42 protein-coding genes (2 of these 42 only partly in view) are annotated in these 57,671 nt (G+C 38.0%); 15 read left to right on the plus strand and 27 right to left on the minus strand.

All coding sequences use genetic code 11. The annotated features are described in order from the left end of the window. The 3 genes from ESZ26_RS19540 to ESZ26_RS01905 form a co-directional block, all read right to left on the minus strand. Window positions 1-2,079: the 5' portion of a S8 family serine peptidase gene (locus ESZ26_RS19540; protein WP_146797238.1), read on the minus strand. It extends 1,464 nt beyond the left edge of the window; 2,079 of the gene's 3,543 nt are visible here — the first part of the coding sequence; it begins with the start codon at window positions 2,077-2,079; its stop codon lies beyond the left edge, outside the window. 346 nt (window positions 2,080-2,425) lie between these two features. Further along, entirely contained in the window at window positions 2,426-3,745 is a 1,320-nt protein-coding gene (locus ESZ26_RS01900) for a DEAD/DEAH box helicase (RefSeq protein ID WP_146797234.1), read from the minus strand. 166 nt (window positions 3,746-3,911) lie between these two features. Beyond that, window positions 3,912-5,186, minus strand: a complete 1,275-nt coding sequence (locus tag ESZ26_RS01905) for a S8 family serine peptidase (RefSeq protein WP_146797231.1) — start codon at window positions 5,184-5,186, stop codon at window positions 3,912-3,914. A gap of 551 nt (window positions 5,187-5,737) precedes the next feature. Between ESZ26_RS01905 and ESZ26_RS01910 the strand changes: the two genes are divergently transcribed. The 4 genes from ESZ26_RS01910 to ESZ26_RS01925 all read left to right on the plus strand — a co-directional run bounded on the left by ESZ26_RS01910 (window position 5,738) and on the right by ESZ26_RS01925 (window position 12,467). Then, window positions 5,738-6,586 (plus strand): putative selenate ABC transporter substrate-binding protein, encoded by an 849-nt coding sequence (locus ESZ26_RS01910; RefSeq protein ID WP_425321256.1) that lies wholly within the window; start codon window positions 5,738-5,740, stop codon window positions 6,584-6,586. Further along, a complete protein-coding gene (locus tag ESZ26_RS01915) occupies window positions 6,586-7,284 on the plus strand; it encodes an ATP-binding cassette domain-containing protein (RefSeq protein ID WP_146797225.1) in 699 nt (232 codons plus the stop codon). The genes ESZ26_RS01910 and ESZ26_RS01915 overlap by 1 nt, the downstream gene beginning before the upstream one ends. Window positions 7,285-7,294: 10 nt before the next feature. Beyond that, window positions 7,295-8,794 carry a PhnE/PtxC family ABC transporter permease gene (locus ESZ26_RS01920; protein WP_146797223.1) on the plus strand — a complete coding sequence of 500 codons (1,500 nt, stop codon included), beginning with the start codon at window positions 7,295-7,297 and terminating at the stop codon, window positions 8,792-8,794. 349 nt (window positions 8,795-9,143) lie between these two features. Next, entirely contained in the window at window positions 9,144-12,467 is a 3,324-nt protein-coding gene (locus tag ESZ26_RS01925) for a DEAD/DEAH box helicase (protein ID WP_146797221.1), read from the plus strand. A 170-nt stretch (window positions 12,468-12,637) separates the two neighbouring features. Here the strand turns inward: ESZ26_RS01925 and ESZ26_RS01930 are convergent, their stop codons facing one another. Continuing rightward, on the minus strand, window positions 12,638-13,717 hold the full coding sequence (locus tag ESZ26_RS01930; protein WP_146797218.1) for a GGDEF domain-containing protein: 1,080 nt from the start codon (window positions 13,715-13,717) through the stop codon (window positions 12,638-12,640). Between the two features lie 160 nt (window positions 13,718-13,877). Then, entirely contained in the window at window positions 13,878-15,230 is a 1,353-nt protein-coding gene (locus ESZ26_RS01935; RefSeq protein WP_146797216.1) for a CorA family divalent cation transporter, read from the minus strand. A 454-nt stretch (window positions 15,231-15,684) separates the two neighbouring features. Here ESZ26_RS01935 and ESZ26_RS01940 point away from each other — a divergent pair, with 454 nt between their 5' ends. Then, window positions 15,685-20,061: a PAS domain S-box protein gene (locus tag ESZ26_RS01940; protein WP_146797213.1), complete on the plus strand. Its 4,377-nt coding sequence runs from the start codon at window positions 15,685-15,687 to the stop codon at window positions 20,059-20,061. Between the two features lie 164 nt (window positions 20,062-20,225). Here the strand turns inward: ESZ26_RS01940 and ESZ26_RS01945 are convergent, their stop codons facing one another. Beyond that, on the minus strand, window positions 20,226-21,461 hold the full coding sequence (locus tag ESZ26_RS01945) for a response regulator (RefSeq protein WP_146797211.1): 1,236 nt from the start codon (window positions 21,459-21,461) through the stop codon (window positions 20,226-20,228). A gap of 344 nt (window positions 21,462-21,805) precedes the next feature. Continuing rightward, the gene (locus ESZ26_RS01950) at window positions 21,806-22,462 is read right to left on the minus strand and encodes a PilZ domain-containing protein (RefSeq protein ID WP_146797208.1); all 657 of its coding nucleotides are present in this window, start codon (window positions 22,460-22,462) and stop codon (window positions 21,806-21,808) included. 383 nt (window positions 22,463-22,845) lie between these two features. Here ESZ26_RS01950 and ESZ26_RS01955 point away from each other — a divergent pair, with 383 nt between their 5' ends. Further along, entirely contained in the window at window positions 22,846-24,402 is a 1,557-nt protein-coding gene (locus ESZ26_RS01955; RefSeq protein ID WP_146797206.1) for an MCP four helix bundle domain-containing protein, read from the plus strand. A gap of 121 nt (window positions 24,403-24,523) precedes the next feature. Here the strand turns inward: ESZ26_RS01955 and ESZ26_RS01960 are convergent, their stop codons facing one another. The 6 genes from ESZ26_RS01960 to ESZ26_RS01985 all read right to left on the minus strand — a co-directional run bounded on the left by ESZ26_RS01960 (window position 24,524) and on the right by ESZ26_RS01985 (window position 30,891). Further along, window positions 24,524-26,125: a sensor domain-containing diguanylate cyclase gene (locus ESZ26_RS01960; RefSeq protein WP_146797203.1), complete on the minus strand. Its 1,602-nt coding sequence runs from the start codon at window positions 26,123-26,125 to the stop codon at window positions 24,524-24,526. Next, window positions 26,115-26,543 carry a type 2 periplasmic-binding domain-containing protein gene (locus ESZ26_RS01965; RefSeq protein ID WP_223271547.1) on the minus strand — a complete coding sequence of 143 codons (429 nt, stop codon included), beginning with the start codon at window positions 26,541-26,543 and terminating at the stop codon, window positions 26,115-26,117. Before ESZ26_RS01965 ends, ESZ26_RS01960 begins: the two co-directional genes overlap by 11 nt. A gap of 2 nt (window positions 26,544-26,545) precedes the next feature. Further along, window positions 26,546-27,808, minus strand: coding sequence for a hypothetical protein (locus tag ESZ26_RS01970; RefSeq protein WP_146797201.1), 1,263 nt, complete (start codon window positions 27,806-27,808; stop codon window positions 26,546-26,548). Window positions 27,809-28,258: 450 nt separating this feature from the next. After that, window positions 28,259-29,110, minus strand: a complete 852-nt coding sequence (fghA, locus tag ESZ26_RS01975) for an S-formylglutathione hydrolase (protein WP_146797198.1) — start codon at window positions 29,108-29,110, stop codon at window positions 28,259-28,261. A gap of 110 nt (window positions 29,111-29,220) precedes the next feature. After that, window positions 29,221-30,351 (minus strand): S-(hydroxymethyl)glutathione dehydrogenase/class III alcohol dehydrogenase, encoded by a 1,131-nt coding sequence (locus ESZ26_RS01980; RefSeq protein ID WP_146797196.1) that lies wholly within the window; start codon window positions 30,349-30,351, stop codon window positions 29,221-29,223. A 213-nt stretch (window positions 30,352-30,564) separates the two neighbouring features. Continuing rightward, the gene (locus tag ESZ26_RS01985; RefSeq protein WP_146797193.1) at window positions 30,565-30,891 is read right to left on the minus strand and encodes a DMT family transporter; all 327 of its coding nucleotides are present in this window, start codon (window positions 30,889-30,891) and stop codon (window positions 30,565-30,567) included. 178 nt (window positions 30,892-31,069) lie between these two features. Between ESZ26_RS01985 and ESZ26_RS01990 the strand changes: the two genes are divergently transcribed. Then, window positions 31,070-31,936 (plus strand): LysR family transcriptional regulator, encoded by an 867-nt coding sequence (locus tag ESZ26_RS01990; RefSeq protein ID WP_146797191.1) that lies wholly within the window; start codon window positions 31,070-31,072, stop codon window positions 31,934-31,936. A 184-nt stretch (window positions 31,937-32,120) separates the two neighbouring features. Here the strand turns inward: ESZ26_RS01990 and ESZ26_RS01995 are convergent, their stop codons facing one another. From ESZ26_RS01995 to ESZ26_RS02005, 3 genes are all read right to left on the minus strand, one after another. After that, the gene (locus tag ESZ26_RS01995) at window positions 32,121-33,173 is read right to left on the minus strand and encodes an NAD(P)/FAD-dependent oxidoreductase (RefSeq protein ID WP_146797188.1); all 1,053 of its coding nucleotides are present in this window, start codon (window positions 33,171-33,173) and stop codon (window positions 32,121-32,123) included. A 147-nt stretch (window positions 33,174-33,320) separates the two neighbouring features. Beyond that, window positions 33,321-33,776, minus strand: coding sequence for a hypothetical protein (locus ESZ26_RS02000; protein ID WP_146797186.1), 456 nt, complete (start codon window positions 33,774-33,776; stop codon window positions 33,321-33,323). A gap of 77 nt (window positions 33,777-33,853) precedes the next feature. After that, window positions 33,854-35,803 (minus strand): cytochrome c/FTR1 family iron permease, encoded by a 1,950-nt coding sequence (locus ESZ26_RS02005; RefSeq protein ID WP_211361194.1) that lies wholly within the window; start codon window positions 35,801-35,803, stop codon window positions 33,854-33,856. A 397-nt stretch (window positions 35,804-36,200) separates the two neighbouring features. Between ESZ26_RS02005 and ESZ26_RS02010 the strand changes: the two genes are divergently transcribed. Beyond that, complete coding sequence (locus ESZ26_RS02010; RefSeq protein WP_146797184.1) at window positions 36,201-36,707, plus strand: regulatory protein RecX; 507 nt, start codon at window positions 36,201-36,203, stop codon at window positions 36,705-36,707. A gap of 129 nt (window positions 36,708-36,836) precedes the next feature. On the opposite strand, the gene ESZ26_RS02015 is transcribed toward ESZ26_RS02010, so the two are convergent. From ESZ26_RS02015 to ESZ26_RS02025, 3 genes are all read right to left on the minus strand, one after another. Next, on the minus strand, window positions 36,837-37,592 hold the full coding sequence (locus tag ESZ26_RS02015; protein WP_146797181.1) for a substrate-binding periplasmic protein: 756 nt from the start codon (window positions 37,590-37,592) through the stop codon (window positions 36,837-36,839). Between the two features lie 549 nt (window positions 37,593-38,141). After that, window positions 38,142-38,903: a type 2 periplasmic-binding domain-containing protein gene (locus ESZ26_RS02020; RefSeq protein WP_146797179.1), complete on the minus strand. Its 762-nt coding sequence runs from the start codon at window positions 38,901-38,903 to the stop codon at window positions 38,142-38,144. A 201-nt stretch (window positions 38,904-39,104) separates the two neighbouring features. Beyond that, window positions 39,105-39,998 (minus strand): LysR family transcriptional regulator, encoded by an 894-nt coding sequence (locus ESZ26_RS02025; RefSeq protein WP_317615681.1) that lies wholly within the window; start codon window positions 39,996-39,998, stop codon window positions 39,105-39,107. 235 nt (window positions 39,999-40,233) lie between these two features. On the opposite strand from ESZ26_RS02025, the gene ESZ26_RS02030 reads away from it, so the two are divergent. Next, the gene (locus ESZ26_RS02030; RefSeq protein ID WP_146797177.1) at window positions 40,234-40,926 is read left to right on the plus strand and encodes an SDR family NAD(P)-dependent oxidoreductase; all 693 of its coding nucleotides are present in this window, start codon (window positions 40,234-40,236) and stop codon (window positions 40,924-40,926) included. A 122-nt stretch (window positions 40,927-41,048) separates the two neighbouring features. Then, on the plus strand, window positions 41,049-42,032 hold the full coding sequence (locus ESZ26_RS02035; RefSeq protein ID WP_146797174.1) for a Gfo/Idh/MocA family protein: 984 nt from the start codon (window positions 41,049-41,051) through the stop codon (window positions 42,030-42,032). Between the two features lie 154 nt (window positions 42,033-42,186). On the opposite strand, the gene ESZ26_RS02040 is transcribed toward ESZ26_RS02035, so the two are convergent. Beyond that, window positions 42,187-42,855: a YiaD family glycine zipper/OmpA-like lipoprotein gene (locus tag ESZ26_RS02040; RefSeq protein ID WP_146797171.1), complete on the minus strand. Its 669-nt coding sequence runs from the start codon at window positions 42,853-42,855 to the stop codon at window positions 42,187-42,189. A gap of 309 nt (window positions 42,856-43,164) precedes the next feature. On the opposite strand from ESZ26_RS02040, the gene ESZ26_RS02045 reads away from it, so the two are divergent. Further along, window positions 43,165-43,482: a hypothetical protein gene (locus tag ESZ26_RS02045; RefSeq protein WP_146797168.1), complete on the plus strand. Its 318-nt coding sequence runs from the start codon at window positions 43,165-43,167 to the stop codon at window positions 43,480-43,482. A 129-nt stretch (window positions 43,483-43,611) separates the two neighbouring features. Here ESZ26_RS02045 and ESZ26_RS02050 read toward each other — a convergent pair whose 3' ends face one another. The 3 genes from ESZ26_RS02050 to ESZ26_RS02060 all read right to left on the minus strand — a co-directional run bounded on the left by ESZ26_RS02050 (window position 43,612) and on the right by ESZ26_RS02060 (window position 45,856). Then, window positions 43,612-44,319: a pirin family protein gene (locus ESZ26_RS02050; protein WP_146797165.1), complete on the minus strand. Its 708-nt coding sequence runs from the start codon at window positions 44,317-44,319 to the stop codon at window positions 43,612-43,614. Window positions 44,320-44,383: 64 nt separating this feature from the next. Beyond that, window positions 44,384-45,334, minus strand: coding sequence for a glutathione S-transferase family protein (locus ESZ26_RS02055; protein WP_146797162.1), 951 nt, complete (start codon window positions 45,332-45,334; stop codon window positions 44,384-44,386). A 72-nt stretch (window positions 45,335-45,406) separates the two neighbouring features. Continuing rightward, window positions 45,407-45,856, minus strand: a complete 450-nt coding sequence (locus tag ESZ26_RS02060; RefSeq protein WP_146797159.1) for a DoxX family protein — start codon at window positions 45,854-45,856, stop codon at window positions 45,407-45,409. Window positions 45,857-45,985: 129 nt separating this feature from the next. On the opposite strand from ESZ26_RS02060, the gene ESZ26_RS02065 reads away from it, so the two are divergent. From ESZ26_RS02065 to ESZ26_RS02080, 4 genes are all read left to right on the plus strand, one after another. Then, window positions 45,986-46,873 carry a LysR substrate-binding domain-containing protein gene (locus ESZ26_RS02065; protein ID WP_146797156.1) on the plus strand — a complete coding sequence of 296 codons (888 nt, stop codon included), beginning with the start codon at window positions 45,986-45,988 and terminating at the stop codon, window positions 46,871-46,873. 173 nt (window positions 46,874-47,046) lie between these two features. Further along, complete coding sequence (locus tag ESZ26_RS02070) at window positions 47,047-47,253, plus strand: hypothetical protein (RefSeq protein WP_146797153.1); 207 nt, start codon at window positions 47,047-47,049, stop codon at window positions 47,251-47,253. A gap of 426 nt (window positions 47,254-47,679) precedes the next feature. Then, entirely contained in the window at window positions 47,680-49,056 is a 1,377-nt protein-coding gene (gene radA / locus ESZ26_RS02075; RefSeq protein WP_070376542.1) for a DNA repair protein RadA, read from the plus strand. A 375-nt stretch (window positions 49,057-49,431) separates the two neighbouring features. Then, window positions 49,432-52,629, plus strand: a complete 3,198-nt coding sequence (locus ESZ26_RS02080; protein WP_146797150.1) for a DUF3427 domain-containing protein — start codon at window positions 49,432-49,434, stop codon at window positions 52,627-52,629. A gap of 46 nt (window positions 52,630-52,675) precedes the next feature. Here ESZ26_RS02080 and ESZ26_RS02085 read toward each other — a convergent pair whose 3' ends face one another. The 4 genes from ESZ26_RS02085 to ESZ26_RS02100 form a co-directional block, all read right to left on the minus strand. Next, window positions 52,676-53,674 (minus strand): nuclease-related domain-containing protein, encoded by a 999-nt coding sequence (locus ESZ26_RS02085; protein WP_146797147.1) that lies wholly within the window; start codon window positions 53,672-53,674, stop codon window positions 52,676-52,678. A gap of 76 nt (window positions 53,675-53,750) precedes the next feature. After that, complete coding sequence (locus tag ESZ26_RS02090) at window positions 53,751-55,568, minus strand: class I SAM-dependent methyltransferase (protein ID WP_146797144.1); 1,818 nt, start codon at window positions 55,566-55,568, stop codon at window positions 53,751-53,753. 200 nt (window positions 55,569-55,768) lie between these two features. Continuing rightward, a complete protein-coding gene (locus ESZ26_RS02095) occupies window positions 55,769-56,374 on the minus strand; it encodes a cold shock and DUF1294 domain-containing protein (RefSeq protein ID WP_146797141.1) in 606 nt (201 codons plus the stop codon). A 166-nt stretch (window positions 56,375-56,540) separates the two neighbouring features. After that, window positions 56,541-57,671: the final stretch of a UvrD-helicase domain-containing protein gene (locus ESZ26_RS02100; protein WP_146797137.1), read on the minus strand. 1,785 nt of this gene lie beyond the right edge of the window; the window shows 1,131 of its 2,916 coding nt (coding positions 1,786-2,916); its start codon lies beyond the right edge, outside the window; it ends in the stop codon at window positions 56,541-56,543.

Raw genomic sequence — 57,671 nt, forward strand, 5'->3', positions numbered from 1 at the left:
GGTTACTGGTTCATGATGAGTAATACGGTTGTTAATCACCGGTAAAGTACCAAAGGAATAACTGGCAAGAAATTCAGGTTCAATAACACCATCACCGGTAACACCCATGATAGCTTTGGCATGTGCTGCTGCATAAACATCAATTAATCCAGCACCTTGTGCAAGAATACTGTCATTATTTTCGTTATCTGCTTTTGGTGTACCATCACCATAACGTGGGTTGGTAGCGGTATTCATCAAGGCAGCTCTTATTGTTGCTACCGACCAATCAGGGTTAACCTGTCGAACCAAAGCGGCAGCACCGGCAACATGGGGTGAAGCCATACTTGTACCGCTCGCTTGCGTGTAACCACTCGCATCAGCCATTGAAGCAACCGGAGGACCTGTTTTAGTTGTCGCGGCTAATATAGCTACCCCTGGCGCGGCTAAATCTGCTTTGATTTGCCCCAAACCGATAATTGGACCACGAGAACTAAAGCCAGCAATACCGGGTTCGAACATACTTGGATCCATCGGGTTTAGCTGAATCGAACGCATAGAAACACCTGCACTGTCATAGCCTAGTGATTGTAAAATATTGCCGTTAGTACCAGAAATTGTTACTACGGGTGTTGCTGCTGGCGCTAATACTGCGCCAAGATCTCCTGCTTCACTGTTATAGACGACAGTAGCAATAGCTCCTTTTGCCTGGCAGTTAGCCGCTTTATTAGCAAATAAACCTGTACCATTATCTGCGGCTTCAGCCGTACTGCCACGCTTAACTAAACAAATATTACCGGCGACAGTAACCGGTACTTGCTCTGGCGTATCAGCGAGTCCGGCAAATACGTAGCGACCTGCAAGTGGAGCCGTGATCGGTTGTTTAGCATTTGAGTCAGATGATAACGCCGCGGACATAGCGCCAACACTTGCATCCGGAGCGGTACCTGCTTCATTAAGTACTTCAACACTATTAGGAATAACCCCCGGATCATTACTTGCTGCAACCGCAATGACATGGCGACCGGCGGCAGGAGAGCCAAGCGTGCTTTCACCTGGACCATCGTTACCGGCAGCAGCAACCACAACAACACCCGCTAGCGCAGCATTACTGGCAGCAACGGCCGTTGAATCATCAGGACCGCCTGCGCCGCCAAGACTTAAATTAATAACATCAGCGACCGGTTTAGCATAGCCAGTTAAACTACGCGGAGAAACCGCATCTTCAAGCGCTAAAATAGTCGCTGGAGAAAGACAACGACCCGCAACATTACACACTTGATAACCCATCAATTGTGCTTGAGGCGCTACGCCATGAACCGCTATATCATCAGCGGTATTGGGTAAACTATCAGGACCGGGTGCATAACCTAAATAACCAGCAGCCGTTGCGGCAACGTGAGTACCATGACCAAAAGCGTCCATCGCTTCGCCGGTAATAGGCAAGTAGTAAGCAACCTTATTGTTATTAGCAGCAGCGAGTGGCGGCAGTGCACCATGGCGAGGCGGTGTGGCATCAGCGCCAAACATCGCGTTAGTCCAATCAATACCGGTATCAATAACGGCGATATATACCCCTTGACCTTCAAAACCTTCACGGTGATCATCATAACTGCCCAGCTCAGCTATCTGCCCATATAATTTGGGGGCCTTAGTGTAAGCGGTACTTTTATCAAGACTTGGCGATAACTCCCTAACCTGATGGACTTTTTTAACTTCTGGCAAGGCTGACAAAACTGCGATTGACGCATCATTAACATCGATAGTGACCCCGTTAAAAACCAAAGTGTATCTATAGTCAACCGATAACGCATTGCCACCTGGCATCGCTAAGCTAGCTGATTCAACTTGTGCGTCAATACCACGTGATTCTAAAAGTGCTAAAAAATTATCTTGCTGAGCTTTTAAATCACTGCGATAAGATTGAATTTGTTCGTTAGTTAAAGGTGTTCCAGCCTTACGAGCTTTATAAATTTTGTGAGCAGCTGGCGCTTGCGCTAATTCGACAATCACCGATTGAGCCGCACTAAAAGTCGACGTTGCGCCTAACGCAACAGCAATAAATAAGTGCGTACCATTTTTTTTAAAAAATTTTGACATAATAAATTTCTCACTTTGGATTAACAGTTATCTAGTCATTTTGTTATTATTTTTGACTAGATTGAGTTTTATATTCACCCGGTTAAATTCCCATAAATGAAAAAAACAAACTATCCGGTTTTCCCCTTAGTTGAATCAGGGAAATCCCCTGCACTGACTTCTTAAAAAATTAACGCTAAATAGCTAAAGCTCTAATGCGCCAATATTTTTCAAAGGGTTAAGCAATAAAAACACATAAACATTAAACAAAAAAACACCAACCAAATTAATGATTGATGTTTTATTTGTTTACCGAGATATTAACTCAGTCGTCTGAAAATTTATCCAGCTGCGAACTTACCCACTTTTATTCTGCTTCGCCATGTCCTGCCCAAATATCAGCGTTTATAGTATTAGCCGAAGCTTTCTTTTTACGCTTTTTCTTACCGGTACCTTCAGGCTTTGCCATGGGTTTCTCTGCGGCAGTGATTGAATCACTACTGACTTCATCGGCTTCAAAACCTTTAACTTGTTCGCGTTCAAGACGAATTTTATTTTTCTTTTCAATGACACTAAAATGATGAAAGTCTTCATGGTCAATCAATGATAAGGCTAAACCTACTTCACCGGCACGGCCACTTCGACCAATACGGTGCATATAGTCTGACGGGCTTCTTGGTAAGTTGAAATTGATGACTACTGGCAGTTTTTCAATGTCTAGTCCGCGAGCGGCTATATCTGTGGCAATCAACACGTCAATCTCGCCGGCTTTAAAACCATCAAGCACTCGGCTACGTTCGCCTTGGCCTTTATCACCATGAAACACTGCCGCGGTAATACCGCGTTTAGCAAGTTTTTCAGCTAAATGCTCACAGTGGTGTTTAGCATTAACAAAGATAAGCGCTTGTCGCCATTCATTTTCTGCAATTAAATGTGCTAACACTGCTGTTTTTTCGCCTTTGTTAACGGTAAAAACACGCTGAACTAGCGTACTCGCATCGGCACTTTGAACTTGTATCTCAATCGGGTTGTTAAGTAATTCTTGGGTTAACGCTTTTACTTGCTCAGGAAAGGTTGCTGAAAATAATAATATTTGTTTTTTCTTTGGCAATAAGGCTAATAGCGCAGATAGCTCTTCGGTAAAGCCTAAACTTAACATCCGATCGGCTTCATCAAGCACTAAGGTGCTAACCAAATCGAGTTTAATGGCATTAGTTGAAATTAAATCAAGTAATCGGCCCGGCGTTGCCACCAAAATGTCGGTGCCACCTCGTAATGCTAGCATTTGTGTATTCACAGATACACCACCGAAAACAGCGACAGTTTTAATCGCACCATTAAAATGCGCAGCATAAGATTTGATGCTGTCAGCTACTTGTTTGGCAAGCTCACGCGTTGGCACCAAAATTAGCCCAGTAACATAATTACCCTTATTACTCTTACTACTTAAGGTTTTATCTGTGGGCTGTTGCAAAAAGATGTGCTGTAAAAGTGGCAGTGCAAAAGTGGCTGTTTTACCCGAACCGGTATTTGCCCCTGCAATTAAGTCGCGTCCCGCTAAAACACTTGGGATAGCTTGCGCCTGAATAGGCGTGGGCTGCAGATATTCCAGCTCAGTTAATCGAGCTAATAAAGGTGGAATAAGACCAAGTTCGGTAAACTGGGCTGGGGTTGAAATAGAGGTCATTAAGATAAAGGGCTCAACGCTAAAATAAGTAAGGATATTTTAGCCTATTTTTGCCAAGGTAAGTTAGTAAAATTGACTAACCTTGGCAGAATGTCTTTGAATTAAATTCAAGTTAAGCAAACACCCTGACAAGATGCGTAAATTTTACCTATTTATATTTACTACTTTATTTCAAGATTTCAGCATTAAGAAAATCTTCTTGATGAGGCTGACCCGTTGAATTGGTTAAATTAGCATTAGACTCACTGTTGTAAAGTAACCAATCTCTTGCTGCGCCAAAAGCACTGCCATCAGGGTTTAGTGATATAGATTCTAAATAAAGCGCTAAAACACCGGCAACGTGAGGAGCGGCCATTGATGTACCACTCATAGTCGTCGTGCCACCACCACTTTTGGTCGATAAAATATTCGCGCCAGGCGCTGCAATAGCGACGGGCGCAGATTGATGGCTAGTCCAACTAGCTGTGCCGTTGCCCCAGTTTGAAAAACCAGCCCAATCATCATTTATATCCGTTGCACTAACCGTTATCACCGCATCGTCATAAGCTGCAGGTGTCGAACCATAAGCATCTGCACTGTCATTTCCTGCTGCTACAGCAAAAATAACCCCTTGATTTTTCGCATTACAGATAGCGCGATGAAAGTTATCATTACCGATAAAACCGTCATTGGTACAGGTACCGGTTTTAGACCCGTCGCCGCCCAAACTCATGTTAGCAACAACCGCTACGCCTAATGATTCAGCCTGCTGTGTTACCCAATCAATACCAGCAATAACACCTGAATTAGAACCACTACCCGCTGCATTTAATACTTTAACCGCATGTAAAGTAACAGACGGAGCCACGCCAATAACATCAAGATTATTATCTAATGCGCCAATAGTTCCGGCAACGTGTGTACCATGCCCTTGATCATCATCCCAATTATTTGAACAACCTAAACCAAGACACATTTCAACACTATAACCATTTGAGACATTGCTGGCTAAATCGGGGTGATCAGAATCGATACCGGTATCAATAACGTAAACATGGACACCTTGCCCAGTGTTTTCATCGGTATTTGCACCTATACGGCTAATTCCCCAAGGAGTCTCTTGCTGACTAGTCTGACAACCAAATAAGAAACTACAAGCTGCCGCTTGATTTGTAGTGCTTTTTGTTGCGTGAACTCGACCGTCTTTTGAAACGCTCAAAACGCGTTGATCTTGACTTAACTGGGCAAGTAATTTCGACGGAACTGTTGCAGAAAACCCAGTAAAAACATGGCTATATGTATGTTTCGTCGATATAGCGTAATCGTCGATAAAATCAGCAACACTGGCGATTTGACTAGCATCTAGGCTAACGATAATATTACTAAGTACATTGTCTTCTCCAGCAATAGCTGGCAGTGCAATACAAGATGAAATCATTAAGCTTATTAATTTCTTTTTCATTTTTGGCTCCACATAGTCTTAAGTTTTTTAAGCTACTCTAGGATAGAGCACTTAATTATTATTTTTGGTACACATCTAAAAGTAAATGTGTTGTTACCAATGTAGAGTCTTGGTACTGGTATGACCATCAGGGAAAACCCCCATTGTTAATAACAATACCCCCCATTGGAGGTATCGACTTATTAACAATCAAGTTAATACCGAACAAATAAACACAATAATTAAAACGCAGCTGATAGTGAGTGTTTAAGGTTTAGCTAAGGAGTGTAAAAAGGTAGGGTTTAGTTATGCTTTTAGTATTACTGCTGAGTGTATTGAGTTTCAAGTAAATAGACACAGGTAGATATTTTAAATAATGAATACTGATTAGTGGTGTTTTATATTGAGTAAGGATTAAATTGCGCAAAAGCGTGTGAATCATTATTTTTTAAGTAATAATACGTCATCAAACTTCCATAATTTCCCTGCATCAATATAACAAAGATTATCATCACATTGACGTTACTATTGGGTTAAGAATAACTAGAGATATAATGAAAATACTGACCACTATGATAACATCATTAACGTTAATACTAAGCCTATTAGTCAGTGTCAACGTTATCGCTACACACTTTACTTTTACCGCGATCCCTGATGAGAACGAATCTCAATTAAGAACCCGTTTCGAAAAAGTAGCCTTGTATTTAGAAAAGGAACTTGGCGTTAAGGTAAAATACCTACCGGTAAAGTCTTACTCTGCCGCCGTAACAGCCTTTAGAAACAACCAGGTTCAACTCGCTTGGTTCGGCGGTTTATCTGGTGTACAAGCCCGAATTTTAGTGCCTGGATCACAAGCGATTGCTCAAGGCTATGAAGATCAGTTCTTTAAAAGCTATTTTATCGCTCACCACAGTACGGGGTTAACGATCAACGAAAACTTCCCTGATATAAATGATAAAACCTTCACCTTCGGCTCAAAAGGCTCAACATCAGGTCGATTAATGCCACAATATTTTATTGAGCAACATTTAGCTAAAAAGCCACAACAAGCGTTTAAACGTGTTGGTTTTTCTGGTGACCATAGCCGCACTATTGCTCAAGTTCAAGCGGGCGCTTACCAAGTTGGTGCTGTTAATTATAAAGTATGGCAAAGTGCACTTAGCGCAGGAAAAATAGACACCAATAAAGTTAGTGTTATTTGGGAAACCCCTACCTACCCTGATTATCAATGGACGATACACGCCAATGTTGATGCTGAATTTGGCAAAGGCTTTGCAAATAAAGTGCAGGCGGCACTTCTCAATATGAATACCCCTGAGCTACTGAGTAGCTTTCCACGTTCTTCTTTTATCAACGCTGAAAATAAAGATTTTGAGCCAATATTAACGGTGGCTAAAAAGATAGGACTTATCGATTAATGATAACCATCGACAACCTAAACCTTTATCATCAAAAAACAGCCAGCAACAATACAGCTAAGCGTAAAGGGGCTACTCAAGTAATCTTTGATCTAAGCCTGACGATAAATAAAGGTGAAAAAGTTGCGATTATTGGTCCCTCTGGTGCAGGAAAATCGTCTCTACTGCACCACTTGTATCAGCGTTTACAAACCAGCGCAGCGCTTTGTTCTCAGCGCCAAGGCTTAGTCGATAACTTAAGTATCTTCCACAATATATTTATGGGTGCTTTAGCTCGCCACCACTGGTTATTTAATCTTATTAACTTAATGAGACCTTTTAAACAAGACTTACGCAATATTGGTCTACTTTGTCAGCAGTTAGAACTAGACGAGCCTTTAGCCAAGTCAGTAGATAAACTTTCAGGTGGGCAAAGACAACGTGTCGCCTTAGCAAGAGCTTTATATCAACAACAAGATATATTTCTTGGCGATGAACCTTTCTCAGCACTTGACCCATTAATGGCGTCACGGTTACTTGAAATAATATTAGCTCGCCACAAAAGTGTCATTATGGTCGTACACGACCGTGCATTGGCAATGAGCGCTTTCGATCGTGTTATCGCCTTAGATAAAGGTCGGTTGGTACTCGACAGCAAAAAACAGTCAATTAACCAACAGCAGATCAGCAAACTTTATCAAACTGACGCCGTCGCGTAGGTTTATTTTTATGGCATTACTACAAAATACAGTTTACCCATTAGGGTATTGGCAAAAAGTCACCTTATCAATATGGTTTATCGCCGTAGTTATTATTCCTTTTGCTGATATAGAAATTGTTAATTTCGACCCTTTACTTGAGTTATCGCTTATGGCTCAAGGCTTGATACATGCTGACTTTTTCGCCACTGAATACCTTTTTCAAGCGATTATTCAAACCCTTAACTTTGCCATTATTGGTGTATCTTTAGGACTGCTAATCGGCGCTCCTCTCGCACTCATCTATCAACACCCTTTAGTATCTGGCTGCTGTGCTTTTTTACGCGCTATTCATGAAATCTTTTGGGCGCTGTTATTTTTACAAGTTTTTGGTCTTTCGCCCATAACAGGAATTTTAGCAATAGCCATTCCCTTTGCTGGCACTTTTGCTCGAGTATTTCACGATATAATAAATCAATCGTCAGACAGTCCATTAGAGAGTATTGACAGCAGGGCAGATATTATTAGCCGTTATACCTACGGTAAAATAGCTCAAGTTTTACCGCAACTTATTACCTACACACGCTACCGTTTTGAATGTGCGCTGCGCAGTAGCGCTGTACTAGGATTTATTGGTATGCCCACGTTGGGCTATTATTTAGAAACCGCTTTTAAACAAGGAAACTACAGTGAAGGCGCGGCATTACTGATAATATTCATTGCGCTTATTGGCACGATTCGTTATTGGTGCCCTCCTAAATTATTAGGGATTTATCTTGTTGTTGCTTGTATAACCTTGGTAGAAATCCCTACGCTAGATAGCAGTTTACTGGTACGTTTTATTAGCCAAGATATTATTCCCCCTGCGTTAGTAAACACCTTAAGTTTTGCCGACGTGCAATGGTCATTACTTTACACTTGGTTTAGTGACATTATCACTTTGCAGGCTATTCCTGGGGCGATATCGACCCTAACCTTAGCCTTGTTGGCATTAGCGGCTAGCCACTTTGTTACCTTAAATGCCCATGCCATTGCGAGTAAGCATTTATGGCCTGGGCCACTTGTGTACCTGGGTCAGTTCATTTTACTCATAGGTCGTTCAGTACCTGAATATATCTTAGCGTTTATTTTTTTAATATTACTTGGCCCGTCGATGTTACCTGCTATTCTTGCCCTAGCCATACATAATGGCAGTGTTATCGCCTACTTAACGGTTCAACAAAGTAACGCCATAGCGCCCCCTCTGATGCAGATAAGCACGTTAAATAAGTTTAACTACCACATAATGCCAAGCATTTATCCCAATATGATGGCTTTATTGTTTTATCGATTCGAGATAATCGTCCGTGAAACTGCCGTCTTTGGTATTTTAGGTATTATGACACTAGGTTTTTATATCGACAGTAATTTCAGTGAAATACGCTACAGTAATGCATTAATTCTTATCATGTGCACCGCTTTACTTAATGTCGCCATCGATCATATTTCAATGCGACTACTTAACTCCCATAAACAATCGTTAACCACATAAGTTGCAACCAACACTTATCGATTTTGCCATTTTATTACAAATAATCAGCTATCCAATAGCCCTTAGAATAAATGATACCTGTGTTTATATTAAGCCTTGGTGCTTAAGATGAGCTTTCATAAAAAAATTACCCTTTAATTACAACTATTAAGACAAATTGAAGGTTTTAATTCTCAGTGATACTATTGAGATGATATAATAAATGATTAACGATTAGCAGTAAGTCCTGAAAGTGCTGTTGAATTAATGTATATTTATCATCCTCTTGATATTTTTATTCTCTTGAGAAGTGATATCAAACTAATTTATCCATTCACAACCTATTTGAATTCTTAATAATTAAAAACTTATGGCTACAAACACTTTTACACCTGAATTACTTGAAAAACACTTTGCCAAAAATGAATGGAAAAAAGGAACGCGTATTTTTCAGGCGAAAGGCATTAAAACCTGCGCCCTTGATGGTGAAATAATTCGTGGTGTCGTTTACAGTGAACGCTCTCGCCAAAGTACTTATTTAACCCGTTTAGTGCTAAATATTAAGAATGATGGTATTGCCAGTTATTGCGATTGTTATATTGGTCGAGATTGTAAGCATGGTGCAGCGTTAGCGCAGTGTTTTATTCACGAACATTTTGACCAAAACAGTATTGCGACTTCTGAAAAAGTCATTGATAAATGGCTTAGTCGTTTTCAAGCTCAACCCAGTAGATACCAGCCTAATAGCCAACAAAAATCGTTATTGTACTTTTTAAAGCCTAACAGTTATAACGAAGATGACTATTTCACTTTAGGCATTAAATCAGCTCGACCCAAAAATAGCGGTGGATGGAGTAGTTCACTTGGCAGTGAGTTTTCTGCCAGTTCGCTGATAAATAGTGCTTATGCAAACAACGATGATGTTGCTGTACTTACCGAGTTGATCCGTACTAACCAATATGGCGATAACATTAAGTATTTTGATTTATTCGAACGCATTATCAAAACCAATCGCTGTTTTTGGCAAACAAGCTACGACTTAAATGAAGCAGTTACTTTGGGTGAACCATTAGAAGCTCAGTGGCAGTGGATAGCCCTTGATAACAAGTTACACACCTTAAAACTTGTCTTCATGGAGCCCTCGACCAGTATTCTTATCATCAAAGCACAGCCGCTTTGTTATTATGATGAAAAGAATAATTGCTTTGGTAAAATTAATACCAATACACAATGTAATTTTGAAGCAGACTTACTCAATTCACCTGTTTTCGAAGAAGATAAATTACCTTGGGTAATGAATAAGTTATCAATGTCGTTAGGTGATGCTGTGCAGCGTTTGCCTAAACCCAAAACAGAATATTCACAAGAGTTGACCAAGCCAGAAGTCCATTTACACTTTTCAACACCCCGTGAAGCAGATCCACAATCAGGTTTTGTCAAAGTTAATTTTTCCTATCAAGGCAATTTAGTCAACCCGCATAATGAAAGTGTTACGGTTACCCCAAAAAACTCAAGTGCGAGTGATAATGATAATGAAAATGAAAATGATAAAAAAATAAAACTGTATCGAGATTTAACCTTTGAACAAGCAGTTATTGATAAGTTAACGACGTTAAAATTTACCGTTCAGCCCAAAGCTAAGCGTTATACTTTTACCAATGAAGACTACTTAAATAAAGATAAGACCCCTAAATTTTCAATGCTGATGCAAGGTCGCTATCTTTGGCATCATTTTTTGCACCAAGAAGTGCAACCGCTTAAAAATTTGGGCTGGCAGATAACGTTTACTGATGACTTTTATTATAAGGCACTCGCTACCGACAGTGTTTTTGATGCAGAAGTTATCCAAACCGATGACCACGACTTTTTCTCATTAGGGTTAAACTTAACCATTGATGGTAAAAAAATGCCCGCCTTTCCTATTTTGCTTGGCGCCATTGAACAGCTTCCTAAGTCGGCGTTACTTGACCGCGAAAAAGAAAAACTTATCTCTCCTGACTCACCTATTTATGTTGATTTAGAAAACGGAGATTTTGTCGCCTTACGTTATCAAAGTGTCCAACCGATATTAAAACAGTTTATTGAGCTATTTATGCCCAATGCCTTAAATAAAAATGGCACCATGGAGCTGTCACGTTTTCAAGGACATCAAACGTTATCGATGTTAGATGACCAAGGAATGATAGCGACAGGTACCAGTAAATTAAGAAGTTTGGCTGACAAACTGAAAGACTTCCAACAAGTTACTACGGTTCCTGTACCCGAAGGATTGAATGCCACCCTAAGAACATATCAGCATCAAGGGCTAAACTGGTTGCAGTTTTTACGCGAGTATCAGTTAAATGGTATTTTGGCTGACGATATGGGTTTAGGTAAAACGATTCAAACCTTAGCGCACTTGTTAATTGAAAAACAACAAGGCCGCCTTACTAAGCCTGTGCTCATTGTGGCACCAACCAGTGTTATTTTTAACTGGGCAAATGAAATAGAAAAATTTACCCCACAACTTTCTTATCGCGTTTTACACGGCAGTAAACGCCAGCAGCATTTTGATTGTTTTGAAGGGCTTGAAAACCAAGTCGATATTATCATCACCAGCTATGCATTAATTACTAAAGATTTAGCACTTTATAGCCAGCAAAAATTTTATTACCTGGTGCTCGATGAAGCTCACTATATAAAAAACACTAAAACAAAATTATACCAAGCCTTTTTAACCTTAAAAGCCCAGCATAAATTATGTTTGACCGGTACGCCGATGGAAAATCATTTAGGTGAATTTTGGGCACAATTTAATTTCTTATTACCCGGTTTTCTTGGCGGCCAAAGACAATTTACTAAACTCTTTAGAACCCCGATAGAAAAACATGGTGAGCAAGAGCGTAAGCAGTTATTAAACCAACGCATCAAGCCATTTATTTTACGCAGAACCAAAGATAAAATAGCCACTGAGTTGCCGCCAAAAACTGAAATCATTCAAAAATTACGTATTGAAGGTCAGCAAGCAGAGCTTTATGAATCGGTGCGTTTAGCGATGGACAGTCGTTTAAAAGATATCATTGCTGACAAAGGCTTAAAGCGTAGTCAGATAGAAGTATTAGATGCGTTATTAAAACTGAGACAAGTGTGTAATCACCCTAAGTTATTATCACTTGAAGGTGCTAAAAAAGTAAACCAATCAGCCAAGCTTGATTACTTAATGGAAACACTACCCGAGCAAATTGCTGAAGGTCGTAAAATATTAATTTTTTCTCAGTTCACCAGTATGCTTGCTTTGATAGAAGATGAATTGGTAGCTGAAGGTATTGATTTTGTAAAATTAACCGGTTCAACAACCAATAGACAAGCCGTGGTCGATAAATTCCAAGAAGGTGAAGTACCGGTGTTTTTGATCAGCTTACGTGCTGGTGGTGTTGGTTTAAACTTAACCGCTGCCGATACTGTGATTCATTTTGATCCTTGGTGGAATCCTGCAGTAGAGAATCAAGCAACTGACAGAGCGTATCGAATTGGACAAGATAAACCTGTTTTTGTTTATAAATATATTATAGAAAATTCAATAGAAGAGAAAATTCAAAAAATACAGCAAAATAAAGCAGAACTTGCCAAAGCCTTGTTATCTGAAGAAGTCAGTGATAATAAACTGAGTTTAACGGACGATATCTTAGGGTCGCTGCTGGCACCATTAAGCTAGTGTAAAATAATGGCAATTTCATAGAACAGAGTTGATGTAGACAGTTCGAGTCATCAACTCGCTTTTCTTAGTACAACTCGATTATCAGAGACAAGATTAATTGTACTATCAGAAGGTAGCTATTACTCAAAGCAAGCGATTAAAAATTGGCTATACTCGCCTGTAATGGCTTAGTTCAACAATTCAATGGTTGAAAACACTTGGTTTCTCCCCGCCCTTTTTGCGTTATACATGGCCTTATCTGCTGCTTCTAAAAGGATTTTTTTATCACTTTGGCTGTCTGGAATAGTAGAGGCGACGCCAATACTTATCGTCACATACAGTTCATTACCTTCGTAATTAAACGGCGTACTTTCGATTGAGAGTCGAATTTTTTCTGCAAGCGTTATTGCATCTTTGCCGCTATACCCTGAAAGTAACACCACAAACTCTTCACCACCAAAGCGTGCAACAAGATCTGTTGTCCGCTTAATATGTCGCTTCATCAGATTAGCGACATGAATAAGGCAGGCATCACCACATAAATGTCCATGGTGATCATTAAATACCTTGAAGTGGTCAACATCTATTAGCATCAATGCTGTTGAAATTTTATGGCGGCTACCCATTTGCCATTGGCGTTCAAATTCACTATTGAAATATCCCCTATTATAAATATTAGTGAGTACATCAACTTTGTTAAGTTGTTCTAGGATTTTTTTCTGTCCATCGAGTTGGGTTTCAATTTCAAAAGAACGATTGTATTCCCGTGAGGAGCGTACGCCCATTAAGCCAATAAATACCACATAGACGAGGATCATAAGCGCATAGGGCAATTTATTATCAATAATAAAACCCGCAATTATTGAAGGTACTAAAAGCATCCCTAGATTCAATAATGCCAGTGATATCCTTGGTGTCAGTGCAACAATTGCACTACTGGCAATACCACCAATAGCGAGCATAGTAACATGTAAAATAGGGGTAAAACGCGGGTCATATATCGCTAAGCCAAAGAATAGGCTTAATACACTTGCATGTAATAGTGATAAAATAGTGAAACCATTACGCCACAAGTTAGGAGAATAATTATAGATAGCGTCGCTAAAAAACCAATGTGCAAGGCGTACAACACTAATAGTAAGCATAATAACAGCGAAGGCTAAACTTAAAGTGGGCTCTTCGGTGTGGAAGTCAAATGGCCAGAAAACAGCAGGCAACATCACCGCATAAACAACGATGCCCGTCATCGAACGACGTCGTAGGTCCATATCAATTCGTTGTTGAATTTCTGGCAGTTGTTTGATGCTTAGCCCCTATAGATAATCAGTTTTATAGTTGATAGCCTAATTAGGCTGATAACTTAACTATTTTTGTCAATAAATTTAAGTGTATACGCTAGCGTAATAATGATGAAACTTTTTTCATCAATCAACGAAACCAGCCTTTACTGGCAAAAATATAAATACCACAAGACATCGCCACGCCAACAAAGAAAGTGATCTCAGATAAGGTAAAATGCCAAGGACTGTCAATTAAATTCATCCCCATTAAACCACCAACCATAGTAGGGATTAAAGTGATCGTTGTGATGACGGCCAGTAATCGCATGACCTTGTTCATTTGAAATGAAGAAATGTTAATGCGCAATTCAACTAACGCGGCCAGTGTTGTCAATAAGTCATCAGCACTATCAAATAAACCATCAACGTCATCGGCTAGTACCGTAAGAATAGGTCGAGGCATAACCTCAAAACTTTTAATAGCAAGAGGCTTTTCAGCGAGTTGATGAACCACTGACGCAAAATGTTTAAGGTTACCTCTAACATTGGTAATTTCATTACGTAGTCGAAAGGTTTGGTCTAAAAAGCTTTTGTCACCTAATTGTTTTTGATGCTTATCTAGGTATAAAAGTGTTTGCTCTAAAGTGCTAATAACATCGGTGTACTGTGCTATTAGTACGCGAATAAGCGCACTTGTCGTTTGCATCAGTGGTGGTGCAGGAATACCGACCTCAGTTAAATTCAGTGTAATTTCATTTACTAGCGATGACTCTGTCCCAGACAAGGTAATAATGTTGTTGTTAGCGCCCAATAAAAGAATAGGACTACGTTCTATGGTTGGCACACTATCATCCGACAGTTTTACCACTTTTGGACTCCAAAGGAAAATAGCCGTGTATTCATCCATACGCTCTATACGTGGATATAATGAATGCTTAAAGAGCATGTCGAGTGCTGATTTAGGGGCTTGAAGTATGTCTGCGACCTCGGTCAATTGCTCAGAATTAAGTCCTATAGCAAATAACCAGTCATTACTTGATGACTTTAATCGTTGCACAACGCTACCCCAAGTTAATTCAGTGTAACCACAAATGTTTTTATCCACTAACGAATATGCTTTAAAAGATTGCACTGGAGGCGATAACACCAGCGAAATTTTACTGTTATCGAGCGACATCGCAAACTTCATCCGAAAACCAAATAAAGCCATTCGAATAAATTTCAGTAACCTTAACGCGGGAATACTGCGCAAATGTTCATTTGCCATAGGTATCACGGACAGCAAGCCCGTACAGATAATAAATAAGTCTAAGATACGCCACGGATTCAGCACAAAAATACGACGACTTGATGCAAAAATAAAATTAACTCCGTATTCAACAATAAATAGCACCAGAATACCCCATTCTATAAAAACCTGAGCTTGAGAAAAGGTAGTATTACTTGCCACGACCGTTGGCGCGAGAGCAATAAAAAGAGAAACAAGTGCTAAAAAACCCATAACACGTTCATTGAGCAACAATCGAATTTTTGATGTAATAAAGATACGCTCTTCCACCTGGGAGTTAATTGAAATTTAATTGTATTATTAAGACTAAAATGTGTAAACACATTTCCAAACAGAACCACTGCAGCATTCCAACAACCCTCTTTTACTAGTATTTTATCGTAGAGAAGTTATCAGTAATAATTTTAATTTCTGGCATCTATTTATCTTAAAATATTCTATAGTTATAGGGTGAACGATAGAATATTGTTTATTAATGAAAAGGTTAACATACATTAACCGTTTCATTAATAAATAAATAACAAGATGACAATCGATAAAAATAAACGGCCTTAGACGAGTATCACAACATAAGTGACATAAGCGCTAACAAGGCTCAATATCGAAAAGAAAGTATCCTGGGTTATAGACTGCCAAAATAAAAATTATAAGAATGGATTAAATAATTATGTCACGATACGCAAACTTATATAAATCGCCTCTGTATCTCATTGCTGCTGTCGTAGTGCTTTTTTTAATTGGCTCGACAATAATAGGTTGGTACAGCCTAAATAAAGTTGAAAGCACCCTAAAAACCCAAGCAATAGAAATTTTAACAGCAAGAGTAAAAGTCAGTAATAACTTATTAGAAAATGGCTGGATAAAATCTCATTTTAGTAAGGTAAAAGCTTGGTCAACCTCACCTATTGTTGTCAAACAAGTCAAACAGTTAGTTACCGCCCAGGCGAGTGGCGATTCAATAGCTATGGCAAAAGCCAGTGAAAGTTTGACGGCTTTTCTACAACCTTATCTTCTCGCTGAGCAAAACGAAGGGTTTTATGTTATTTCCCCTGACTATAATAATCTCAGTGCCAAGACTGCTGGCTTAATTGGTCAACAAAACATCATCGCTAAACAATACCCACAAAGGCTTGCTGAAGTTTTTACTGAACAACTTGTTTTTATTCCACCACTTTTATCTGAAATTCCTTTAATTAACCCTCAGGGAAAATTACAGCAAAAATATCCAACAACCTTCATTGTTGCGCCAATACTTGATAATGATCAACAGGTCATTGCAGCGCTCGCCATCCGTTTAAATCCGTTTGGCGCTTTTTCTACAACAGTACAGCAGCACAGTCTCTGGAAGTCAGAACAAACTTACTTCTTTGATAGCAAAGCGCGCTTACTAACAACCAGTCAATTTGAGCCAGAGCTAAGGTCTGCGGGGCTACTGACGAAAGAGCAATCTAGTATCTTAGCGATATCATTAACGCTCCCAGCTAAATCAACGACTAGCGCAAATAATCAAACACAACCCCTCATTTATACTAAATTGGCTCAGTCCGCATTAAAAGGCCAAGCGGGCTTCAGTGAAAAAAGCTATCTAAATTATCGTGGCGAACCGGTATTAGGCGCTTGGTTATGGAATAGTGCTTTAGGTTTAGGTATCGGCGCAGAAGTTAGTGAAGTCGATGTATTGCAATCTCAACAGAAAATAGTTTATGGCTTGTTCTGGCAGCTATTTCAAACGGCGTTAATGAGCCTGTTTATCTTAGCCATTGCTTTTTATTGGCAAAAACGTAGCGCCGCTGTCATCTTCAATTCAGAGCAATACCTTTACTCTATGCTCAATAATGCGCCTGATGCTATTATTTCCTTCAACAAAAAAGGAGAAATATTACGCTTTAATAAAGTCGCTGGCTTACTTTTTCTCGTTGATAGAAAAGGCGCAGAAGCGATGTTTTTCAATGAGTTTTTTATGCAAAATGAAAAAAAACATCTACAGAAATGGATCCAACATATAACAAATGATAGCAGTGCATGCGACAGCTTCAGAATTATGCAGGCTAAAGCGGGTGATAGCCGGGAGTTTTCAGCCCGTGTGGCGATAAGCAGTCACAAAACATCCCAAGATAATATTTTTACCGCCATTATCTCTGATCTAAGCACAATACAACAATTAGAAGGCAGGCTACTGGTACTGGAAAGTGCCGTTGAGCAAAGTCATTCAGCTATATTGATCACAAACTTGAATGGTAGAATTGTTTATGTCAATAAAGCCTTTAGCGAAACAACTGGTTATTCAAAAACAGACGTTTTAGGTAAAAATGCCAATATTCTAGATTCTGGCCACAAAAACACTGAGAAATATCAGCAGCTCTGGCAAAAAATTATTGAAAGCCAACACTGGAGCGGCCAGTTATACAACAAGAAAAAAGACGGCAGCTGTTATTGGGGCACTACCGACATTACCCCGATCAGAGATCGTAACGGTAAAGTAGATCATTTTCTCGCAATAAATCAAGATATAACAAGGCAAAAAGCCAATGAAGATAAGCTATTAAAACAGCAGTTGTTTTTAAAAGAAGCTGAACGTATTGCCCATTTAGGTTGTTGGGAAAAAGATCTTAAAAACGATGCTATTTACTGGTCAGATGGCATGCATGAATTAATAGGTATTGAGAAGAACTCTACGCCACTGAACTCAGAACTCATTGTAAACCTAGTTCATCCAGAAGACCGTTATCAATTTAGAATACACCAACTCAAAGCCTTAAATAAGTTAGAAGTTTATAACTATGAATGTCGAATAATATTAGCCGATAAGCAATTAAGGTATATCAATACATCAACGGAGGTTACCCGCGATGAACATGGTGAACCGGTAAGCATGTTAGGTATCGTCAGAGATATAACCAACATTAAGCAAAATGAAATAGAGCGTGAAATACTCGATGCTGAAAAAGAGCAGTCTCGTCAAGCAACACTTAATGTCTTGCTTGATGTTAAATACCAACGTAACAGAACAGAAAAAACATTAGCTGACTTAAAAGAATCTCAACAAGAATTAGAACAAGCACGTTTAACAGCGGAAGCGGCAAGCGACTCTAAATCGCAATTTTTAGCGACGATGAGCCATGAAATTAGAACACCGATGAATGGTGTTGTCGGTATGTTAGAGCTATTGCAGCAATCAGAACTAGATGATGATCAATACCACTTAGCAAACGTTGCCAAAGATTCAGCATGGGCGTTATTACAAATCATTAATGACGTGCTCGACTTTTCAAAAATAGAAGCGGGAAAGATGACCCTAGAGTCAATTCCATTTACCTGGACAGAAATTATAGAGGGGGCTGCAGAGCTACTTTCTTCGCAATTACAAAGCAAAAAATTATTGCTGGTTTGTTCATCTAATCATCACATGACTGAGCCAATGCTAGGCGACCCCATCAGGTTACGGCAAATTGTGTTTAATTTATTGGGCAATGCGATTAAATTTACTCACAGCAATGATCAACAGCAAAGTCTTATTGAGGTTAAACTTGATTATTTAGATAATAGCCAAGACAAAAAATTATTTCGATTAACCGTTAAAGATAACGGCATTGGTATTAGTGATGATCAACAAATACATTTATTTGATGCTTTTACGCAAGCAGACAGTAGCACTCATCGTCAATTTGGCGGCACCGGTCTTGGTTTATCTATTTGCTCAAAGCTAACCACTATGATGGGAGGAGAAATAAGTTGTCAGAGCATCATAGGTGATGGCACAGAATTCCATGTCGATTTACCCTTAGTAGCAACTGAAAAAAAACAGACATCGACCCTAAACGTTAAACTCTACCATTTAAATATTTTACTTATTGCTCACGATGGTATTACCGATAGTATTTTGCAGAAAGGTTTAATAGAGCTTGGCGCACATTGTCATTTAGCCCCAAGTTCGCCAACAAAATTAAGTAAACTTATTGCTATTGAAAATTACGATCTTATTATTATTTCAGCGGAACAAGTTATTAGCCTTTGGCCAGAAGTTAAAGCGCAGTTACCCAATAATAGTGATGAGGATATTAATATACTTATTCTTGAAAGATGGCATGACTTTGACTTACCACTTTACCCAGAACACGCGACAACAATAGCCAGTAATCCATTTTTACCACAAAAAATATACTTCACCATTGCCCGTATTATGGAGCAAAAAAATCCACTAATCAGTTGTCAAAAACACGATATTAAGACGTTGTCGATACCGAGTATTATTGAAGCACAAGCCAGCAATAAGCTAATTTTAATTGTTGAAGATAATGTATTTAACCAACAGGTATTGGAGCGCCAACTAAATCTATTTGGTTATGCTGTCATCATTGCTAACCATGGCGAGGAAGCATTGGCTAAAATGACACAATATTCTTTTGCCCTGATCATGACTGATTGTCAAATGCCAATAATGGATGGTTTCGAGTTTGCCCAAAAAGTACGAGAGAATGAACAAAGCGGAACCACACAAATACCTATAATTGCAATCACCGCTAACGCTATGCGAAATGAAGCCGAACACTGTATTAAGCTTGGCATGAACGATTACGTCACCAAACCGATGAAACTAGATAGTTTAAAGGCTTTACTGGGTAAATGGTTAATCGAGGAAGAACTCGAAGATGAATTTAAAATAGACTCACCAGCTGAATTGACCAATGAGCAAGTCGCTGAAATGTTAGAGCAGCCGGCAATCAATATCTCAGCATTAATTGAATGTTTTGGCGATGATAAAGAAGCACAACAGAGCTTTTTACACTTTTATCAACAACATAGTAAACCATTATTAGCTGAATTAGCCGTGCACATTACCGATAAAGATTGGCACAGTGTTGCCGAACTGGCGCACAAGCTTAAATCGTCGACTCGCAGCGCCGGAGCGATATTATTAGGCCATTATTGCGAGCAATTGGAACAACTGGCTAAAGAAGAAAATGCACCAGAGATTATAGCGTTAAGCCATAACCTTTATGCTGAATTTATTCGAGTATCTGACGAGATATCAGCAAAATTTTAAGTGATGCTGTAAAGTTTGTAAGAGATTATTACTAACTAAAATTCATGTTACAAACGATTTTATCAATAATAAGTCACTACATTTTCTTATTGTTTGAAATATTAATTGATGGAAAACTTGGCCGTTTCTCATGGCATTATCCGTTAACTGAAGATCGCGATTATTTATCTTTTTTCAATTAAAGGAATGTTATTTTCCTTAAATAGCTTAGCGACAACGCCCTGCGTTAACGGTTTAATGAGATAACCTTTTGCACCTAATTCAATCGCTTTTTTTACTATTTGCTTGTTTTTATTACCGGTTAACATGATTAATGGTGTATCAATATTTTTTCCACTGCCTTGTTTCATTTGTCCTAAAATATATAAACCATTGGTATCGGGTAAACTCACATCAAGTAAAACGATATCGAAACGTATATTATTAAGGCAAATCAACGCTGTTCTTCCGGTACTAGCGGTTTGAACGTTGAGTTTATATTTGTGCAGCAACGTATTGGTTAAATGTATGCTGATGGGATCATCTTCCACCAGTAGAATATTAATAGCGGCTGATTTATTATCCTCTTGCACCTTATCTAATTCTTTTATCACATCTGCGTTGCTTGCATTATAAAGCTTGTTAAAAGAAGTTGGCGGATGGGCTTGTCCACTTTTGTCAGACTGAACCGTGTCATTACTTTCTTGCGCTATATTTTCTACATCACTGATTAATCCGCTGAGCAAGTCTAATGCTTTACTTTGCAGTTCCACCAGTCTGGGTCGAATTTCATTTGAACGTATCGACGCTAAAATGTTTTTTACCACATCAAGGTTAATATTAACATTGTGCTTGAGTTTAATTTGCTCGGTTGCTTGACTGATAGAGTGTTCAACATCGGTAATACTCTCTTCAAAAGACAGCCTAAGTCTTTCTTTAAGCTCTAAGCCATGTAATACCGTTTCTCTAATATCTTTTGCATATGACTCTTTGTTATAAATATAGTCTAAAGCGGCATTTTTTTTGAGGCCAACGCCAAGCTTAGTCAGTAAATGAGAACAAACAACAACCGCACGTTTTTTTTCATAAAGTGGATTAGTAATTATATAATCATCAATAATATCGTTGTCGTAAGCTTCATAGGCTTCGTTTTCTTCCCTTGCAGAAACAACAGACACAATGAAATGTTCGCACGTTTGTCCAACTAAAACTGATTTAAGCGAGCTGTAATAGATCATTAAAGATCGTTGAAAAGAGGTTGCATCGATTAGGATTATTTTGGGTGTTTCATCTTTGAGCTGTTTTTCAAGCTCAGGCAAAGCAGTAACCACAAGTAATTTATCAAAGTGTTCAATCAACACCTTAATTAATAGCTCGCTGTCTTCACGTTCGGTCGTGTATAAAATAATATTATGCTTCACTATAACTCCTTGACTCAACTATCTAATGCTAACGCTGTAAGAGTATAATGCTTGCTTAGCAATATAGGTCACTCGTTCTTATCAAAGTATAAGTGAGTATATAAATTTCCCTGCTCAGGTAAATATAATCTAACACTGTTGTATATGCTTTGGATACACTTCATCTTATGAAATAGATTAATATATCAATGGGCTAGACTAAAAATAAAATAGAAAACCTAAAAGGTGTTTATTTTACTTTAGCTGCCTTTTGCCCTTCCCCTTACTTTTCGTCGTTATTATTGATGTTTTGCTCAGTTTTAAAATCAACATCAAGCGAAGTCTTGATGTTGAGAGTCTGTCGGTTAATTTGAAAACATCACTTTCATTAGCAAGTTTTTAATTACATCATAAGATTCATCTTCAAACTTGACGCCAAAATAATCAATCGTTAAAGATGATTTTACATTACAAACAGTACCTTTTATTGACGTAATGTCACTTAATGCTTTATCAGTTATAGCGAAGGTAATGGTGTCGTCTTTGTTGATAACAACCTTTCCTTCCTTTTTAACACTTAATAAACAACCTTCTAGTGAAAGATTAACCATGATGCCTTTAAATATCGAATTATTGACCGAAGCTTCAATATTTAATTGCGTATCAATCCGGGTTTCCTTTCGCAGCGGCCGCACTGCAACCTGCTGTGGAATATTCAAGACGATCATTTTTGCTGGAACGGTTATAGTGCGCTCTATACTGCTAACGAAAGCAACAACCGCCCCTTCATGCTTTTCAACGATGCTTCGAACCGTGCAGGCTACGCCTTGATTAAGATTACCAACAAGCTCGGCATGACGATTTAAATCAGGTAATTGAATCAGCATAAAGTGCTTAGGTAAAAAACCAACAAAAACACTCTTAAATTTTAATTTTTTACTGGCCGGAATTGAGACTTCAACAATAATTGGAGAGCCTGGTGTTAGCATTGATAATGATTTTGTTACATCATCTCGTATCATTGAAGATTTCTCCAGTAAGCCATGCCTTATAAAGGCTTTTATCGTTAACTTAACACGTCGATAAATTAATTTATTAACGTGTTAAGTTCTTAAATGCGTTAAGATTAAATATAACATTGATTTTCATACTATCAATATTTATTGGGGTCTAAGAGAAAAAACGTTAATGAAAATATAATGAGCGATAAGGTTTTTTCTTTATTAGCCTGACTAACGCTTTAAAAATAGACTTCATCGCTTAGTGTTAACCACTGATAGCTTTAAACGAACAACAAAAGATTATCTGCTTAAAAAAAGCTATTTAATTGATATTTATTAGTATTACTATTAATCTATTGATTAACTAGACAGTGATCAGTGTAAATTTATAAAGAGTATTATTGATGATCGAACTTTTTCGTAACATGAAAATTTCACGTAAAATCCCTATTTCTATTAGTATTTTTATTATACTACCTCTAATCATCTCGCTCATTGCAATGAACTCAACCAATACCATTAACAAAAACGGTCAAGATATTTATGATAATTATTTTGTCAGCTTTGTTAATCTTACCGACGCTCGAAAATATTTATATGAACAATTTGTTCTGATAAAAAGTCATATCATTTCTCCTGACGATGAATATATGAAGGATACTGAAAAAAAAATCAGTGATGCCTCAGCTAACTTTCGCAGATCCCTCACTAAGTTTGAACAAACATTAGACAGTGGTGAGGAAACAAAATTACTCTATAAGTTCAAAAAACAATTAACAGCGTTTGAATTGTTAACAGCGCGAATTATCATTTTAAGTAAAAATAACCAAGATATTGCAGCAGATAGACTAGCAAATGAAGAATATGGCGTGCTTTTTAATGACATGCAATTAAATATGGCAGGTATGCTAGAAACTAATGTTGCAGGAGCACAAGCCCTTTATAATAGTAATCATCAACATCATCAGAATACTCGTTCTATTATTATTTTAGTCACCACAATAATCATTACCATCGGCTTATTTATTGGTTGGCTTTTGATCAGTACAATATTAGAGCCACTCCTTAAAATACAGTGCCATATAGCGAGTCTCACCAATTCAGGTGATCTGCTACATCAACTAGACATTGAAGGCAAAGATGAAATAAGCGAATTAGCTGAGTCATTTAATACTATGCTCGAGTCATTATTTCACGCACACAACAAGCTAATTCAAACTGAAAAACTGACCTCTTTAGGCTCTTTAGTTGCGGGAGTTTCTCACGAAATTAACACCCCATTAGGCATAGCAGTTACTGTAGGCAGTACGATTAAAGATAATTTTCAGAAATTTTCAATTCTTTTTAAAGAAAAAAAAGTGAAACGCTCTGATTTAGTCGTTTTCGAAAAAGAAGTTAATGAATGCTTAGTGGTTTTACTCAATTCTTTAGACAGAGCGGTGATCCTCATTCAAAGTTTTAAACAGGTGGCTGTCGACCAAACAAGTGAGGCAAGGCGTCTATTTTTCTTATCAGATGTCGTAGACGAGGTGATCCGTATTCATCACCATAAAATAAAACACACGGGGATAACTTTCGACTGCTCAATCGATAAAAACATTGAGATGGATAGTTTCCCCGGTCCTTTAGGACAAGTGATGACCAATTTATTTAATAACGCCATTATTCACGGCTTTGATAGCACAAATGCTGGCGTTATTGTTATTTCAGCTTATCAGCACAACTCAATCGTTTTCATCAAAATAGAAGACAATGGTAAAGGTATCCCCAATGAATTTATTGACAAAATTTTTGAACCATTTTTTACTACTAAGCTTGGTGAAGGGGGGTCAGGTTTAGGCCTAAACATCATCTTTAATATTGTTGTTAGTTTAATGGGCGGTAAAATTAGAGTAACGAGTGAGTTAGGAAAAAACACCAGTTTTACCTTAGAATTACCCTTAGTTTCTCCACAAAAATAACAAAGATCAATAATAAATATTAATGGTGTTCACTATCATCTTGAACACCCTCTAAAATAATTTGCTGATTTTTCAAGCTCGAAAGCGCTCCAACACCATAAAACATTCAATAGCACGCTTATTATAGTTTTTGATAAAAGGCGACTTGACCCCGTCCAGATGCTTTAACTTGGTACATCATATCGTCTGCTTTGACCAGCAATTCGTCCAATACCTTACCGTCTTTAGGCGCGACCACAATACCAATACTGGCACCTATGTGACATTGCGTGTCTTTTGAAATATAAATGGACTGCTCTATCTCTGCAATAATGTTATTAGCTTGTTCGAGTATCAGCTCTTGGTCAACGTTCATTAACTGACGAGCGACAATAAATTCATCGCCCCCCCATCGAATACACAAGTCTGTCGCCAAGTTAAAATGTGCTTTAAGACGTTTTGCTGTTGCTATTAAGACCTTATCCCCCGCTTCATGACCATAAGTATCATTGACCGGTTTAAATTTATCTAAATCGATCATCATCAGCACAAGGTTTTGTTGATTTTCTAAACAATAAAGTAAGGCGTTATCTAATTTTTTATCGCCGGAGCGTCGATTAAGTAGATGGGTTAAAGGGTCATGATCCGCTTCAAAACGTGTTTGAAACTCCCGTTCTGCTCGTTCAGTAACGTCATGTATTATCACTTCAACTAAATTACCTTGATCGCCACTGCGTTCGTTGCTGCGCTGCTCCGTTAATTTTGCAAATAAACAGTGCAACCATAGCGTTTTATTGCCAATGCGGCATTCTATATCTAGGGTGACTTGTGGACGATTCTTATCGGCGCGAATGCTCAATAACAACTTTTCTAATTTGTCGACATCATTTAATAAGGTCGGAAAGTGTAAAGAGGCTAAGTCGGTCTGTCCTGCAACACTCAGGTATTGTAAAAATGCTGGGTTGAAGGTCGTGATAATGTTTTTTTCATTGAGCAGACAAATTCCTGCACTCGCTTGTTCAAAAATAAGCCTAAATTTACTCTCTAACTCTTGAGTTTTTTCGCGCAACGCTCGTTCATTACTAATGGTAAGGTGCAACTCATGCATCAAGGAGTTTATGCCTTGCGTTAGTTTACCAATTTCATTTTTTTCACCTTGCTTGACCAATAACATTCGCATTGTTTTTGGTACGCTGGGATTGATAGTAGCAAAACTATCGGTTAACTTTTGAATAGGACGAGTTAGCCATCGGTGCACAACCAAAGAAACAAAAAAAGCAATGATGATGGATTGTATTAATATCAATGCCACTTCTTTTTTAAGTGAAGTTTGTGCCTGTTGTTCAATATATTTATCGTCTGGGTAAACCGTAAGAGTACCGACAACCGCATCATCAATAAAAGGATGAATTAGTGGGATCACTATGCCGTCTTGCTGCTCGTTAAGGCCGTCACTGGAAATGCTCATTTCACCTTCGCCGTCGAGCCTAGCACCTTGAACTAAATCATTACTGAACAAACCACTGATAATTTCTTGTCCGAGCTCACCATCATTCAGATAAGCCGATATAGTCGCGGTTTTTGCCATCGTTTGGGCTAATTGTTTAACCAGTAGATAGTTAGTATCTTTCTTTTCTTGAAGGCCAATATAATAGGATAACGTTGATGAAAGCAACGCAACAAGCACGGCAACTAGAGCAATCGCCAGCGGTACTCTGACATAAAGATTTTGACTAATTTTCATTAAATCGATAAACCACTTTTACAGCATCGGTGAGCTGGTTTACAGGAATATAACCAATAGAATATGGTGAGCTGTCTAACTTCTTCAAAGCATCTTCAATTGAAATGGCTGAAATCGGTGGTTTAGCTCGCCCTGAGAACAGTAATCTTGCCCAATAAGCATTTATTTTTTGCTCATTTTTATTAACTAATTGCAGATAAAAGTCATTCTTCAATAACGATTCAGAGGGTAAATCTAGTGGCTGCGCCATTTCACCATCAGGAAAAGTTAAATAACGGCCCATGTAAATATCAATAACTTCACGCTTAGATAAGGAATTAATCGCATTGTCTTTATTTACCACAACAACAAACTCTGTACTCACAGCGTCAAGGTTAAAAAGGGCCAATCCAATCATTAATAATAGAGGATTTTTCATCGTTAAAATACCATACTTGCACTGACAGTAAACACATTAACTTTATGCTCTTTTTCAACATTTTTAGGATCACTTATCCCCCATAATCCACCACCAAAGGGTTGAATATCAAAGTGATCTATTTGCGTTTTTACTATCAAATTGTCTAATACTTGCCATTTTGCGCCAACATTAATTGAATGTTGATGCACCACTAATCGGTCAACAGCCGCTTTTGAAGCAAGGGCTAACTGCTGCAATGGTAAGGTGACTTGTATCGGCGTACCGGGTAAAAATTGTGGCGCAGTGACGGTGGTTACCTCGTTGCGATTCTCTGAAATAGAAACACTAGAAAAAAGAGTTACCTTATCTAAGCGATAACCGACACTAACGTAGCCGTTAATATTTGAGGAAGCAACCAACCAAGGAGAGTTTGAAATACCAATTTCAGATTGAATTAGCCAATTGTCATTATCGTAAGTTAATCCTAAAGCAGCATATTCAATGGTCTGATTTTTGGTATCAAAGCTTGCTGATAACGACGCTGCTTGTGGCCATACCGGAGCTGGCACAGAATTTAATAGATTAATAAACTCATCTAATGCCTGAAATTTATAATCCCCCACGTTGGCTTTTGATACAGAAAATCTCATGGTCCAAGCATCAAGTACGTAGGTTGCGCTAAAAGTCATTAAGTTATCAAAATCAATAAAAAAGTCTTCACCACTGGCTTTTAATTTCGCGGTGGTGTTGCCCGCAGCCAGTTTTAACCGTAAGAAACCATCATTAATCGATTGGCTGTATTCAATATCTACGCCATCAAATTTCCCCGCTGTACTTGCAAAAGAGTAATACTCATGAGGTGGACGCACCCATAAATAGGCGTATCCCACGTGCGGATATTCAGACAGTAAATAAAGGTCGCTATTTAATCTACCCGCACGAATAGCCCAATTACGAGAAGGACGGTAACGCAGAAAGGCTAATTCGAGGTAGTTTTCAAATTCGGTATTGGCGTGATCTTCAACTACAAATTGTACGACAGAATCCCAGTTTTTAGCTAAGGTAATATTGGCTTGTCCACCTAAAATTGAGTCACGGGTAGCTGACCAGCCGTTATCGTCAACATTCAGATAATTGGGACTAAAAGCAACATCTTCATTGTCACTGTAACTAAGCGCTAAGGAGGCAAAGCCACTAAACTCTGCTTTTATGTTATCTGCATAGGCATTATAAGCGACACCTGTGAAAACTAAAGCCGTGGCAATAATAAATCGATACAACATCTTAGCTCTTTTTCATTTGATAATTTTGATAATATCGATGATAACAGATAGGTCATTTATTTACCTACTGTTCGGTAACTAAAATACAACTAATTATTTAACGAGTACAAGACCAATACTTGTCTGTTGAGGTGATGCTTGTTAAAAGAATAACTGATAAACGTATGATTTATTCGCTGAATTAACTCCATTAACATCGTCTGTGATGCTTAGAGCAAGATTTAGGCAGTTAACCAATAAGCGTTACCATTTTCGTCGTATACCTACCCTCGTATTTGATGGTATAAAATTGGCGGGTATTAGACGACAAAACACCCGTTTTTTTTGGCTAGTTTACAGGGCATTTTTCACCGAGGTCAAGATTACTTGGGCCTGATTAAGGGCAATAACAAGGTTTACCCGTTAGGGCAATAACAAGGTTTACCCGTTAGGGCAATTGCTCCTTAATCTTTATCTATCTAAGTGCTCACCATGAAAACGCAAATGCGCTTCAATAAATGATGAGATGAAATAGTAGCTGTGATCATAGCCTTCATGAATGGTTAGCTCTAGTGGATAATCATTCATTTTTGCTGCAGCCTCCAGTGTTTCTGGCTTTAATTGCTCTTTTAAAAAGTCATCAGCGCCACCTTGGTCAACTTTGGCAGGAATAAACTTTCTTGCTTTACCCATTAATTCACTGGCATCATACTGCTGCCAAGTTGCTCGGTCTTTCCCCAAGTAGGCGCTAAAGGCTTTTTTGCCCCAAGGCGCGTTAATTGGATTGCAGATCGGGCTAAATGCTGACATTGAACAATAACGTTCAGGGTTCAATAAGCCAATGGTTAATGCCCCGTGTCCACCCATGGAATGTCCACTAATCGCGCGTTTATTTGACACCGGAAATGCGGCTTCAATAATAACTGGTAGCTCATTAACCACGTAATCATACATCTGATAATGACGACTCCAAGGTGCTTGGCTAGCATTAACATAAAATCCTGCGCCCTGCCCTAAATCATAACTATCATTATCAGCTACACCTTCACCTCGTGGGCTAGTGTCAGGAGAAACAATAGCAATGCCTAGTTCAGCAGCGATACGCAACGCACCAGCTTTTTGCATAAAGTTTTCATCGGAACAGGTTAGGCCCGAAAGCCAGTAGAGCACGGGCACTTTTCTGCCATTAATTGCCTGTGGAGGCAAATAAATAGCAAAGCGCATGTCAGCGTTTACTGTTTTGGAATGGTGGCTATATTGCTTATGCCAGCCACCAAAAACTTTATTTATACTGATACTTTCAATTAAAGGAGCAATTGTCATCGAGTAACCTCAAGACGTTCCTCTGCTAATGACTACGATAAAAGAGGAACGCCATACTATTAATGTGGATTAATATCTTTCTTAAGATGAATGCTAGTTATTAACAGCCGCTATTTATCAAAATGAATAACACTGCGAATACTTTCGCCTTTGTGCATTAATTCAAACGCTTCATTAATATCTTCAAGCCCCATAGTATGAGTAATAAAATCGCTTAATTTGAATTCTCCAGCTAAATAACGCTCAACGTAATGGGGTAATTCAGTACGACCTTTAACGCCGCCAAATGCAGAGCCACGCCATACTCGCCCAGTCACCAGTTGGAATGGACGAGTTGATATTTCTTGTCCGGCACCCGCAACGCCAATGACCACTGATTCTCCCCACCCCTTATGACAACATTCTAAGGCAGAGCGCATTAAATTTACATTACCAATACATTCAAAAGAATAATCAACGCCGCCATCGGTCATTTCAACAATCACATCTTGAATAGGCTTATCGTAGTCTTTGGGGTTAATAAAATCGGTAGCACCTAATTTTTTCGCTAGTTCGAATTTACTTTCGTTGATATCAATGGCAATAATACGACTCGCTTTCGCCATCGTTGCGCCAATAACTGCTGACAAACCAATACCGCCAAGACCAAAGATAGCAACCGTTGCACCTTCTTCAACTTTTGCCGTATTCATTACTGCACCCATGCCTGTTGTAACACCACAACCTAATAAACAAACTTCTTCTAGTGGCGCTTCTTTATTGACTTTTGCTAATGAAATTTCTGGCAACACCGTGTATTCAGAAAAAGTTGAACAACCCATATAATGAAAAATAGGCTGACCGTCTTTGTAAAAACGAGTGGTGCCATCTGGCATCAAGCCCTTACCTTGTGTCTCACGAATTTTTTGACAAAGGTTGGTTTTACCCGACAAGCAGAACTTACATTCGCGACATTCTGGTGTGTATAATGGAATAACATGATCGCCTACGTTAACACTGGTGACACCTTCACCAATTTGCTCAACAATTCCCCCACCTTCGTGACCTAAAATAACCGGAAAAATACCTTCTGGATCGTCACCAGACAAAGTAAAAGCATCGGTATGACAAACACCAGAAGCAATAACTTTCACTAACACCTCGCCTTTACGAGGTAACATCACATCAACTTCTTCGATAGATAGTGGCTGATTAGGGCCCCAAGCAATAGCCGCTTTCGATTTTATAAATTTATCTGACATCATTATTCTCACTTTTCAATTAATAGATAGGTTAATGGGATTAGCATCTAGTCGAATTTGTTACAATAACGCTAGTTTACTCAACTCGCTTAAAAATGATAATACACCTAATACGAAATTCACCTTTACCAGCTGGTAACAATCTAAAGATCATTATTACCAAAAAGTTAAAGCGTCTTTTTTGTTAAAAATTATTGCTCTGCATTACGCATCTTAATGACTGTGTCCTTGGGCAAGGTTTATCATAGCGATACCAACAGCAACTAGCCCCATGCCAAGCCATGTTGTTAGATCAAGATGCTGACGGTAGATCAAAGCAGACAATAAAGTCACCGTTATAATGGCAAGCCCTGCCCATAATGCATGGACAATACCAACCGGCATGCCCTTCATTGCTTGGCCTAAAAAAATAAACGCAGCTAAGTGTCCAAGTAAAACTAAAGCACTTGGCAGAGGTTTACTAAAACCGTCCGTCTCTTTTAACGCCACATGAGACATCGCTTCAGCAGCGACACCTAAAAAAAGGAATAACCAACTCATCTTTATTTCCTATACTGTTACACGAACTGTTGCTGCCACAGGAATGACACAATTTTAAATAAGTCACTCCTGTGGCTAAATCACAATATGCTTGTCTTGATAGCGGTTATTATAATTATTTCTATATAAATGATAATATGCTAATTTGGTAAATAACTTATACATATAGGTAACAATCATGCAGTGGGATGGCATCAGCGAATTTGTTTACGTTGCGGAAAATGAGAGTTTTACACTCGCTTCAAAAAAAATGGCAATATCTACCGCACAGGTTAGCCGTCAGATAAGTGCGTTAGAAAAACGCCTTAATATCAAATTATTTTATCGAACGACCCGCAAAGTATCATTAACCGAAGAAGGTCGGGTTTTTTATCAACATTGTCGCAGTGTTCTCGACGGTCTCGATGCTGCTGAGCGGGCTATTACAAATTTGCAGTCTAAACCACAAGGTAAAATTAAGTTAACAGCGCCCGTTGCCTATGGTGAAAAGCAAATACTACCGCTCGTCAATGATTTCATAAAGCAATATAGCGATGTAGAAGTGTCGGCTTATTTAAGTAACCGTCAAATTGACATTGTTGAAGAAGGCTATGACCTAGCGATTCGTCTTGGTAAGTTAAGTGACTCGACCATGATGGCAAAAAAGCTTGGCAAAAGAACAAACTACCTTTGTGCATCGCCACAATACCTAGAAAAACAGGGAGTACCTCATTCTCTTTCAGAGCTTAATAAACATAGTTGTTTGTTGGGTACATTAGACTACTGGCATTTTAGAGAGTCTGGCCGAGAGAAAAGTATCCGCGTAACAGGTAGATTACGATACAACAATGGTTACAGTTTGATGGACGCCGCGCTAAAGGGCTTAGGGATAGTTCAGTTACCCGATTATTATGTTCAACAACATATAGAAAGTGGTGAACTGGTGACCCTATTAGATAATTACCGTGCACCTGACGAAGGAATATGGGCAATTTACCCTCAAAATCGCCATTTATCACCTAAAATAAGGCTGCTGGTAGATTATTTGGCTGAACAGCTACTGTAATTTTCAGCTTTTATTAAATGACCTAACAGGACTGTAAAGGTTAAGCCATAGCATAAGATAGTAGCGGTTAAGTTTGCCGCTATTATCTTACATACTTTCCACCTAAACCTGTCCAGTCCTATGGCACAGATAAAGAGACAACAACAAAAGGAAAGTAGTAAGAATTACTTGCCTGTTTTAGCCATCAATCATCCAACAGGCTTTCGAGTGAATGTGTTACCCCCATTCTTTGATGTACTACCGGACTCGTTGTCGTGTATAGCGTTGGAATACGGTCTTTTTCTAAAACAGTTTCAGCAATCGAAAAGGCTGCTAAGGCCGTTTCGTGGAAACCACTTAAAATCAACTTTCGTTTACCTGGGTAATAATTGATATCGCCAACCGCATAAATACCACGCACTGAGGTTTGAAAAGATTGTGTATCTACTTTTATCTGGTGTTGGTGCATGGCAAGTTGCCAGTTTTCTATTGGGCCAATTTTAGGTGACATACCAAAAAAAATAACAAGCTCATCAAGTTCCACTCTCCGTTTAATACCATCTTTTGAACTGATCGTCAGGCCAGTTAGCTTATTATCTTCTTGTTGAAAGTCGCTCACTTGCCCGCATAAAAACTGCATTTTTAGTTGCTCGCACAAAGCGAACATTTCATTAACGCTACTTGTAGCGGCTTTAAATTTGGTACTACGATGAATAAGTAGCACACTATTAGCTATTTTTTGTAGGCTCAAACTCCAATCAAGTGCAGCATCTCCACCGCCTAGCACAACGACGTTTTTATCTTTAAAGTGTTCTATGTTATTGATTCGGTAAAACAGTTGTTTATCTTCAAATTTATCGATTAACGGTAGTTTTAATTTAACGGGTGAGAAGGCACCATTACCGGCAGCAATAATCACCGCCCGACAATGAATGAGGGTGTTTTTGTGCGTAGTAACCGAAAAAGAAACATCCGATAATTTATTAATGTCTTCGACCCGCTCGCCTAATAAATAAGTAGGATCAAAGGGAGCGGCCTGCAAACAGAGATTGTCTATAACTTGACTTGCCTTAGCATTAGGCAAAGCAGGAATATCATAGATAGGTTTGTCTGGATAGAGTTCACTGCATTGCCCGCCAACTTCTGGCAAGCTGTCGATAACAACGGATGTTAACCCTTGTAACCCAAGCTCAAACACTTGAAACAAACCGACCGGGCCTGCGCCAATAATTACTACGTCTGTCGTTAAGGTTTTCATAAGTACCTCCTCGGTACCGTTAGCTTATATTCAGGGCAAGTTTAGGGCCTTGAACTATGAGTCTGTTTCATTTGTACAATAAGTATTTATCACCTCGCTGCTTTGTCTATTTACTCTTGGGGTGTTAGCATTTAGCGAGTCCAAAAATCACATATCATCCATCCGATGAGCCGAGTGAACAAGTTTATGACTTTGTTGTGATTGTCTCTCTATTAAGTCGAGTATATGTTCTTTCACCGTTTGATTTGTCGAGAGATCGACTATTAATAATAACCAATCATTTATTGTCTCGATTATTTCAATATTTATAGCCAATATCTCATCGATGCTCAGGATTGTTTGTTGTTTATATTCTATAAATTTTTTTGCAAGTCCGTGCTCAATGTCTTCATCGACCCAACTATCAGTAACTTTATGAGATTCGGACTTAATAAGTGTATCAAGATAGTCGTTATTCCCATCTTGTTTATCAATAAGGTAATGGATAAACATCCGCAACCTTTCATCTTTAGTCTTTTTTAAAAGTTGTTGACAGAAAGTTTCAAACTCTCGATTAACATCTTTAATATGTTGATAAATTTCTTTTATCTGATGAAATCTCATGCTTTTTCCTTATTTTATATAGAGTCAATCGCCGTTATTGTTTCTTAATTACTCAGAGTGTTTTTACAACAAGAATATTACCCTGCTCGTCTTTGTTTCAACCAAGGCTTAAAAAATAACATACTGGAACAAAACAAGATAAAAGCTTGCATCGCTATGCCTTGCCAAGTCGAATTAATGCCTAACCACGCTAAATGAAAGTCAATTGGGAAACGCGTAATGCTAATAAGCGCAGCTTCTTGCAGCGCTGTTATCGCTTTACCCGCTAAAATAAATGACAAGGCTAACAGTAAATATGTTGTTATTGAGAAGAATCGCCCTATTGGTAATTTAATAGAATATTTAATCATTAACCAAGCCACGACAACAAGCATAGCGAGTGCTGCCCCAAAACCACTAAAGAGCACAAGTTGCTGTGAAGAGTTTGTCTGTGTTAACAGTGATTGATAAAAAAGTACCGTCTCAAAAACCTCACGATAAACAGCAATAAATGCTAAGCCCGATATTCCCCATAAAGTACCGGCTTTTAAACTTTTATTAATATTTTGTTGAACATAACGTTGCCATTGATCGGCTTGCGTTTTACTGTGCATCCAAAAACCAATATAAAATAGCACAATCGCCGCTAACAGCGCGGCAACCCCTTCCATGGTTTCGCGACTAGCACCGCTGATCGTCACTAGTTTTTGTGCCACTAGCCAAGTTAACCCACCCGCAATCAAGGCGGCTACCCAGCCAAAGTGAAGATATTTAACCGCTTCTTTTTTATTAGATCGTACCAGTATGGTAAAAAGTGCCAGCACAACCAATAGCGCCTCTAAGCCCTCTCGTAACAAAATGATAAAGCTGGCGCTAAACAAAGCGGAGTCTGATATGGATGAGTCATTGAGTAAAAATTCAGCTTGTTCTATTTGCCGCAAAATTGCAGAAACAGACGCATCAAGGTTAGCCGAGCCTTTATTATTGATAATTTCATTGCGCAAACCTAACAAGTTAGACTCAATCCCTTTGCGTAACGAACTATCATAAGCGTCGAGGTTATTTTCAACTAGCTCAAATCCATCTAAGTAGGCACTCACCGCAAATTGTTGAGCAAGTATAACGTCATTATTCTTGAAAGCGGCCAGTGTCTTTTTAAGTTGGTCACGTGCGATAGTTAATGGCGCTTTAGTTGTGGAAAACAGCACCTCAGGATTAGCCCTAAGCTGTTCAACAACACCTTTATCCAAATCAGTTTTCGCCCTATACAGTTCGTTAGGGCTATACTGAACAAGCTCAGCAAGTGAAAGATCAAGCGTATTGTTTTTTTGTTGTTTTTCATCTGCAACAAAAGCCAAACTACCCGTATAAAGTGCTAACGACCAACGTTGTTTTGCCGTTAAATTATTGAATGAAGGCATAGCAGTGTCGTCAAGCCCACCGGTTATTACATCATATAATCCTAAAATAGAACGATCCAAAGCACGTGTTCTTTCGTTAAAGTTAGTGGGTTGTGGACTTAGTTGGCTTGCAAGTTCGCCATCGCCTTTCCCTGTTATGCCATGACAACTGGCACAATTATTTTTAAATAATTGTTTTACTGTCGATGGTGAAACTAAAGATGTTGGTAACAATAACTGTGGAGAATTTTTTATCAAGACGTTTTTTAATTCACTGGTAAGCCCTTGTATTTCGACAAGTGTTTTTTTCGCTTGTACCGCATAGAGAAGTGATTTCGATAACCTGATCATGGCTTGTTCACTCGGTTCTCTCGCCGCTCTTTCAGCAATAATGTTGGAAAAATCAAGCATTTCTTGATACTCACCTTGATCAACGATTTTGCCATCAGTGATGGCAGAAGTATAATCAACACTAATATATTCTGTGAGTTGTAAAAGTTGACGTAATCCTTCTGTATGGATACTTGCAGATGTTTGCGTTGAGATAAGATAACCAATAACAAAAAAAACATGAAAAAACATACGCTTAAATGAGCGCATTGAAAAAGTCATGAAATTTTGAGAATAACGAGAAAAGTAATAAGTCATAAATAACCCTATAACGCAATTGAGAATGATTCTCATTATACTCTATAGACTGAGAATAGTGTTAAATATTTAGGAAGTTTAATTACTATAGTATCGGTTTAAGTTCTAACGGTTAGCGTATTTAACCATTGAATTAAATGTTCGCTTTACATAAAGCGTAAAAATAGTTTATCGACTGATAGACTTCCCCCTTTATCACCAATAATTTTCTCAAAGAGATAACAGTAAAGTTTGACCCTAAAGCAGGTCAAGCGTTACTATAATGATGAAGGTGCAGTAAGATTTAGCTAAAGTAGCTTGGCCAATTTGCTCATCTAGTACTTAAATAACAACATCCATATTTGGGATATTTACACTCATGTTGAACGGTTATACGTTCCTTAATAAAAGTGATCGTATGTACAAAACTAAAAAAAGTACCAAGCCCCAAGAAATTTCTTACAAACGTGTTCAATCATACATGATGTGGATGATCGAGAGATACGGTGATTACTCAGCAAAGTCTTTATTGCAAAAAGCCAATTTATTGTTCAAAGATGATACTCAATATAACCAAACTGCCCTAGATTATTTAATTGAGCATGAAATTATAGATGATGCCCGTTATGCCAAAAGACTAACGCTTAGTCTTGCCGAAAGTAAAATAGGTCCAAATAAAATAAAAGAGAAACTTTATGCTAAGGGTTTTCAATCAACAACCATTAATGAGTGTATAAATGAACTTGAAACCTCAGAAGATGACTATTTTGATAAGGCGTTAGCGTTAAAAATAAGGAAATTTGGTGACGAACCTATTACTGATATAAAGTTGAAGCAAAAAGCTTTACGCCACTTAACGGCAACCAAAGGATTTTCATATGCAATTGCCAATAAAGCGATTACTTATAACCCTGAAGAAGAATAAGTAGTTTATCATTTGGCTTTATTTAATAAAAAGCAATCAAATAAAGTTAAAACCCTATGCTTATATTCACCGGTAAAAACCCAAGCATAGTGCGCGATTAAAATTATTATATTTTCGACCATTTTTTTGTTAATAATAATCTAATACTTTTTTAAACTGGCCGTTATTTTTCAAAAAAGAAATGGCTTGATTGATAAGAGGCAGTAACTTTTCGTGTTCTTTTCTTAATCTAATAACGACATCGCCTTTGGTATGTAAGGAAGCCAGTGTTATGGCAGTATTATGTTTTTCAGCCCAATATTGAGCAGCTCTTTCTTCTATAATGGCAACCTTAAAGCGCCCTTTTGCCAACCCTTTGACTAATTCACTTTCAGATAAGAAGTCAGCGCGGATAAACTTATCATCATCGAAATACGCATAGCCGGCTACCGTACCCACTAATTGTCCATAGGCCATTTCGGGTTGATTGAACTCAGAGGCCGTACAAGGCAATGTAACAAAATATTCTGTCACTTCAAATAAAGGAACGCTGCTAACATAATCAACACCAATCATTTTATCTTTAAACCAATTTGGGCTAACAACATCAAAGTCAATTTGACCTAATTCTAATGCGGTAACCGCACGTTTTACCGGCAAGTAGCTGGTTTCAGTAGGAATGGCGGCTTGTATCATGATGAGTTCGATTAACTCTATAATAATGCCAGGTTTTTGTTTATTACCACTATAACCAAACGGTACCCAAGCCGTGGTACTGCCTAAATCATATTTTAAAGTACTAGGAACAGTTTCAGCAAAACTGCAGACAGAGGATCCGAACGTGATTAAAACAGCCATTAAAAACATGACCAGATTACCCGTACATTTCATCTTTGCTATTATCATTTGAACATTCACTATATAAACCCCAGAGAGTTCTCATTTTTTCCTAAGCAGACGGTAAACAACCCAATACCTTTCTTTAACAATAACAGATAAAAAAGCAAGTTAGCTAATTGCTGTCACTGTTAGTCGATGTTGTCGCACTATTTTTACCAAAATGCAGCCCTTTCAAGTAATTTATTGTCTCACGAGAACAGATTAAAAGGATATTATCTATTTTATGTCTTTGTATATTAAAATTTAAATATTATGTGTTAATTTATCAAAGCACAAAAAATTTAAATTTTTGTTATTAAATACCTTACTGCAGCGTTAGTAGCATTGACTATAACATAGCGCGATTCACTGTCTATTTCGCCTGTCAATTTACATAATAATGATATAACGATTATTCATGTAAACGCTTATCCAAGATGAGTCAGTAAATGCTAGTAAGAAAGAGAGGTGTTATTGTAGATAATATGACCCAGTCCATTATTTTTTGTGACTTGAGTTAATATTTATAATCTTAAAGTATTCTTTGCCGCACGTTTAATTGATAATTAAATATTGTTAATTTTTCAAATAAGTTAACAATATTTCAGACCATACTTTATTATCTTTCATTTTTTGAATAATCAGCTCAATATCTTCAAAAATAGCGCTGTCTTTAGGTAAAACCATCACTTTTCTTACGTACCTGTCATGAGGATTAAGAGATAGATGAAATAGATCGCGATTTTTACTTTGCCTGGTAATATAGTCAAATGTAGATTGGCTAATTATCGCACTGTCTATTCTTTTACTGATCAGCATATTAAGTAATGCCTGTTCACTAATTGTATCGATACGATTTATTCTTTTTTTAGCCACTAGCTCATTAATGCCATAGTAATAGAAGCCACGCACTCCGCCAAAAGCAATATTTTCTAAAGAGGAAGGATCGCTGTACTCAATCGGTTTATTTTTTAGAGAGATAACTTCATCTTGGTCGGTGAAAACGGTTGAAGTCCATAAATATTTATTCTCTGCTTTGTCTTTAAACCAGATAGGATTAACACCTAATAATACGCCATTTAACTTTTCTTGCTTGATCATATGATCAATGCGTTTGCGCGGAATAAAGACTGTTTTAAAGCTATATTTTTTACTTTCACTGTTTAAAAAAACAGAGAAATCATAATAAAGCCCTTGTTCATTTTTTAAGTCAGTAATAAATGGTGGCTTAAGGTGGTAAACATAGACATTAACAACAATTTTTTCGACGGCTTGAGCAGTGAAAGAACAGCAAAAATAAAAGAATATAATAAGAGTAAGTTCTTTCGTTACTAACATATAGGGAAAGCCTTTTTACTTTTTAGTAAAGTCTGGTTTTATTAATAGTAGCACTTGATTTAAGTTAGCTAATAAATATTAAAATTGCAGTCAAAAGTGTCAATATCAGAACGCATAAAAATAAAGAAAGCGTAAAGGTAAATATTTCTCTTAGAATTTAGATTATTATCCATATAGATTAAGGGATATTAAGCGAATATTTTACTTTAATGAGGATATTTTATTAAAGTATTCTTTAGTAAATTCGATAAAAGTGCTCAGTTTATTCGACTGATGAATTAATTGTGGATAAATCATAAAAATCGTCTGCCCTGCTGGCATTTCATTTTCAAGTATAGTAACTAACGTTCCCTCTTTAATCTCTTGATCGACTAAATATTCAGGCACTCTAATAATACCTTCGCCCTTTAATGCTAATGTTTTCAGCATATGGTTATCGTTTATTTTCAACCAACCATCTACGGGCACTTCAACGTTTAAGAAGGACCAGGTTAATTGTTCTTGCCCCCTTAAACATTGGTGCGTTTTCAAATCGCTGGGCACCTTTGGTTTACTGTGCTTATCTAAATACTCAACAGAAGCACAACAGCAATGTTTATAAGGCAAGATAGCTTTTGCGACCATATTTAAAGGTGGTGAGTTGGTGGCACGAAAAGCCAAGTCAAAATCACTACGATTTAAATCAAAACGGGTGTAACTGGTGTCGATAGAAAACTCAATGGCAGGATGTAAAGCGCTAAACTTAGAAAAAATGTCGAGTAAAAACCTTTTGGTAAAGAGGCTTGGCGCTGTAATTTTTATAACACCTTCAATAGCATTGCCTTTATGACCTGCATTTCGCTCTAATTCTAAAACAGAGTGACGAATTTTATTTACACCGATTAAAACGCTTTCACCTTCTGCGGTTAAACGAACACTTCGTGTCGAGCGGATCAACAAGGCAAAGCCCATTTCCTTTTCCAGTCGGCGAATTTGAGCAGATAAATGGCCTCGTGATATTTGCAACTGTTGTGCCGCGACCGTAAAGCTTAAATGACGTGCAACTTCACTAAATAACATTAATCGTTCAAGTTTTTTATGCTCTTTATTCATCATCTGTCGCGCTTATTGTGTGTTATATAAAACAATGAATTTTATTTTGTTATATATTCATTTGCAAATTTTTAGTTAAAAATAGGTAATCATGTAATGACCTGCTTTATGTTTGCTTGGCTATGATAAATTTCACCAGCAGACGCTGACGCACTAACTAAAGCATTACAGCACACTGTGGTAAAAAACAATAAATCAACACTTTAACTAACCAATTCGAGTAAAAATAGGCATAAAAATGTTAAATATAAAAAATAAATGGGCGCTAGTAACGGGTGCTAGTCGAGGGATCGGTCTTCGAGTTGCTAAAGAGCTTGCTAAGCAAGGCTGTAAACTCATCATTCATTCTCGACAATTAGCTGGTACTAAAAGTTTACTTGATGAATTAACCGCAGCGGGTCATGAAGTTTATGCTGTCGCGGCTGAACTGAATTCAACCTCTCAAGTGGAGCACTTAATTACTGAAGTGAAAGCCTTGAGTAATAACCACCTAGATATACTCTATAATAATGCAGCAATCATGACAAAATATCAGCCGCTCTTTGCCCCGACGGCAGAAGAATATCTAACCAGCTTTATGGTTAATAGTATAGCACCAGCTAAGCTATGTGATGCTTTTCTTCCAGGCATGCTAGCGCGAAACTGGGGACGTATTGTTAATGTTTCTTCAGGCATTAGTGATCAACCTGAATTGATGGCATATAGTTGTTCAAAGGCTGCTCTTGAAAGGTATGTGCGCGATATGATGCCGACGCTATTCGGCACTAACGTATTGATGAACTTACTCGACCCTGGTTGGTTAAAAACAGATCTTGGCGGCTCCTTAGCCCCTAACGATATAGATTCAGTACTACCCGGGGCACTTATCCCCATATTATTAGAAAAAGAGCAAGGGAGTGGTCTTTTATTTTGCGCCCAAGATTATGCTTAGTATCTAGTTTTAGTATAAAGAGGCTAATGTCGCTTTCTCAAAATAGCTCGTCTGTGGAGCAAAGAGCATTAGAACGATGAGAAAATAATTTTTATTTATACCTTTATCTTGAGTAATAGTTAATGAAATCACTGAAAGATAGCAACATACGTTGGGGGATTATCGGTTTAGGTAATATAGCCAATAAATTTGCAACAGACTTATTAACGGTGAAAGATGCTGAGCTTTATGCCGTTGCTTCAAGAACACAGCAAAAAGCCAATGATTTTGCTGATAAGCATCATGCAACTAAAGCTTACAGCAGTTATAAAGCGCTCGTAAATGATAAAAATATTGACGCCGTTTATATAGCGACTCCACATTCAATGCATAAAGAAAATACGCTGTTGTGCTTAGCCAAGGGCATCGCGGTATTATGTGAAAAACCTTTTGCCATGAATACAGATGAAGTAGAAAGTATGATTGCTGCTGCAACGGCAAATAATACTCTGCTAATGGAAGGACTGTGGACCTATTTTCTTCCCCATTATAATTTTGTGTTAAATGAACTGATGGCTAAGACCTATGGTAATCTGCTTAAAGTTGAAGCAGATTTTGGCTTCACAAGAGAATTTACCCAAGAAGCTAGGCTGTTTAATAAATCATTAGGTGGAGGCAGTCTTTTAGATATTGGCATTTATCCTATTTTTGCGGCACTGACTACCCTTGGCGTGCCAGAGACAATAACAGCAGATGCAACATTTTTTGCTAATGGCGCCGACTCTTCCTGCTCAATGGTCTTTAACTATAAAAATAACGCGGTAGCCTTATTAAAATCGACACTTTTGGCGTCGACGCCCAGTGAAGCGGTCTTTTATTGTCAACAAGGCAATATTAAAATTAACAGTGGCTTTAATAGCCCTTCAACCGTTACTTTAATAACGGATACAAAAGAAGAACTGATCTCTTTTAATGGCAATACACATGGCTATGATCACCAAATTAACCATTTCAATAAACTGTTACGTCAAGGGAAAAAAGAAAGCCATATCATGACCTTTAACTTTAGTCGCCAGCTTATCGAGACTTTAGATAGCGTTAGAGCACTTATTAATTTGAAGTATTAATTTGAAATGTTGATGGTAGCACTATTAAAGTGATTTTAATGGTATCACCCATTTAACGCCAAGCGTCTTAGGCAATAAGCAATAAGCAATAAGCAATAAGCCGTTATTATCAATGCATATAACGCGATAATAACGGCTTTATTTTATTGACGCCTTATGACTGTTCTATCGGTAACAAGGTTATTTCAACACGGCGGTTAAGCTCGCGTCCTGCAGCTGTTTTGTTCGTTACTGCCGGTTGTGTCTCGCCAAAACCAACAGTTTCTATACGATCGCTAAGAATTTTTTGTCCGCGAAGATAATTAGCGACAGAGCCAGCTCGGTCTTCAGACAATTTCTGATTATGCTGGGCAGAGCCACTTGAATCAGTGTGGCCAGAAACAACAATAATTGTTTGGTTATATTCTTCAAGCACCAAAGAAACAGAATCTAATACGCTAGTAAAATTGCTGTTAATGTTTGAGCTGTTCGAAGCAAAAGTAATGTTGCCAGGCATAATAAGGTTAATTTTGTCGCCGTCGCGCGCAATACTCACGCCACTGTCGCGCAATTGCTTACGTAATTTAGCTTCTTGAGTGTCCATATAGTAGCCAATACCACCACCGATTGCGGCGCCACCTGATGCTGCGGCTAAAATACGTTTGTTGCGTGTTCTGCTGTCTTTGTCTTTATTGTCGATAAAGGCAATTACTGCTGCTAAGCTTGCGCCCGCCGTTGCGCCTATAGCTGTTTTACTGGTTTTACTGTCACCTGTGTAGGGATCAAATGTTGTACAGGCTTGTAGCAATAATATCGCAGATGCGGTGGTGATTATTTTTTTCATGGGGAATTTCCTTTATTGGCCTTATTGCTTATTGTACAAAGCTTGGGCTATTAATAAATTACTGCAGGAGCAGTCTTGCCGTTAGTGCTTTTGTCCGTGTATTTTAAGGCACAAAAAAACCCGATGGAGACTCGGGCCTGAATATATAACGAAAATACACATATCTAAAACAAAGCTAACTTTATACTTAATATTTATAACATTCAAGCTCCCTAAATTAATTACTGGCGTTATATTCACTGAGAAATGTTGTACCAAGAGCGTTAACTACTATATCTTAGCGGCATGAGTATTCTATGGAAAAAACCGATGGCGTTAGCAACAGATTTGAGACATTTTATTGACGAAGCGGGTAACGTACTCGAACTGACTGACCAAGCAAAAATGGTTTTCGTTTTTCTGAGTGAAATTGTATTAGCCCTTTCTGAAAATATTGAACAACCGCTCGTTAACGTTAACTTGAAATGTAATACCCGCGCTAAGCAACTCTCGTGTATTGGAGAAATTAAAGCAAAATCAATAACATTAGGGCTAATTGAATGGCATTGCGACACTTGCCAAGCTTGTGGAACGATTACTCATTGGCAAGGAACGCGTTGGGACAAGCAGCAACGCGTTCTACATTAGCTATAATTTAGTAAAAAGAAAATTGCTAGATAATATAAAAGCTAATACTAGACACGAACGCCAATGCGTAAAATATTCAAAACATACGATTTTAAAGGAACGTTCGTGGCTTACATTACACTGATTCAACTAATTAATCGTGTCGATAATAATCACTTCACAGTCAGTTAACGCCCTAAGTAAAATTGTCGTTGACTGAGTGACTTCAGCGCCATCTCCTGTGTTCATGATGATAATTTTTGAGTTGTCCTCTACTTTAAACATACCTGCTGAGGCTAATATATAAGCTTGATGGTCAATGTTATGCTCAAAAACAGTTCCTTTCGCTAACTTGCCTCCATATATACGCGTTTCTTGGTTAATAAACAGCGCCTTATTTTTATCTGCTGGGTAGCCTGATACTAACAATGTCAGCGCTGATAGCTGCTCAGTAGGAAATTTCTTACTTTCCCAACGGGGTGTCACATCAGTTTTATTAGTTTCAATCCAAATTTGATAAAAAGTTAATGGATTCTTAGTGCGATTATATTCTGAATGCACAATACCTGTACCTGCACTCATCACTTGAACCTCACCCGCTTTTGTTGTGCCTTTATTGCCCGTACTGTCTTGATGAGTGAGCGCACCTGAACGAATAAAACTGATAATTTCCATATTACGGTGTGAATGCGAAGGAAAGCCCATCCCCTGTTCAACCCAATCATCATTAACAACACGTAACTTTCCAAATCCCATTCGGCTTGGATTGTAGTAATTAGCAAAGCTAAAATGATGTTTAGATTTAAGCCAGCCATGGTTAGCGCTACCTAAGCTTTTATAGGGGTAATGTTTTATCATTGTATTTTCTCAGTATTTATTTATCTAGCTTCATTTATCAGTTAAACCTTTAACCTAATAACCATTAATATTGACGGTTACGGTTATGTGGCACATCAAAGTGTTCCGCGGCGCCTAAAGGGATAATACCCGTTGGATTAATCGTTAAATGACTCGCGTAGTAATGGGTCTTAGTGTATTCCAAGTCAACGGTCTCTTTAATTCCAGGTAGTTGATAAAGTTCATTAACATAGTTCTTAATATGATGAAATTCGCTTATTTTTTGGCGATTACACTTAAAGTGACCATGATATACCGCATCAAAACGGATCAATGTGGTGAACAAGCGCCAGTCAGCTTCGGTTATTTTGTCAGCCACTAAGTAACGCTGTTTTGATAAGAGCTCTTCTAGCCAATCTAAGCTATCAAATAAATCTTGGTATGCATTATTATAAGCACCTTGCGTAGTGGCAAAGCCAGCTTTATAGACACCATTATTAATAGTGTCATAAATTCGCGTATTTAGCGTTTCTATCGCTTCACGTTGCTCAACGGGGTAGTAATCATCAACATTACCGGTTAATTCGTTGAATGCTGAATTAAACATTCTACTGATTTCAATGGATTCATTATTAACAATCGTCTGAGTTTTTTTATCCCATAAAATAGGGACAGTCACACGTCCTTCATAGCTAGGGTCTGCTTTTAGATATAATTGATAGGCATAATCCAATTGATAAAGTGGATCACCCTTTTCGCCAAACGCCCAACCATTTTTCATCATTTTAGCTTCAACAACACTCACCGAAATAATTGTTTCAAGTTGCTTTAACTTTCTAAAGATTAACGTTCTGTGTGCCCATGGGCACGCTAACGAAACATATAAATGGTAACGGCCAGCTTCCGGTTTAAATTGACTGTTTTCATCTGATGAAATTTGACTTCTAAAGCGACTATCTTGACGAACAAACTGCCCTTTACTTTTATTGGTGTCATACCATTGGTCGACCCATTTACCGTTAACGATTAGTCCCATAACATACTCCTTAAATTTATTGCTTTAGCCAGTATTATTGGTACTGACAGGTGATTTAGCTATTTTTCAATGTTAAGTGTTTTTAATTAGTTTTAGATATACATGACTATCAACAGAGTATCTCCCGCCGCCTTGCACACATAGCGCAAGCGTTATCGCTAATAACGATAAGGCAAACTCATAACCGTTATTACTCATAAACAGGCCATTACTGATATGGACACTAAATATGGCCACTATCATGGTAATAGCCAACACAACACTGACAGGTCTAGTGAGAAAACCAATCAATAATAATATGCCACCAAAAAACTCAGCGCTACCAGCCATTAAAGCCATAAAGAAACCCGGCGCAAGCCCTATAGATTCCATCCACTGTCCGGTTCCCTCTAATCCATAACCGCCAAACCAAGCAAATAACTTTTGCGCACCATGGGCGGTAAAAATTAATCCTGCAATTAATCGCAGCGGTAAACTTGATAAAGATTGTTCAGTTTTAGTGATGGTATTTATAAATGTCATTGTAATTCTCTTTAATTGGTAATGATTTAATATGTAGCTATTGTAGAGGTTGAGTTGTTATTGAATAACCCCTATTATTTGTTTGGTATGTTCAAATAATTTGAACAATTAAAAGTCTGGATAATAGCCATGAAAACGCCACCTATTAGTATTGAAGCATTACTTGTATTAGATGCTATTGAAACACGTGGCACTTATGCGGCAGCGGCAGAACAATTGAATAAAGTTCCTTCAGCGCTTTCTTATATCATTCAGAAACTTGAAGAACAGTTAAACGTGACACTCTTTCAACGACAAGGGCGCCGCGCCGTGCTAACGCCAGCAGGCAAGCATTTATTATCAGAGGGCCGTAAAGTACTAACGGCCATTAATACCCTTTCAGAACAAACTCAAACAATTGCTAATGGTTGGGAACCCAAGATCCGTATTGCTTGTGATTCTATTATTGATATAAAAACTATTTTTAAAGGTATAGAAGCATTTTTAATTGCCCATCAAAATATTGAAATTGATGTGCGAGAAGAAGTGATGAACGGTACGTGGGAAGCATTAATTGAAGACAAGGTCGACTTAGTGATTGGCGCCCCTTCACCGGTGCCCAATCAAAAAGGTATCAGGGCAATAAAAATTGCAGTGTCTGAAAATGTTTTAGTGGTTAACAAAGCACATCAATTAGCTCTTATTGAAGGGCCGCTTAAATCAGCACACTTATCAAAATATAGGAATGTCGTCGTTCATGACTCAGCTCAACATGAAATTCCCTGGTCAGTTAATATTATCCAAGGCAGCCAACATTTTTTTGTCAGCTCGATCGCGATAAAAATTGAAGCGATTATTGCAGGGATTGGCATCGGATACTTACCCAAAAACCTCATCCAACATCATCTTCAATCAGGCCAACTGGTGGTTATTAAATTAGCAGAAGAGCGCCCACCGCAAGATTTATTTATGGCATGGAAAATAACCAACAAAGGTAAAGGATTAAATAAGTTAATCACTATTTTATCGGCACAATAAACTAGCAATAATAGTTAACCTTAAGCCATTAATTATTAATATAAATATCATTAATACAAGAGTAGACGTTTTTATCTATTTCATTTAAAGTCGCCCCCACAATTTGAGCTTAAAACCTAATCCTTTTTCTGCCGATAACTTTTTTGACGGATAAGTGTGTGAGATACCATTCAATGAATAATAACCTTTGGGAACAACTATTTTCTATCAGCGATACCTTAAATGAATCTACGGAATTAAAAGAAGAAAAACTCAAAATATTAATCAAACATTTAGCCTCTATTAATATCACCCATGAACGCTCATTTGATCCAGCTGAAAATTTTGAAGCCTATGTCGCGGTAAATTTATGTGAAGCTATACACAAGGTTTTAAAGTAAAACTAAAACGTAATGCAGCAGTAACAACCGAGCTAAAGTCTAGGTTGTTACTTATTTTAGCCAAGATAATTTTAGAATAACCGTGGTTTAATACCAAGTAAATGTCGATTCAAATGGCATAGTTAATTTGGCAAGCTACTAACGCTATTAAATAAATTTTTTGATAAAAGTTCACCACAAGCTTGTGGTACGCTAAAATTAATTATCTCTTTGCACCTATTACCTTCTCAAAAAAGATAAATCACTTATATTAACCTAGGCTATATTTTTGCTTCTTCACCTGAGCTTGTGGTTAAATACGCGAGAGCAATAGAAATAAACTCAAAATTTATTAATCGATTAATCGTATTGACTCAAGTGTCTGGCTAGCTAAACAATATGACTAGCACGATATAATAACCCCACAAATAAATTATTAAGAATATTATGGCAAAAGATAAAACAACTTATGTTTGCACTGAATGTGGTGAAAATCATCCTCGATGGTTAGGTCAATGTTCAAGTTGTTCGGCTTGGAACAGCATCACAGAGTTTAAAGAGTCCAAGGTGATAACCCAGCGCACGCCAAGTAAAAACGCTCACCGAGGTTACTCTAAAGAAGATGCCAAGATAGATAAGTTGAGTGAAGTCTCTGATATGGACTTAACGCGATTTGACACCGGTAGCTCTGAATTCAATCGAGTGTTGGGCGGTGGTATTGTTGAAGGCTCTGTTATTCTTGTCGCGGGCGACCCAGGTGCGGGTAAAAGTACATTATTGTTAAAAACATGTGCTCATTTAAGCCAAATTGGTAAATCGTTATATACCTCAGGCGAAGAATCTAAAGGCCAAGTAAGAGACCGCGGTTTAAGGTTACAGGCCGATATTTCTAAAATTGACATAATGAACTCTGGTGACGTCGAGCTTATCTGTAATGTCATGGTTACCGATGGTTATAAATTCCTTGTTGTTGATTCTATTCAGACGGCATTTATTAGTTCACTGCCCAATTCTCCGGGCGGCGTTACTCAAGTTAAAGAATCCGCTGCTATGCTAAACCGGCTAGCAAAAGAGCATGGCGTTACCGTAATATTAGTTTGTCATGTGTCTAAATCAGGAGATATGGCTGGGCCGAGAGTACTTGAACACATTGGCGATTGCATGTGTAAAATAGAACCAGAAGCTGACAGTAAATACCGCACGCTTAGAACCTCTAAAAACCGCTTTGGCGACACCACAGAAATAGCCACTTTTGCCATGACAGCCAAAGGTATGCAAGATGTAGTAAACCCGTCAGCCATTTTTTTGGATAAAGATGGTGCTGAATCAAGTGGAAACATGGCCTACGCATCAAACGATACCGGCAGAACTTTATTAATCAATATTCAATCATTGGTCACCGAGTCTCAAGCTGAAAATCCTATTAGAGGCGGTGTTGGTTTTGATTATAAACGCATGCAAATGCTGCTAGCCATATTGAGAAGTCGTATGGGAGTCAATATTGGTGGTAATGATATTTACGTAAACGTGGTTTCAGGTGTTAACTTAACCAAAGATGTTGGCTCAGATCTGCCTTTGATCCTCGCGATGATATCGTCATCTAGAGAACATAAGTTTTCGGTCAATACTATCGCCTTTGGAGAAATAGGTTTAGACGGCAGTGTAAGACCCGTGCCTTCAGGTGAAGAGCGTGTCAAAGAAGCAATTCGTAACGACTTTAAAGTTATTATATTACCCAAACGTAATTACAATAAACGCTTAGAAACTAAAGGTGTTACCTTGATACCCGTCTCTCATGTGAAAGACGTGCTAGAAATCTTCTAACCTTAGCACTTGTATGTAAAAATAAAGGTCAGCAACCTAGTTAAGTAGTAATTAAGTTTGTTGACCTCATTTTTTGTGATGAAGAGAAGATGCTGACAATAGCTGGGGGATGAATATTTTTCAGTATTTCACTACACTATTTATAATGGCGCATGACTTTCTTGGCCTGTTTGATTATTTAAGATAAAACATAAGGGTATTAAACGCCTCCTTAGTATGAATCTTTAACCCTGACACTAAAATATAGATTGAGACGGTAAGTAAGTCCTCTAAGTGCCCTTCCTTTTTTTAATAATCTCTAAATTTTGTCATTCCTCTTTAACCACTTTTCAGATATCCTTGAACTAATAAAGTGTTAAATTAAAAGGGATTTTAATGAATCAAACTGGGCTCTATGAACAGCTAATAACTCAATTAGTTGAACAAAATTTAAATCGTAAAACCTTTCATGTTGGTGAGCGGTTATTAGAGGCTGGTGAAGCGGCAACTTGGTTATCTCGCTTTTTAACGAGACTTATCGAAGTTGCTATAGATTCGGTGCCCGCTGGTGATGCTAGAGTCAGTGATCAAATAGGGCTAGCAAATACTATTATTCAGTGGCTTAGTAAGCATATTCGAGATGATAAGTTAATCAGTGAAAATCTACTCGATAGCCAAGGGAAAATTCTTACCGCCCTATTTGAGAAAACTAATCCTATTGCTGCTGATTTACCTAAGTATGTTGAATCAATTATGCCGATAACGGGACTAACGCAAAGTGAATTATTTTGCGGTAGCAACGTTGGCGTATCGTTAGAGACTGAAATAAAAAGAGAGATCCAATCTTCTGATAAAATATATTGGCTCGTTTCATTTATAAAATGGACCGGAATTCGAATATTTAAAAAAGAGTTAGAGTCTTTTACTCGTAGCGGCAAACAGCTAAAAATAATAACAACTTCTTACATGGGGGCTACCGATGCAAAAGCCGTAGAGTTTTTAGCATCTCTACCCAACACCCAAGTAAAGCTAAGTTACAATACGAATCGCGAACGCCTGCACGCGAAATCTTATTTATTCATCCGAAACACCGGCTTTGATACCGGTTATATTGGCTCATCTAATTTATCTCATTCGGCTTTAACCAGTGGCTTAGAGTGGAACCTAAAAATAACGTCACAAGAAATCCCACATATTATTAAGAAATCACTCAGTACCTTTGAAACTTATTGGGAATCTCCTGACTTTGAAGACTTCGATGGAGAAATTGAAAGTCGTGAAAAGTTAACTAACGCACTGCAAGAAGCAAAAGGGACATTTAATCCACCCAACGCTAATTTCTATTTTGATATCAAACCTCATTCACACCAAGAAACTATATTAGCAAAGTTACAGGTTCAGCGTGAGCTACATAACAGATATCGAAACTTGGTGGTCGCAGCAACAGGTACAGGGAAAACGATCATTTCTGCTTTTGATTTTTCACGTTACTATGATAAAAATCCTCAAGCAAAATTTTTGTTTATTGCTCACAGAGAAGAAATTCTCAAACAAGCGTTAGGTGCATACCGTGGCGTATTAAAAAACAGCACGTTTGGTGAGCTGTGGGTGGGTAATAACAAGCCCAACAAGTATCAACACCTCTTTGCCTCAATTCAAAGTTTGAATAATCAAATTAATACCTTAGCATTAAGTGAAGATTACTTTGATTATATCGTTATTGACGAAGTTCATCATATATCAGCAAGCAGCTACCGTGCGGTATTAAGGCACTTTAGCCCTCAAATATTATTGGGTTTAACAGCTACGCCGGAACGACATGATGGTACTGACATTTTAAGCGATTTTTGTCATGTTATTGCTGCGGAAATTAGATTACCAGAAGCGATAAACCAACGTCACCTATCGCCCTTTCAATACTTTGGCATAGACGATGATACCGACTTAACAAGAATACCTTGGTCTAAAGGTCGTTATGATATTGCAGAATTAACGCACCTTTATACCCATAACGATCAACGAGTGTTACGTATTTTACAAAGCCTTAGCGAGCTTATTATAGATATAGCTCAAATGCGCGCACTGGCATTTTGTGTCAGTAAGGAACATGCAATCTTTATGGCTAAAAAGTTCACACTACATAATATTGCTTGTGGTGTGTTAACCAGCGATAACAGTAAAGACCGTGATATTTTACAGCAACAACTCAGATCAAAACAAATCAATGTATTGTTTGTTGTCGATATATTCAATGAAGGTGTCGATATCCCCGAATTAGACACTTTGCTCTTTTTACGCCCAACTGAAAGTTTAACAATATTCCTTCAGCAACTAGGCCGTGGTCTACGCTTAACCAAGGATAAAGAATGTTGTACTATTTTAGATTTTGTTGGTAACTCGCGCCCAGAATACGACTTTTCTCATAAATTTAGAGCCTTAGTGGGTAAAACTAATCAAGCGATATCAAAAGAAGTTAAACAAGGCTTCCCTCACCTACCTTTAGGTTGCCGTATTGAGTTACAAGAAAAAACTCAAGCGATGATCTTGAAAAACATGAGTCAAGCAACCTTAAATAAAAACAAATTAATTAGCTTAATAACTAACTTTCCACATGCGACAGACTTACCGTTAACCCTGACTAATTTTTTACAGTTTCATCCTGACATTACCCTAGAAGATATTTATAAGATTAAAATAGGGACTTTGGGCGGTTGGACTGTATTACTTGCTGCTAGTAAAAACACACAAATAACACCAGAAAACAAAGCCCTTTATGCTGCTTATTATCGTGCTATTAATAATCGTTTTCTCAACTGTTCGTCAATCTCATATTTACGTTTTATTAAAACACTTTGCGATAACAACTTTACTATGCCGGTAATAAATGCTGATAGCAATACAGTAAATAATCTACCGCAGTTTGCTTTGATGTGTCATTACGATTTTTGGAATAAAGCAGGAAAACAAGCAGGCTTTAATAACTTGGACGAAAGCTTAACTGCACTGAAAAACACCATACTGCTTAGCGAGCTAACTGAAGTTATTTTAATACTTATTGATCGACTCGAGGTCAGCGAGTTTACCATGCCAAAAGTTAACAATTTGCGGGTAGATTCATCACCACTGAACATGCATGTTCGTTATCCAAAAGAACACATTCTGGTCGCTTTTGGTGATAGTACCTTCGCTAAAAAGTCATCAAGTCGAGAAGGTGTTTTAGATATTCCTGAAGCTAACACTCAATTGTTGTTTGTGACTTTAAATAAATGTGAAAAACAATTTTCTGCTACCACCATGTACCATGATTATGCGGTTAGCCCAACGCTATTTCATTGGCAAACACAAAACAGTGCCAGACCAAGCTCAGGTCGAGGTTTAGGTTATATAACGCAAAAAGAGCACAATAAAACCTTCTTGTTATTTGTGCGTGAGCAAGGTAATGATGAGAACGGCAGAACTATGGGTTTTGTTAATTTTGGCCCTGTCGATTTTGTTAAGTATGAAGGGAGCCAGCCGATGAATATTACTTGGGAGCTTAAACATCCCATGCCAGCTTACTTATGGCATGAGACGGCTAAATTGGCGATTGGTTAATAAAACTAAAGTAATGAACTGATTGCTACAGGTATATTGTAGTCGCTTAATCTGTATAGATTAATGATGTACTCATTACACAAACTGGACAGGTCAGGGTATACCGTTCTTTTTTCTTATTTACCTTAGTTTTTTTACTTGCACAAATAACACAAGGTGATTTCATTGGTGTGTTTGCAGAACAACTACTACATTTTACAAAGTAGCCAAACTTCCCCCACATCGGCTCTAAAGTATCTTTTTTATGACATTGTTTGCATTGTAATTGCAATTCAGTGTGCTCGTTAGAGCAAGTACTTTCAAGATCTGAACCATCATGTTTACTTGGCAAAACATCAACATTTTCTAGTGGTTTGTTGTTGATTTCCCCCTCAACTTTATTTTCTGAATTATTACGTTGTAAAATAAAATCACAAATCCTGGCAGCCTCACCACTATTAAACCAAGGTCTTTTCTCTGCTTTAAAAAAAGTAAGTGGACTAGGTTTTGAAGATGAAAGATTCATAAGTTTGGTAACGGCATCGACAATAAACTCAGATTTGATCAGTTTTTTTGCCAGTTCATCTGGTGCATCTGCTCGGTTAATAATTGCATTACTAGAGATCGCACAAAGTTGCTCCCATTGACGCCCGCCAAAGCCTTTTTGTAATGTTTCTAGGCCGAAAATCTTATCGAGTAATACTGAATCGTGCTCTTGAAGCAATTGCTTTAATAAATCTTTTTGCAACTCGACTTGTTTAATTGGTGAAGGTATTCCATACCACTTACCGTTATAGCTTCGACTCCATTCTTGATACTTATTGACCGTTAGTTCGCCAGTAATACTTTTAGATTCAATTAAAATAAAACCAAAAGTATGCATAATAAGGTGATCTATTTGAGCTGTTTCATTATTGTGGTTAAGTTTGATATCGTTAAATACAAAAACCTGTTCATGATCCTTAAAGGCACGTCGTAGATAAAAGGCCACATCGAGTTCTTGTTTTTGGCCAGCATTGATTATTGCGCTTGAACTAATTGTTTTTACTTTGTCTTTTATGATCATAATACTTCCTTATAAATGATCCTTTAAAATAATGCTAATTCATGATGAATAATTAGGGATAAAATAGCGTTAAATACTACCAGTCTGCCAACTGCTGCATTTCTTTCAATCGGCCGCGCTGCATCATCAAAGCTTCAAATAAATCATCTACCGATGAGTTGTCTGAGCTTAGTCCAGGTAACGCTATGTTAGCTTCAGCAAAGAAACGTTGTCTCTGCTCATTCTTTAATAACGCTGCAGGCTTTACACTTTTTAAGAAGGCTGACTGATTAGTTAAGATATTGGTGTCATCAAGCCAAGCAATTTGCCACCAGTGTTGAATGCTTGCTTTTGCCTGTTTGAGTTTCTGCTCTGTCGGGAGTCGATCACTTTTTTGGTTGTTAATTTTACTGTCAGTTGGCAGCAAATTCCATAAGTCGTTATTAGGCCAACGAGCAAAAGGCATACTGTGGTCAATATCATATTTTTGTTTTAATGACTTTTGCGACCAAACACATCGGATCTGCTCTTGTGCTGGTAAGACTTCTTTGAGCTGATCAAAACGATTACGTACTTCAGTTGTTGTCCGCTTAGGCTCTAACCAGTTTAGGGCTTGGTGCAAATGATATTGCTTCTCAGGCGATTTATAATGACTGTTGCCCGCATAACTTGCCATGGTTTTTACCCATTCACTGACGAGCACAGGCTCAATCCAACAAGCGTAACGATTAAATGCTAACCACGTTGCTTCTGGCAATGAGAACTCGCCCCACTGTGCTAGTGTTTGTAAATCAAGAAATATACTGTCTTTAGCTTTGACGGTTTTACTGGCAACCTCAAAAACAGGTTGGTGACTATTGGGCTGAGTAATAAAGCGACAAGGCATTGTTTTAATGTTGCTAACAGCGGATGTAATTGTTTTGTGCAATGCTATGGCATCATCACCGGTAAATAAATTACCAATACAATAATCTGAAGCTGTTCGATGCGTTAATTTATGCCAGCCATTAGCTTTCATAAAGCCCATATTGGGACTTTTATTGGGTGTTTGAAATATCTTATGTGTATCAATTAAGTCTTTATATTGGTGACACCAATAAAGAGCAATTAAGCCAACGGGCAATATAACGCGATCGCCCTCACGCCGTAGCACAGCGCCAGCGTGACCGTCGGCAATACGCAATAACACTCTTAACAAGGCAAGCTTGTGGGTGGCTGATTTACCATCGTTTAATGCTACATGGCGAATAAATGGAAATGCGCCCGTGCCATCGTCTGGCATTTGCAAGACTACCGTTTGCCAAGAAACGTGGTTTCTTCCAAGTTTATCTGCTTCTTTTGCGGTTTCTAGTAACGTGAACAATCCAACACCAGCGGCTAACGACTTCAATTCATCCGCGCAAACGTTATGCATTTTACGTGTTTGGCGTTCTTCATCTGTTTGTCCGTGACGCAGCGAAATAACCAGCTTTCCACCTGGTTTTAATAGATTAGCCAGTTTGCGAATTGAGCGAGCACGGTCACTTATTGGAATATGCATCCATACTGCGCTGAGGAGTATTAAATCAAAACTGACTTCTTGTTTAGTAATAATACTTAATGCGGGCAATGAGTCAGTAAGCCACTTTACCTTGAGACCCGATGTTTGACGCGCTCCAAGCTCTGCCAGCATATCTGCAGGTTCAACTGCAAACACTTGAGTATTGTTTTTATCGCGATGTGTTTGTATAGCAAGTTGAGCGATGTACTTAGCATCTCGACCGGAACCAGCACCAAGATCGAGAATACGCGCATGAGGATTTTTTATAATACCCGGCAAAAATTCGGACCAGCTTTGATGGACCTCTTCGAAAGATTTTGAAAGGTATTGCTGAGCTAATTCATTAGCATTGTCGTTATAAAATTGTGGTGCCAATTACATCATCCTAATGTGCCCTGCTGTGCAGTTTCATCCTTGTTGTCTTTTAATTAGTTGTCATCTTATAAGAATACTGCATTAGATCATCAAATGAAAAAATATGCATAATACAACTTTTTTATAATGCTATATTTATAGTTAGTTGTCTCTAATTATCTGTACTGTAAGGTAATTAGGTGTATTTGGCTAACTATAACTCAGCTAAGTAATTCTAAATATTTCGCACCTGAAGATGAATACAGCCAAATTAAAGCAGCTATGTTAATAATAACGGTAACCCAGAAAACATGTTGGAATGCTTTTTTTGATGATTTATGTCGTAGCAGTTGTTGCGCTATTGCCGCACCTGCCCAGCCACCTAAGAGTGAAAAAAGATGCAAGGTACTTTCTTGAGTGCGCCATGCTCCCCGTTTTGCTGCTGATTTATCAAAAGCGTATGCGAAAAAAGTGATAATATTAAGACCTAAATAGCCCAATAATAAACTTTTAGGGAATAGCCCCGAAAAATATACAGCTATTATCGTGATTAGAAATATAATGGCTAAATAAACAGAGAATTTATTGGTATTTTCAGCTGACTTTTTCTTTAATTTTTCACCCGAAAAAGTAGCGTCGCTTGCACAACAACGTCCGGCTTTATCTTTGGTCACTGAAAAGGTAATGATATCGTTAATTTGTGGGGTACGACTGCTATTTGATAAGGCTGTTTTATGAATAAAAATATTGTCTCCACCTCCGTTTGGGGTAATAAAGCCAAAGGCTTTATCTGTATTCCATTTAACAACCTTTCCTTTTAAACGCATTTACTCATCCTTGAATTAACAACTAATTATAGTAGTACTTAAACTTTAACTTATTGCTTTTACTTATGAAACCTTATTATTTAATTAGTTAATCGTAAAAAAACCATTGACTAATTTATAGTCAAATATCTTCAAGCTATAGGTAAACATAACGATTTTACTTTATTTAACTGACCCATTCTGGCCATTTTATTTTAGCGTTATCGAGACCATTTTTACAGCTCATGGGTTCATTACCTTTATAGTTTCTACACCCCCAAAAGTCACCATTTTTACTTGAGCGCAACACCATTTCAGCATGACACTTTTCACAGGTTGGAATGACACTTTTACATGCGTCATTTAAACAAAGCTTAAAACCTGGATAACGTTTTCGCGTCATTGGACTTTGGCAGCTAGCACAGGATTTCTCTTTATGCTCACAGCGAGGAAAGTGTGAACATGAGTAAAAATCGCCAAAGCGCCCAGTTCGTTTCTTTAAGGTGCCAGTTTCACAAACTAAACAGTTGATCTCATCTATAAATGATTGGCTGGCTGTGTGGCCAAATTCATTAAGTTCAATGTTATGGCTGTCCGCAAGCTCTTTAACAAAACAGCTTGAATCGCTCATATCGGCAATAACATAAACTCTATCTTTAGCCCTCGTTAAAGCAACATAAAATAGTCGTCGTTCCTCTGCATAGGCAAAGGCTTCTTTTTTAGCGAGTAAGGCGTCGAGCAATGCTGGCGTTACTTTTTCTGAAGGGAAACCATGAGCACCCTTTTTGAGTCCAAGAATAATAACATAATCGGCTTCCTTTCCTTTAGAACCATGAAAGGATTGAGCTTCAATGGTTAATAGCGGGTATTGATTATTTAATCGATTGAGATCTATTTTATCCGGCAATTGAAACCAAAAACGCGCTAATAAATAAACACTCACCGGCTTACACGCTTTAGTTGAAATAGCCGCTAAAACATCATCAATTGCCCCATTGGCCATTTCATCAATAATACCTTTTTTTGAAGAGTTGAATGCGCCATTCTCTCGTTTAAGTAATGAAACTGCAGGTGCTTCAACCTGTTTCAACGATTTTATTGTTTTATTAATTTGTGCAGGATTTTGGCTAATAAAGTCTGTTGCCACCTTGCCTATTTGGTTATTAAATCGAAAGGTTTGGTCTAAGGCTGATTGAGTGGTAACACCAAAATATTGAGCAAACCCTGTGGTTAAGCTAATGTCAGCGCCACTAAAGCGATAAATTGCCTGCCAATCATCACCAACAGCAAAAACTGAACAGGCTTTATTATTATCACG

This window comes from Colwellia hornerae, assembly GCF_007954355.1.
Taxonomy (GTDB): domain Bacteria; phylum Pseudomonadota; class Gammaproteobacteria; order Enterobacterales; family Alteromonadaceae; genus Colwellia_A; species Colwellia_A hornerae.

Excerpts from the sequence above, each read along its gene's own strand:
- ESZ26_RS01900 (WP_146797234.1), bottom strand. The coding sequence starts at position 3,745 with ATGACCTCTATTTCAACCCCAGCCCAGTTTACCGAACTTGGTCTTATT.
- ESZ26_RS01905 (WP_146797231.1), bottom strand. The coding sequence starts at position 5,186 with ATGAAAAAGAAATTAATAAGCTTAATGATTTCATCTTGTATTGCACTG.
- ESZ26_RS01910 (WP_425321256.1), top strand. The coding sequence starts at position 5,738 with ATGATAACATCATTAACGTTAATACTAAGCCTATTAGTCAGTGTCAAC.
- ESZ26_RS01915 (WP_146797225.1), top strand. The coding sequence starts at position 6,586 with ATGATAACCATCGACAACCTAAACCTTTATCATCAAAAAACAGCCAGC.
- ESZ26_RS01920 (WP_146797223.1), top strand. The coding sequence starts at position 7,295 with ATGGCATTACTACAAAATACAGTTTACCCATTAGGGTATTGGCAAAAA.
- ESZ26_RS01925 (WP_146797221.1), top strand. The coding sequence starts at position 9,144 with ATGGCTACAAACACTTTTACACCTGAATTACTTGAAAAACACTTTGCC.
- ESZ26_RS01930 (WP_146797218.1), bottom strand. The coding sequence starts at position 13,717 with ATGGACCTACGACGTCGTTCGATGACGGGCATCGTTGTTTATGCGGTG.
- ESZ26_RS01935 (WP_146797216.1), bottom strand. The coding sequence starts at position 15,230 with ATGGGTTTTTTAGCACTTGTTTCTCTTTTTATTGCTCTCGCGCCAACG.
- ESZ26_RS01940 (WP_146797213.1), top strand. The coding sequence starts at position 15,685 with ATGTCACGATACGCAAACTTATATAAATCGCCTCTGTATCTCATTGCT.
- ESZ26_RS01950 (WP_146797208.1), bottom strand. The coding sequence starts at position 22,462 with ATGATACGAGATGATGTAACAAAATCATTATCAATGCTAACACCAGGC.
- ESZ26_RS01955 (WP_146797206.1), top strand. The coding sequence starts at position 22,846 with ATGATCGAACTTTTTCGTAACATGAAAATTTCACGTAAAATCCCTATT.
- ESZ26_RS01960 (WP_146797203.1), bottom strand. The coding sequence starts at position 26,125 with ATGAAAATTAGTCAAAATCTTTATGTCAGAGTACCGCTGGCGATTGCT.
- ESZ26_RS01965 (WP_223271547.1), bottom strand. The coding sequence starts at position 26,543 with ATGAAAAATCCTCTATTATTAATGATTGGATTGGCCCTTTTTAACCTT.
- ESZ26_RS01970 (WP_146797201.1), bottom strand. The coding sequence starts at position 27,808 with ATGTTGTATCGATTTATTATTGCCACGGCTTTAGTTTTCACAGGTGTC.
- fghA (WP_146797198.1), bottom strand. The coding sequence starts at position 29,110 with ATGACAATTGCTCCTTTAATTGAAAGTATCAGTATAAATAAAGTTTTT.
- ESZ26_RS01980 (WP_146797196.1), bottom strand. The coding sequence starts at position 30,351 with ATGTCAGATAAATTTATAAAATCGAAAGCGGCTATTGCTTGGGGCCCT.
- ESZ26_RS01985 (WP_146797193.1), bottom strand. The coding sequence starts at position 30,891 with ATGAGTTGGTTATTCCTTTTTTTAGGTGTCGCTGCTGAAGCGATGTCT.
- ESZ26_RS01990 (WP_146797191.1), top strand. The coding sequence starts at position 31,070 with ATGCAGTGGGATGGCATCAGCGAATTTGTTTACGTTGCGGAAAATGAG.
- ESZ26_RS01995 (WP_146797188.1), bottom strand. The coding sequence starts at position 33,173 with ATGAAAACCTTAACGACAGACGTAGTAATTATTGGCGCAGGCCCGGTC.
- ESZ26_RS02000 (WP_146797186.1), bottom strand. The coding sequence starts at position 33,776 with ATGAGATTTCATCAGATAAAAGAAATTTATCAACATATTAAAGATGTT.
- ESZ26_RS02005 (WP_211361194.1), bottom strand. The coding sequence starts at position 35,803 with ATGACTTATTACTTTTCTCGTTATTCTCAAAATTTCATGACTTTTTCA.
- ESZ26_RS02010 (WP_146797184.1), top strand. The coding sequence starts at position 36,201 with ATGTACAAAACTAAAAAAAGTACCAAGCCCCAAGAAATTTCTTACAAA.
- ESZ26_RS02015 (WP_146797181.1), bottom strand. The coding sequence starts at position 37,592 with ATGATAATAGCAAAGATGAAATGTACGGGTAATCTGGTCATGTTTTTA.
- ESZ26_RS02020 (WP_146797179.1), bottom strand. The coding sequence starts at position 38,903 with ATGTTAGTAACGAAAGAACTTACTCTTATTATATTCTTTTATTTTTGC.
- ESZ26_RS02025 (WP_317615681.1), bottom strand. The coding sequence starts at position 39,998 with ATGATGAATAAAGAGCATAAAAAACTTGAACGATTAATGTTATTTAGT.
- ESZ26_RS02030 (WP_146797177.1), top strand. The coding sequence starts at position 40,234 with ATGTTAAATATAAAAAATAAATGGGCGCTAGTAACGGGTGCTAGTCGA.
- ESZ26_RS02035 (WP_146797174.1), top strand. The coding sequence starts at position 41,049 with ATGAAATCACTGAAAGATAGCAACATACGTTGGGGGATTATCGGTTTA.
- ESZ26_RS02040 (WP_146797171.1), bottom strand. The coding sequence starts at position 42,855 with ATGAAAAAAATAATCACCACCGCATCTGCGATATTATTGCTACAAGCC.
- ESZ26_RS02045 (WP_146797168.1), top strand. The coding sequence starts at position 43,165 with ATGGCGTTAGCAACAGATTTGAGACATTTTATTGACGAAGCGGGTAAC.
- ESZ26_RS02050 (WP_146797165.1), bottom strand. The coding sequence starts at position 44,319 with ATGATAAAACATTACCCCTATAAAAGCTTAGGTAGCGCTAACCATGGC.
- ESZ26_RS02055 (WP_146797162.1), bottom strand. The coding sequence starts at position 45,334 with ATGGGACTAATCGTTAACGGTAAATGGGTCGACCAATGGTATGACACC.
- ESZ26_RS02060 (WP_146797159.1), bottom strand. The coding sequence starts at position 45,856 with ATGACATTTATAAATACCATCACTAAAACTGAACAATCTTTATCAAGT.
- ESZ26_RS02065 (WP_146797156.1), top strand. The coding sequence starts at position 45,986 with ATGAAAACGCCACCTATTAGTATTGAAGCATTACTTGTATTAGATGCT.
- ESZ26_RS02070 (WP_146797153.1), top strand. The coding sequence starts at position 47,047 with ATGAATAATAACCTTTGGGAACAACTATTTTCTATCAGCGATACCTTA.
- radA (WP_070376542.1), top strand. The coding sequence starts at position 47,680 with ATGGCAAAAGATAAAACAACTTATGTTTGCACTGAATGTGGTGAAAAT.
- ESZ26_RS02080 (WP_146797150.1), top strand. The coding sequence starts at position 49,432 with ATGAATCAAACTGGGCTCTATGAACAGCTAATAACTCAATTAGTTGAA.
- ESZ26_RS02085 (WP_146797147.1), bottom strand. The coding sequence starts at position 53,674 with ATGATCATAAAAGACAAAGTAAAAACAATTAGTTCAAGCGCAATAATC.
- ESZ26_RS02095 (WP_146797141.1), bottom strand. The coding sequence starts at position 56,374 with ATGCGTTTAAAAGGAAAGGTTGTTAAATGGAATACAGATAAAGCCTTT.